Here is a 57,671-nt window from a genome sequence, read left to right as displayed (position 1 = left end):
TCTATGTGTACAAGGTTCCATATAAAAACAAAAATGCCTTGAAGTGCGGGAACACAACAAGGCGACATCAATAAATTTTAAATCACACTTAAAACTTATCAACATGACAAAGTTAACAAATTGTCTTGATACTGCTAGTATCTACGTAGGAACGTACGCAAAGTACAACAACGGCTCACTATTTGGGAAATGGCTGAACCTTTCCGATTATTCTGATTATAACGAACTGCTCAGTGCAATTTATGAACTTCATAAAGACGAACATGATCCCGAATTTATGTTTCAAGATTATGAATGCCCGATTCTGGAAAAGCTGGGATTGTTGAGTGAATGTCATATATCAAAAGATATTTACGATGTACTTGAACAAATCAATGATTCTGGACATGCTGTAGAAGTTTATGAAGCCTGTTTGGATAATCTCGGGAAAATGGATTTTCAAAGTTTGTATGAATATGTAAACAATTTTTATTACGGCGAATACGACAGTGATGAAGATTTTGTACAATGGCTGTATGAAGATGATTCGTTTAATATTCCAAATTGGATTGTCATTGATTGGAGTGCAACCGCACGGAGTATAATGTTTGATTACTTTGAGTCTAACGGGCATTATTTCCGTGCTTAAAGATACAATCAGATTCAAGTAGGTCCAAATAGGTTTACTCAAAGAGTTTTTTAGAAAAACAGTGACCAAAATCGTGACCAAGTGACCAAAAGTGACCAAAATAAAAAAGCAACTTGCTGTAAATTAGCGAGTTGCTTTTGTTTGGTTGTAGACCCACAGGGATTCGAACCCCGACTGACGGTACCAAAAACCGGAGTGCTACCGTTACACTATAGGTCTGTTTTGATGCTGCGAAATTATATAATTTATTTTAAATATGAAAATCAAAATTAAAGATTTATTAACATAATAGAGGCTTGAATGGCCTTACTTTCTGATATCCAAAGAATTATTTTTTGCAGAAAAGATCCAAAGTGGGTACATTTTTAATACTAAATAATAAAATCTTATCTTTGCAAAAAATTGGGCTCCAAAAGTTGGAGTAACCCATTAATAACTTATCCTGAGCATAGCAAAAGGATTATTAAACATTTTTTATGTCAAATATTGTCGCAATCGTTGGGCGTCCCAACGTAGGAAAATCCACGCTTTTTAACCGTTTATTAGAGAGAAGGGAAGCTATTGTAGATTCTACAGCCGGTGTAACCAGAGACCGTCATTACGGTAAATCTGACTGGAATGGGGTAGACTTCACTGTAATTGATACAGGAGGTTATGATGTAGGTACAGATGATATCTTTGAAGAAGAGATTCGTAAGCAGGTACAGTTGGCAGTAGATGAGGCAACTTCAATCATCTTTATGATGAACGTAGAAGAGGGGCTTACAGATACAGACTACGAAATTTACAGATTACTAAGAAGATCCAACAAACCTATTTATATTGTAATTAATAAAGTAGACTCTTCTAAGGAAGAACTTCCGGCAACAGAATTCTATCAGTTAGGAATTGATAAATACTACACTCTTTCATCAGCAACAGGTTCAGGAACTGGAGATTTATTGGATGATATTGTAAAAGACTTCCCAACAACAGAATATAAGGACCCGTTTGAAGGATTGCCTAAAATTACCATTGCAGGTCGTCCAAACGTAGGGAAATCTACGATGACTAACGCTCTATTGGATGTTGAAAGAAATATTGTAACAGATATTGCAGGAACTACAAGAGATAGTATCCAGACTTTATATAACAAATTCGGACATGAGTTTGTATTGGTGGATACTGCGGGAATGAGAAGAAAATCTAAAGTAAATGAAGATTTAGAATTCTATTCCGTAATGAGATCTATCCGTTCTATTGAATATTCTGATGTAGTAATCATCATGGTAGATGCTACACAAGGATGGGAATCTCAGGATATGAACATTTTCGGGTTGGCACAAAAGAATAGAAAGGGAATTGTTATTCTTGTTAACAAATGGGATTTGATTGAAGACAAGCAGACCAACACAATCCGTGACTTTGAAAAATCAATTAAAGATAAAATTGGTCAGTTCCAGGATATTCCAATTCTATTTGTTTCCGCTTTAACGAAGCAAAGAATCCTGAAAGCAGTAGAGCTGGCAATGCAGGTTTATGAAGACCGTAAAAAGAAGATCAAAACTTCAAAATTGAATGAAGTAATGCTTCCTATCTTCGAAAATACACCGCCACCGGCACTTAAAGGTAAATATATTAAGATCAAGTATTGCGTTCAGCTTCCTACACCATCTCCACAGTTTGTATTTTTCTGCAACCTGCCACAGTATGTGAAGGAACCATATAAAAGATTTACTGAAAACCAATTGAGAAAAGAATTCGGGTTTACCGGAGTTCCTATCGAAGTATATTTCAGACAAAAATAAAATGACTTTTTAATAAAAATCTGGTGAGGAATTCCTTGCCAGATTTTTTATAGATATACCTTAATACCCTGGTATCAATCTGCAAATTCGTTTTTTAGTTGTAATTTTGCAGTAATTAATGTTTAATCACTATAATTAAAACCCTAAGATCTTCATGCTTACTATTTTATCACAAAACTTTTCCCTTGTCAATGAATGGATTAACGAACTTAGAAACGTTAATGTTCAGCATGACCGAATGAGATTCCGAAGAAACATGGAAAGAATCGGAGAAATTGCAGCTTTTGAAATAAGCAAAGGATTGGAGATAAGAGAAGTTGAAATACAAACTCCCTTAGATACTATTAAAAGTACAGAAATTGCAGTTCAACCGGTTATTACAACTATTTTAAGAGCCGGAGTTCCTTTATTTGAAGGAATTTTAAACTATTTGGACAGAGCAGACTGTGGTTTCGTGGCAGCTTATAGAAAACATGATGCCAACGATTATTTCTCCATCAAGCAGGATTATTTGACTTGTCCAAGCATTGAGGGAAGACCTTTGATTGTTGCAGATCCAATGTTGGCAACCGGAGCTTCATTAATTGAAGCCATCAAAGACTTGTTGACAAACGGAAATCCAACCCAGCTTCATATTGTGGCAGCCATTGCATCAAGACAAGGAGTTGAAACCGTTCAAAATGCATATCCTGATGCTCACATATGGGTCGGAGCTATTGATGAACAATTAACATCAAAAGGTTATATTACACCAGGATTAGGAGATGCCGGAGATTTAAGCTACGGAGAAAAACTTCAACGATAATATTTTAGGAAAGATTCCAGAAATCTTTTACTAAATTCAATAATAAATTGGGTCGTACTTTTTCCATTGGATGCTTGGTATCAGGGAGTACGGCCAATTTTGCGTTTGGAAGGTTCTTGTAAACGTCTGCGCTTTCCTCAATGGTTACCATATTATCTTTATCTCCCACCATAATTTGAACAGGAATATTGATGTCGGAAAGATGATCCTTTAACGGTAGATTTTTTCCCAGATCAATCATTAAATCAGCGATGGCAGGAAGCAGTTGTTTCCATTTTGTACCATGTTGCTTCTCTAAAAGTTGGGCATATTGTGGAACCTTTTCCAAAATAACATCAGGATTTAACATTTTGCTTTCCTTTAAAGCCTGTTCCTCACTCCAGTCAAATTTTGTTCCCAGGGTTACAATAGAATTTACATTTTCAGGATTTTTCATGGCATAGCAAAGTGCAACATATCCGCCCATGCTGTGACCTAATATAAACACATCTTTCAGATTGTTTTCCTTACAATATTCCGCTAATTCCTGAGTGTATTTTTCTATACTGATTCCATCAGCGGGAAGCTCAGTGTTTCCATGTCCTGAGAATAGTGGCTTGTGAATAGTAAAATATTGGGAAAAGTTCTCCAAATAAGGCTTGAAGATATCACTATGACCTAAGGCTCCGTGTAATAAGATGAGATTGGGCATGATGGTTTAGTTTTCCTGAAAATTAAGGAAAAGAATCGGGAGGTGAAAATGAATTTATGAGTAATGTTGAGTGTAGATATGTCTCAAAGCTTTAAAATATCAAACATCCACCGCTATCACCAATATACTCACCTTATTATCTCCCACATTTATAATTTCCCATGCAATAGAAGAAATGGTATTTCCGGTGGTGAAAACATCATCAATCAAAAGAATGTGCTTTCCTGTGATGGGTTGGGTAATAGAAAATGGATTAACTGTTTCTAAACGATGTTGCTTGTCCTTTAAAGCCTGAGCCTTAGAATAATGATTTCTTTTAATTAATTGATGATCACACGGAATGCTATAAAACTTTGAAAGAGTTTCTGTAAATAGATGGAGCTGGTTGTAACCCCTTTCCCTTAGCTTTCTGGGATGAAGTGGTACACTTACCATAAGATCAGGCCGCTGATTTTTGAAATCAAGACGCTCAGTGGTCCATTCTGCTAATATTTTTCCGGTTATTTCCCTGCTTCTGTATTTTAGTTCATGAATGATTTTCCTGCTTAGGCTTTCTTCCTCAAACCGGATTAAGGCATAGGTGTTTTCAACAGGGAAAAGGAGATTGCATTTTTCTTTAATAGGATTGCTCTCAAAATAATCATAATGGGTAAAATGAATCTGGTTGAAGCAAAGGTTGCAGACCAAAAAATCAGGCTCGATGATTCTGTTGCAATGAATGCATCGGTTAGGGAAAAGTAAATCCAGTATCATAAATGTGTTTTTACTAAGGTATAAAAAAGTTTTAGTCTAATGATCACTACCATAAACCTTAAAGTTCTTTCAGTACTCTACTTTCAACAATAAAGCCCTAAAATTCTTTCCTAATCCTTTCGATGGAATTCTTCATGCTAAGGTTAAAATGTTCCTTTTCCAGCCGTACAGGTGGTGCTTGTCTTATCTCACAATCAGCGATACTGCAGGATTCGCAGGTAACTCCGACATTGATGGTCTTTAACGATGAAGACTTGATAAAGCCAATCTTTTTAATCGTTTGGGTATTTAAAAGAATTCCTAAGCAGTAGCTCCTGTTACTGCCATCAGAAAACGGATTTTTCTGAGACGTGGAAATAACCAGATAACTTATTCCCTGATCCTTATAATGAGAAATCTGAGCATCCGTAAGCGTTTCATTTTCCGTTAGATGATGAAGGTTTTTCACAGCAATCCATCTCTGGCAATAATGCTCATTAGTAGCATTGGCATGAGGTGCCTGCTGATGGTTAAGATGAAGCTCCTTTAAAATCTGGATCTTATCAGAATCTTTCTTTTTAACCAGACACAGGTAGAACAAATCCTTAATTCCCATCTCCGCAGAAAGGATATTAGTCAGGCGATAATAAAACGTCTCAGGTGAATGGGTGAAGCTGTTGATAAGTTCCTCAAAGCTCTTCGGTTCCCAAGTGTTTTGCTGAAAAAATTCAGAAGCCTTTTCAATGGCAGGCTCCTTTGATATTAATAATGCTCCGGCAAAGTAGGAAGCATAAAAATTGTTTAAAATCTCTTCAAAACTTCCAAAGTCAAGCCATGAATAAGTAGTAGGACGAACTTTCAATTCTAAAACATTGAATCCTATTTCTTTAGCCAGGATAAATGTTTTTTGATCTTTCTCAAGCTTTTTATTCAGAAGAAGTAATTTCTTTTCAGGAATAAAAAGAGAGCGTAGGTTGTCTAGGGTACCATATTTTTCAAAATCTTCAGATTGGATGGTATAACTGAATTTTTCCGAAAGAATATTTTCCAGAATGTCAGACTTCAGATTTTTATCAATTTGTAAATGATTCTCCTCAGTAAACTGATTTACCTTGCCCTCAATTTCCGGAAAATAATTATCATACAACTCCTGAAATGACCTTAAAACAGCAAAGTAAAACCTCTCTTTTCCAAGATTATAATTTTGAGATATTTCTATCAATGCATTAATGAATGCGGTTACCTTTTTAGGAGCATCACTAATGATACTGATAAGATTATTTTTATTGATCCCAAACAATTCCAGAGGAACCTCTTTAAAAAAATCTGATTGAAGAATTTCATTAAAAGGAGCAAGACTTTTATCCAGTTTTGTAGAAACAAGATCATCAAAAGTACAGTTTAGGGCATCAGAAAGCTGAATGATCTTGTCATGTTTAGGATATTTCTTCCCATTTTCAATTTCGTTAAGGTAAGATTTTGATAATCCGGTTTTTACAGCAAGGTCCTGTAGAGACCAATTTTTCTTTTGTCTCTGCTGTTTCAGTTTTAGCCCGAAAACTGTCTTGATAAAGTCACTTTCTGAATTCATTACTCAAATATAAATATTTAGATGCGATTATTCGCATAATAATTTTTAAATAAATTTAGCGAACGTTCGCTGTTTGTGAAAATTTTTATTTATGTTTGTAACATCAAATCACAAAATCAATTAGTTATGGAAACCAAGACTCAACTCAAAATAACGGCTCAGAAACAGTTTGAAGAAATTTTCACTCCAGATTTAATCGATTTTCTGATTGCTCTTCATCAGAACTTCAATCATAAAAGATTAGAACTTTTAAAAGAAAGAAAAAAAACTCAACAGGAATTTGATCAAGGAGTGCTTCCAAGGTTTTTAAAGGAAACAGAAGAAATAAGAAATGGAAATTGGGTTTGTGCCCCGTTGCCGGAAGATTTATTAGACAGAAGAGTGGAGATTACCGGACCGGTTGATCGTAAAATGATTATCAATGCCTTGAATTCCGGAGCGCTAACATTTATGGCAGATTTTGAAGACAGCAGTTCGCCGACATGGGAAAACTGCATGGATGGACAAATTAATCTTTCCGATACTGTGAACAGAACGATTGATTTTGTAAACGAAAAAGGAAAGGCTTATCAGCTCAATGAAAAAACAGCCGTGCTATTGGTTCGTCCAAGAGGTTTACATCTTCCGGAAAAGCATATTAAGATCAATGAAGAAGAAACATCAGGATCATTGGTTGATTTTGGAATCTACTTTTTCAGAAATGTAAAAAATCTTTTGGAGAGAGGAAGCGGTCCTTACTTTTATCTTCCAAAACTAGAACATTACAAGGAAGCACGATGGTGGAATGATGTCTTCGTTTTTGCACAAAATTATCTGGGAATTTCACAAGGAACCATTAAGGCAACAGTTTTAATAGAAACCATTACCGCTTCATTTCAGATTGATGAAATCTTATACGAATTAAAAGAACACAGTGCAGGATTAAACTGCGGAAGATGGGATTACATTTTCTCGTACATCAAAAAATTTAGAAACCTTCCTGAGTTTATTGTTCCGGACAGGGATCAGGTGACGATGACTTCACCTTTTATGAGTGCTTATTCAAAAAGAGTAATCGAAGGTTGTCATAAAAGAAACGTTCATGCAATGGGAGGAATGGCGGCACAAATACCTGTAAAAGATAATGATGAAGCCAATAACATCGCTTTTGAAAAAGTAAGAAGTGATAAAGAAAGGGAAGTGAAAAACGGACATGACGGAACCTGGGTAGCACATCCTGCGTTGGTTTCTGTAGCAATGGAGATTTTTAATCAGCATATGCCGTCAAAAAACCAGATTGATAAAAAATTTGAATACCATATAAAAGAAAGTGATCTGCTGGAAATTCCTAAAGGTGAAATCACAGAAAAGGGCATCCGAAAAAACATCAATGTCGGAATTCTTTACATTGAAAGCTGGCTGATGGGAACAGGAGCTGCAGCTATTTATAACTTGATGGAAGATGCAGCTACCGCAGAGATTTCAAGAACACAGATTTGGCAATGGCTGAAAAATGAAGCTTTACTGAGTGATGACAGGACATTAACCCGAAGTATGATTCTGCAATGGGAAACCGAAGAAATGGATAATATTGAAAAATATGTGGGAGAAACACGTTTCAAAAACGGAAAATTTAACCTTGCCAAGGAGCTTTTCAATGAATTGATCTTTTCAGAAAACTTTGAAGAATTTTTAACCTTAAAAGCATATCCCTTTATTTAGTTTGAGAGTGAAAAACTCAAAATCTTAATCCAAACCTTAATTTAACAAAATCCAAATATTATGAAAACAAAACAAGAACAAATCCAGGCTCTAGAGCAAGATTGGCTAACGAACCCACGCTGGAATGGGGTAAAAAGACCTTATACAGCTGAAGAGGTTTTAAAACTTAGAGGTTCCTATAAAATTGACTATACCATTGCTACAGAAATGTCTAAAAAGCTCTGGGATAAATTAAATACTCAGGACTATGTGGCAGGACTTGGTGCATTAACTGGTAACCAAGCCGTGCAGGAAGTAGATGCAGGACTGGAAGCTATTTATCTGTCAGGATGGCAGGTAGCTGCAGATGCTAATCTATCAGGAGAAATGTATCCGGATCAGTCATTATATCCGGCAAACTCAGTGCCTTCCGTAGTGAAAAAAATTAATAATGCCTTATTAAGGGCGGATCAGGTTCAGTCGGTAAGTGGTGCCGGAGATAAAGAATACCTTGTACCAATTGTTGCAGATGCTGAAGCAGGCTTTGGAGGTAACCTGAACGCTTTTGAGCTTATGAAGCAGATGATTGAGGCTGGAGCCGCGGGTGTTCATTTTGAAGATCAGTTGTCTTCTGCAAAAAAATGTGGACACTTAGGTGGAAAAGTACTGGTTCCTACCCAGGAAGCGATCAATAAATTAATAGCAGCACGTCTGGCAGCAGATGTATTAGGAGTTCCAAGTCTTATTGTCGCGAGAACGGATGCTGACGCAGCAGATTTATTGACTTCAGATATTGATGATAGAGACAAGAAATTTGTAACAGGAGAAAGAACCTCTGAAGGTTTTTATGTAGTAAAAAACGGAGTAGAGCAGGGTATAGACAGGGGATTATCCTATGCACCCTATGCAGATCTGATCTGGATGGAAACTTCTAATCCGGATTTGGAACAGGCAAGAAAATTTGCAGAAGGAATTCATGCGAAATTTCCTGGAAAAATGCTTGCTTATAACTGTTCCCCATCTTTCAACTGGGCAGCAAGGCTAAGTGTGGAAGAAATGTCTACTTTCCGTGAAGAGTTGGCAAAAATGGGTTACAAATTCCAGTTTATCACATTGGCAGGATTCCATGCCTTGAATACGGCAATGTTTGAACTGGCCTTGGCTTATAAAGAAAGAGGAATGGCAGGATATTCAGAATTGCAGGAACGTGAGTTTGCTCTTCAGCAAAAAGGATTTCGAGCAGTGAAGCATCAGTCTTTTGTAGGAACAGGATACTTTGATGAGGTTCAGAATGTTGTTACCAATGGTTCTTCTGCTACGGTAGCCATGAAAGATTCCACAGAAACCGCGCAGTTTCATTAAAAATTAGTATTTCGCATTATATTTTTTTCAATCCCTTCTCAGTTTTGAGGAGGGATTTTAATAATTAATTTTGATGAATTTAAGCGTGCTTTTTTGTGTTAATTACCCCTTTATTTTGACTGAAAAAAAGACCGAAAACAAATAGAAAATTATGTTATATTTGGACTCGAAAAAAAAGAATTTTTTGAAATATATATAAAATGAAGCTAATTAAATTATTTTTTATTGCAGCAGGGTTAACACTAACGGCTAATACTGTAAATGCTCAGCAGAAGATTGGAAACGTGAACACTGATGATATTTTTGCTAATTTGTCTGAGGTAAAAACTGTAGGAGCAACTATTGAGGGGCTTACAAAAGCAAAGCAGACCGAAATCGAAAAAATGATCACTGAGTATCAGACTAAACTTAAGGCTGCACAGGATAAAGAAGGTACAATGACTGAAGCCAATAAGGAAGCGGTGACGAAAGAGTTGATGGCCGCTCACACAGAACTACAGGGATTGGCTAAAAAAATAGAAGAATCCAGAGCATTGGCTGCTAAAGAGCTTTCTGCTAAGCAAAATGAATTGTTTGCTCCAATACAACAAAAAGTAAAGGATGCTATTTCTGCTGTAGCGAAAGAAAGAAACCTGAATTATATATTTGATATTTCATCACAGGATGGTAATAATCTTGTTTATACTGACGGAAGTGAAGATATCACTGCTCAAGTAAAAACTAAACTAGGAGCTTCTGCAACAACTAAGGCAGCTCCAAAGTCTAAAAAATAATCTTACTATTAGAATATAAAAAACGGAATCTGATTAATATCTGATTCCGTTTTTTTATAAAGTATGTTTTATTTTTAAATCATAAATTTGAGTAAATATTTTAGCGAGATGAGTTTAATGTATGAAAAACAGATACGGGTAACAGAAGAACATATAGATCAAAACAGCCATGTAAATAATGTGCAGTATGTACATTGGGTAGAGGAAGTGGCGGCTGAGCACTGGGATCTTTTAAAACAGAAAACAGAATATGTAAATGATGCCTGGATGCTTCTGGATCATCATATCCAATACAAAAAGCAAGTGTATCTGAATGATGTGATTACAGTGAAAACTTATCCCCAAACTCCTGAAGGCGCCAAACAGCCCCGAAAAGTAGAATTTTATTGCAATGGCGAACTTGTGGTAGATTCAAGTACACTTTGGGTTTTATTCGATACAGAAACAAAAAAAATAAAACGATTAGAAAGAAATTGGCTGGAAAAACTGGACCTAATATTATAAAATTCCAAAATCTAAATAACCATTATCCGCAAAATGAAAAAAATTGAAATTATACCACTAGATGGTATTCAAATTGAAAACATCGGAAAACTTCCATTGGGAGAATCCAAGGCCAACATTGAGAAATTATTGGGACAGCCATCAGACAGTTCTAACGAGGAGCAACTATTCTATGATGACTATGAACTTAGAATTGACCTTGATGAAAATGAAAACGCAGAATTTATAGAATTTATTTACGGACCTTTTCCTGAAAATACAGAACTGTCAATCTATGGAGTTAATCCGTTTCAGGTTGGAGCCAATCAGCTTATTGAAATTCTTTCAGAAAAAAATAATGGGGACATAGATGATAATGAAGCGGAATATTGTTATGCTTTTTTAAATAATTCAGTTGGAGTGTGGCGACAAATAACGGAACAAGATGTAGAACAGGATATTGCCGACATGAAAGCCAATAACGAGTATGAGGAAAATAAAAACTGGCTTGAAGAAGATCTTGTGAAAGCAAAAAACTTCTGGAGCATCGGAATTGGGGGGAAAGACTACTACAGATAAACTTAATCTGTGAACGATTAGAAACGGAGAATGCAGGTGAAAAATAAACTAAGAAAAATAGTTGTTGATCATGTAGAATATCTGTATTCTGTTACAGATAAATATCATCATGGGACAGAAACCAATACTCTGACAGTGAAAATCTTTTTAAGCGGAAACAAACAATCTCCACTCATTGTTGATTTTCTCACTCTTGATGATTATATAATGGGACAGCCCTTAAAATCAGGAATAAGTCTGGTCAATAAAATAACAAACTCAATAGAAATAATAAATATAAACGAGCCAAAATATATAAGACAGCTCATTTTACAGGGGCTAAAAAATGGTTGGACAGGAAAAAATACTATAGAAAAACAGAATGGTTTGAACTGTTTGATGGAATTGGGATTTGAAATAGAAAAATTACAACCCTAGAAGTAATATTTTAATCTCCAGAATTGTCTTCCATAAAGAAATCAATGTTACAAAAATGAAACAAATTATCTTAACAATAGTCTTATCTAATCTTTCTATTTTTTGTTATGCTCAAAAAACAGAGCCCTCAAAAACAGTCGATAACTATGTGAAAAGCGTTATCCAAATCAATGAAATCCCTGGGATGGCTGTTGGCATTGTGAAGAATAATAAAATAGTTTTCCAAAAATATTACGGAACAGAAACCCTGGAGAATAATAAAAAGGTAGATTCCAATTCAATGTTCAGGATTTATTCCAATACGAAACTAATGTCAAATGTTGGCCTTTTTAAGCTTATTGAAGACGGAAAGCTATCATTGGAAGATAAAGTTTCAAAATATGTAGATAATTTACCAAAGGAATGGCAGAATGTTCAGGTGAAAAATCTTCTTTCACACTCCTCTGGGCTTCCAAACTGGGTTGAGTTTAAAGATATTTCGGTAAATGCAACCAATGCTGAAGTTATTGATCGATTAAGTAAGGAAAAAATGGAATTTGAAACCGGAGATCATTATAGATACAATCAGACCAATTATCTGTTGATTACCATGATCATTCAAAAGATAACCGGGAAAACCTATGAAAACTATATCATTGAAAATCAATTTCCGGATTCCAGAAATCAGATCGTGTTTTCTTCCAATTCTGTTGAAAGAATACCTAACAGAGTAGGAAAGTACAATTATAATAAAACGAAGAAACAATATGAAAAACTAACTGCCATTGAAGGCGTGAGAGCTCATTCTTCAAATGGACTCGCCATTACACTTCCTGCTTTTTTGCAATGGAGCATGCATTTTAGTAAAAATGATTTTCTGAAGCCGGAAACAATAAAAATGATGTGGCAGCCATTTCATTATAAAAATAACGGATTTGAATTCGCGCATGGCTGGGAAATTACAGATTCAAATAATATAAGATCGTATGGTTTTTCCGGTGGAAATGTAAGTGCATACAGTATTTTTCCGGATAACGATATGGCTATTGTGGTAATGTATAATGGAAACAAAGGATTTCCGGTGATGTATCAAATGATTAATCATATTGCAGGAATTATGGATAAACAGCTTATGGATCCATACACATTGGCAGAAGAGATTACCATTGCAGAACCTAATGTTCATCCTAATTTGAAGAAAGATATTTACGGATACAAAATAGAAAAAGACAACGTCATATTTTCTTACCAATATCCAAAAAATCTAAGTACTGAATTTGTTAAAAGTATTTCAGTAGCAGGTTCATTTAATGATTGGAAAGCGGATAATACATCCTATCAATTAATTTCCAAAAACAACAATACTTTTGAATTGGCAATCCCAAAATCAAACTTTGAAAAAGGAAAAACCTATACCTTTAAGTTTGTTATGAATAAAAGCGGATGGCTAACAGTTCCTTACAATGCTGTGAATGTAGATGGAACACAGGATAATAATTTAACCCTGAAAATTGATTAAAAAGCAGATTTGAATATCGCCGTAATAGAAACAGTCTTTTCTGTGTTTAGCGGTTTTATCATATCTTTGCAATATGATACGTATAACAAAAATTTTTACATTCGAAACAGCCCACGTACTGTATAACTACGATGGGAAGTGTAAAAATATGCATGGACATTCTTATAAGCTGTTTGTAACAGTAAAAGGAAAACCGATTAATGATATTGAAAACCCTAAAAACGGGATGGTAGTTGATTTCGGAGATATCAAAAGTATCGTAAAATCTGAAATCGTAGATGTTTGGGATCATGCAGTTCTTTTGAATGCTTTAACTCCACACAAGGAATTGGGAGATGATCTTGAGCAAAAAGGACATAAAGTAATCTATTGCAGCTTCCAGCCAACCTGCGAAAATATGTTGTATGCTATTGCAGCGAAAGTAAAATCAAGACTTCCGGAGGGAATCTCATTGGCATATCTGAAACTTCATGAGACAGAAAATTCTTATGGAGAATGGTTTGCAGAAGACAATCAATAATTATTACCCAATAAAACGCAGACGGTGCTAAAAACAATAATTAATCTAGAACCTGGAAAAAAAGTATATTTTGCTTCAGATCAGCATTTTGGTGCTCCTACCCTTAAGGAAAGCAAAGTGCGTGAGGAGAAATTTATACGTTGGATGGACGAGATCAAGGAAGATGCACAGGTTTTATTTTTAATGGGTGACCTTTTTGATTTCTGGCATGAATGGAAACATGTAGTTCCTAAGGGATATGTACGTGTTTTAGGGAAAATTGCAGAACTGAAAGACAGAGGAATTCATATTTATTTCTTTGTAGGCAACCATGACCTGTGGATGAAAGATTACCTTGAAGAGGAAATTGGATGTACGGTTTTCTATCAAAAACAGTACTTTGAAATGGGAGGAAAGCAGTTTTTGCTGGCTCATGGAGATGGACTTGGGCCTGGTGATAAAGGCTATAAAAGAATGAAGAAACTATTCACCAATCCCGTAGCACAATGGTTCTTTAAATGGCTTCATCCGGATATTGCAATGAAAATTGCATTGTACCTTTCTCAAAAGAATAAAATGATCTCCGGAGAAGAAGATAAAGCTTTCTTAGGCGAAGACAAAGAATTCCTGATTATCTATTCCAAAGAAAAGCTGAAAACTCAGAAGATTGACTATTTTGTGTATGGGCACAGACATCTTCCAATGGTACTGGATTTGGAACAGAATTCAAAATACATCAACCTTGGAGACTGGATTTCCTATTTTACCTACGGAGTTTTTGAAAAGGACTTTGAATTAAAGGTTTACGAGAAATAAATCAAAAAAAAATTACCCCTAAAAGAGGTAATTTGCGAATGAGTGGGAGACCCATTCTGTTTTTAATCCATATTCCGAGTAAATACTTACAAGAAGTTTACCAAAGTATCATTTTAGCATTAAAAAATTATTAAATAAAATATTGTTTTCTAATAATAGCTTTTTTCAAGGCTGTAGAAGAGTTAAAAATTATGGAACTGAAAAGCATATTCAGCATACAAACAGCACAGGATTTCCTAAATGCATCATTGAAAACATTTCGTTATCAGTATGAAAATATTGAAATATACAGGAAATTTGTTGACTATTTAAACATCAATCCGGATGAGGTTAAAAGCCTTGATAAGATCCCTTTTTTACCCATTGAAATGTTTAAAAATCATCAGATTCTGGATAAAAATGTAACTGCTGATCTATTTTTTCAAAGTTCCGGGACTACGCAAATGAATTTATCAAAACATTTCATTGCCAATCCCGAATTATATGAGGAAAGCATTTACAAAAGTTTTGAACAGTTCATCGGAAAGCCCGAGGAGTTTATCTTCCTTGGTCTGCTTCCAAGTTATCTGGAGAAACAGAACTCATCACTCATCTATATGGTGGATTATCTGATGAAAAAATCAGACAAGCCTGAAAACGGCTATTTTCTTTATAATCATTCTGATCTTTTTGATCTCTTAAGCCAATTAAAGGATAAAAAAGTAATTCTTTTCGGTGTTTCCTTTGCACTGCTAGACTTTTTGGATACATTAGAATCTCTTGATCTGTCAATTTCTGAATCTCTTAATCTAACGGTTATTGAAACAGGCGGAATGAAAGGAAGAAAAGAAGAAATGACAAAGGATGAACTTCTGAATATTTTGCAGAGTGGATTTAATACAGATAAAATATATTCGGAATATTCTATGACGGAATTATTGTCTCAGGCTTATTCCTTAGGAAATAATGAATACAGTTGTCCTAACTGGATGAGAATTATGGTTAGAAATGCAGAAGACCCTTTTTCCTACGAACAAGAAGGAAGAACAGGAGCCATTAATATCATTGATCTTGCCAATACCCATTCCTGCTCCTTTATTGCCACTCAGGATTTAGGAAAAATAACAGGAGATAAGTTTCAGGTATTGGGCAGAATAGATCATTCCGATATCCGTGGCTGCAGCTTGCTGGTAAGCTAATTGGGATATATTATTTATAGAAAAATCTGTAAGATATCTCAGTTTATAGACTGATACAAAGCATCTTGAATCTCTTATCTTTAAACCCATCATGATCAAAATAGAAGAACTTGTTCACGCTTACATCCATTCTCACTGTGACTTTGAGAAAGAACTGGTTTTGACAAATTATTTTCAGGCAGATTGGGAAGCAGATATACTCATTGTAGATGCCGGGGGAATGAGCCATGAAATAGAGATCAAGTTTTCAAAAAGTGACTTTAAGAATGATTTCAAAAAGTCATATTTAAATAAAGATACAGGGGAGAAATTTCTGAAACACGACAAGATTTCCTGTGGAGACTATGCTTGTAATGCATTCAGTTTTCTATTGCCAATGGGAATGGTAGATGCCAATCTTATTCCTGAACATTGTGGAATAATTGAATTTTACCATAATGCAGACACTTGGGAAACGGAGTTTTATCTTATCCGCGAGCCTAAAAAACTTCATGAAGATTCTTACTGGAAGCTAAATGACAAAGACCTTTTCATTAGAAAAATGGCTTTGAATTTACTTCAGCGTAAAATGGAAATTAAAGGTAAGCATGAAGAACTTATTTTTAAAAATCCTTTTGATATTAAAAAGATAAAATGAAAAAAACCTGCCAGCTGACAGGTTTTTATTTTTAAATAAATTTATTTTAATTTTTAAGCATATTCTAATCTGCTACTACTTCCGTAGAATCTCTCTGTAGCAAGAACTTGTAGATTAATCCACCTACAATTCCTCCCAAGATTGGAGCTACCCAGAACAACCAAAGTTGCGACATGGCAAGTCCTCCTGTGAAAACAGCCTGAGAAAGAGATCTTGCAGGGTTTACAGAAGTATTGGTAATTGGAATGGAGATAAGGTGAATTAAAGTAAGCGCAAGACCAATTGCGATCCCTGCAAACTTACCATTAGCCCATTTATCCGTTGCTCCCATAATTACGATAAGGAAAAACGCTGTTAATAAGAATTCTGCCAGGAACGCTGCTCCCATGCTGAATGCTTTTCCGTTATAAACAGCTTCTCCATAGAAGTTTGTGGCAAACGCACCGGGTTTAGAGAAATCTACTACTCCGGCTCCGTTTAGGATAGTGTATAGGCAACCTGCTGCAACAATAGCTCCTAAACATTGTGCTACAATGTAAGGAATAAGATCTTTTGCAGAAAATCTTCCACCTGCTAAAAGTCCAAAGGAAACAGCCGGATTAAAATGCCCTCCGGAAATATGGCCAACAGCATAAGCCATCGTAAGAACCGTAAGACCAAAGGCAAGTGCAACTCCTAAAAGTCCAATACCAATATCGGGAACGCCGGCTGCGAAAACAGCACTTCCGCAACCTCCGAAAACAAGCCAAAATGTGCCGAAAAATTCAGCAAAAAGTTTTTTTATCATGTTGTTTATTTTATAAATGTATCTCAAATGTAGAATTTATATCTTAAAATAAAAAGTTAAAACTGAAAAAATATTTCAAAAATATGGGAACAAAAATTATAAATTCAATAATTTGGTTTAAAGTTTGTTTGGGATTTATTTAAATACTATTAGAGTCATAGTTGAAAGACATAACATAAACGTTTTATCTTTCGTTAGTAATTTAAAGTGGTGGTTAATGAGAAAGTTTCTTTGTGTGGTCTTCGTACCTTTTATTTATAGTTTACATTATTCGCAGGCGGCAAAAAAAGCTCTGCCCTGCTATGATCTTACGACTGTTTTGAAGGTAGAACCTACTGCGCTTTACAAACCCCATCTTGATGCTTCGAAGAGCTTTGGTATTCAATTACTCAAAGATTCTAAAACCTTGCAGAAGTACATTAACAAAGGGAAATTTCATAAAATAAAGAAATCGGGGAAAGGATATAACGTTCAAAAGCTTGATTATAGTAAAGGATATATGGTTTCCAAGGCGAAAACTACGCTGGAGAATATGGGGGCTAAATTCAGCAAGGCAACAAAGGGTGGAACATTTACTGTTTCATCCATTACTAGAACTCTGGAGGACCAATGCAGACTAAGAAAAGTGAATTCCAATGCCTCACTAGGGATAAGTTCTCATAATTATGGCAACTCTTTCGATATTTCTTATATAAGGTTCAATAATATTCTCAAGTATAATCCTAAGATGGAAGTGGCACTGGAGAAAGTTTTAAAGCATTATGCGGATGCCGGTAGAATTTATTACATTAAAGAAAAGCAACAAAGCTGTTATCATATTACGGTGAAAAATTATTAGTTAAATTCCTACTTGCATAGCATGTTTAGTTTGTATAATTTTATAGAACTAAAAACCATGCTTATGACAACATTAAACATTGTAGATTTCATGCTTTCTGTAGACAGCTGCAGAACTGCTACGGATGAGTGGAACAAGTGCTGTTCTAATTTTCTTGGAATAAAGGATTTAATTCCTGCAAATTATGTTTTTAATATCTCTGAAGGTCATCTTAATTGGATGAGAAATTACAAGAACTATCCTGAATTTTGTGCATCAATAGGTATTTATGAAAGGAAACTGATTTTGATTCTTTACCCCATGAATGATGATGGGAAAAGAATTGAGGAAAAAGAATATCCATGCAGTTTTCTTACTGAACTGACCCATGATTTGAAACTTCAGGAGGTTCAGGAATATACGATTGTTAAAAATACAATTCTTTCCAAAGGTTTTGAAAAAATAGAGAAAAACTCAGATATGGCGTTCCCTGTATCAAATAAGCCTATTCTTGAGCAAGATAAAGCGGTAGAAGCCATTGAAAACTGGAGAGACTCCGGAATGGACTGGATTTACAAAGAATGTAAAGAGTCTGAGGGAGAGGGAATCTTTCGGAAATTCTATGTCCCTACAGCAGATTTGTGTCTTTCCGATGAAGGTTTGTCAAAAATCACATGTTCTTTTGGTCTTAAGTACAATGATATTTATGGGAAAATGTTAACCACTCTTATCTTTATATCTTTCCATGAAAGCCTTCAAAATTCAGAACGTGTACAAATGACTACCAATACATACGATTGGGCAAAACCATGTCCGCCTATTTGCCGTATACCGGATGTAGGTTGCGAATTTTAAAATAATATAGAAAGGAATGGCAGATCTTTATAAGACGATTTTATTCCTCAACTACGGATTGCTTCTGGCTGTAATACTGTTGGGAGCAGCTAAATACCGCATATTAAACCATAAAGAAAGGCAGTATTTTCATTGCATTGCTTTTCTTTTTTTTATTGAGTTGCTGAATCTTGTATTGCCTTATATCTTTAGCCTCAATGATACTTCATTTCTTTATCCGTTTTATATTGCCGGAGAGTTTTTTTTATTGACGAGTTTATTCATAAGAAAACTGGATTGGCCAAAATATCTTCTCACTCTAGTAGGAGCATTGGCTGCCGGGTTTATGATCTCAAAATATGGTTTTGATTATCCTGTCAACGCAGATATTGCAAAGGTGGTTTCAAATATCATTATTATTTGTCTTTCCGGATTTACCCTGATCAGTGAAATTAAAATAGGATCTGCCCAAAACCGTTTCCTTTTTGTGGATGCCAGTATATTTTTCTACTATTCAGTATCTGTATTTATTTTCATTGTTCAGCATCAGATTGCTAATCTTTCAGAAAGTGATTATTATATGCTTTTTAGTGCCAATAATATCCTTTCCAGTATTTTGTACTGCTCACTTTTATATACTTTCATCAAATTAAAGAAGTAACCTTAAATATAAACCTGTTGATCCTTATAATTGTTACCATAGCAATTATAGTATCCTTTATTATGTTGGCTTACAGAGCCTTTATCAGCAGGATTATTAAAGAAAAAAATACCCAGCATGAAGCTGAAGTTCTTCATCAGAAAAAACTAATACTGGAGAATATCAAAGCTCAGGAAGAAGAAAGAAAAAGAATTGCAGTCATGATTCACGATGATATTGGAAACAGGCTTAATATTCTTTCCTTATGGCTGAATAATCTTGATACCCATGGTGATGAGGTGATTAAAAAAAATATTTACGGTCAGATGTCTTCCCTGATTGATGCTGCCAGAAGTATTTCCCACTCACTATATCCTGTTAATCTTGAATCCGTTGGGCTGGTTTTATATGCAGAAGAACTGATTGCCAATCTTTCGCATAAAATTAATATTTCCCTGCAGGTGATGCCGGGATATAAAAAGAAGGATCTTTTTGTAGAAGTACAGTTGTATAGGATTATTCAGGAATTCACCACCAATGTTATCAAGCATTCTGATGCTACAGACCTGTGGATTTACATAAAAGATTATCCACAAAATATGACTGTCGTGATTTCAGATAATGGGCAGGGATTTGAATATGAAGAGGTAAAAAAAGGAATGGGAATCAAGAATATTGAATCCAGAATCCAGTCTATGAATGCCGTTCACAAATGGAAAAAAACTTTTTTAAATAAAGGAAGTCGTTTAATTGTAAAAATTCCAAAATATCATGAGTTCCCAAATCAAAATAGCACTGATTGATGATGAACAGCTGATCCTTGAAGGGGTGAAAATGCTGCTATCTAATGAAAAAAACATATCCGTTTGTCTTACTGCCGATAATGGTCCCGATTTTATAGAAGATCTGGAAAAACTTTCACCATCAGAATTTCCTGATATTGCACTTGTAGATGTCCAGATGAAACCCATGAACGGATTTGAGCTGGTGGAAATTCTCAAGGATAAATATCCGGATCTTAAAATCATTATCCTTTCTTCACACTACAAAACCTCCATTCTGGGGTATATGGTGAAGCTGGGAGTTTCAGCTTTCCTTCCCAAAAACTCAAATAAGAAAACGTTTATAGATGCCATAACAATGGTGGATAAAAACGGAGTTTTCTTTACTGCTGAAGATCATCAGATGCTGTTTACCTACATGAATAGTACAGCCAAGAAAAATTCACTTTTTGAAACAGAAGATGAACTGTCTGAAAGAGAAAAAGATGTTGTAAAACTAATTTGTCAGGAATTTACCAATAATGAAATAGGCGAAAAACTCTTTATAAGCCCAAGAACTGTGGAAAGCCACAGGCAACGGATCCTTGAAAAGATTGGTGCCAAAAACACAGTGGGAATCGTAATCTACGCCATTGTGAATAACATATACTCACTTGAAAAAATATAACCCCATTCCGTAGAAATACGGAATTTTTTATTTGGTACTTTTCACTCTAGCTTAACCAATCTTTCTTCCGTTATTTTGAAATGTCTCTTTTGGGGATTTTAAGCAAAAAAACATAAATGTACAGACAGGATCTGTATTAAAAATTATTAAAATAATGAATGGCAGTAGAGTGATTTCCGTCGGAATTTTTTTTGACGGTACAGGAAACAACGGAGTAAATGCTCTTTCATCAGATAAACCGCTGAACAATAATGAAAGCTATCATGGCGCATTTACCAATATCTATAAATTATACAGATCATTTAACGGATATGAGAAAATATATATTGAGGGAATAGGAACCGTAACAGGAAAAGAAGATAGCAATTTTGCAATGGCAACATGTGCTAACCCACCTTATGGAAACGGATATTCTTCTGATGATAAGCTTCAGAAAGCCCATGATTTTGTAGAGAAGATAATCAAAGAAGTTGGCTGCGAATACCACTTTTACTTATACGGATTCGGTAGAGGAGGGATGCTGGCAAGAACTTTTTGCAATCAATTCCTATCCCATTATTTCAATGGGAATATTAAGATAAAATTCATGGGAATTTTTGATGCTGTGGAATCTAAGCCGTTCAATACCTACGATCTGAGTCTTTCTCATCGGGTAGAAAATGCACTTCACATCTGCGCTGTTAATGAATGTAGGTTTTTCTTCCCATTGACAGGTTTTTTTGGGGACTCAAGAGCTATGCAAGATCAGAAGATAGAGGGATATTCATCAGTTTGGAAAGAAATTTTTGTTCCCGGAGCACATGCAGACATTGGTGGAGGGTATTTGGAAGGGCCTCAATCGGTATATATTTCTACGGATTTTTTAAATATTGATCATCTGAAGGTGTATGTTGAAGACATCAGAAATACAAAAACAGATGCAGGAGGTAACAAAATATGGAATGCTTTACTTTCAGATTATGGAATTGAGGAGGGAACTATTTTGTCACAGGCTTATGTTTGCAGAGATAAAGTATACAATGAGCTTTCAAAAGTATATGGAAAGCTTATGCTTGAAGAGACCAATAGAATATCATCTGTGTTTAATCTGGACATGTATTTTGAAGTAGATTATAACAGACATCCCTTACTTGAAAGTTTTTATACAGAATTGAAAACCTACATGAAAGATCTTTCAATAGATAAGAAACCCATATACAACTATCATGGATTGGCTGATTATACTCACATTTCAGCAAACTTTGGACTGTATAGCAATAGTCAGTTGGGAAGATCAGAATATGAAATTAACGTTGAGTTGCTCAACAACGGATTGAACGTTTCAAGCAATACCACAGTAGATCCGGACAGCCAGACACGGCTTTCTGTTGAACTTCATCTCCCCGAAGACAACTTTGTAGCAGATTTTCTATACGGAACCAGTGTTCCCAATAATGATATATGGACCCGTTCCATTGTAAAGGCGCCGGCCATAAGAATATTAAACGAAATTAACCACTAGCATTAGTACTTCTCAGTTTTAAATTTAGGTTATTGGGGACATCAGGTTAAGATGTCCCTTTTGTTTTTAGGAAGACTATAAAGACGTATTAAAGCCCTCGATTTTTTATTTCTGGGCTATTCATTTCTTTTTCCGTATTTTTGCGCTCGAAAATTCATTATTCATTATTAACCATTAATTTAAAAAATGCTTTCGGTTCAAGGTTTAGGATTACACCATTCAGGAAATTATTTATTTCAAAATGTAAATTTCACCATTAAAAAGGATGATAAGGTAGGTCTCGTAGGAAAAAATGGTGCGGGAAAATCCACTTTATTGAAAATGCTGTCCAAAGAAATCAATTTCTTCGAAGGAGAAGTTGTAACCGAAGGAAGTGTTACAATTGGTTTTCTGAAGCAAGATCTTGATTTTGTAAAAGGAAGAACCGTTTGGGCTGAAACAATGCAGGCTTTTGAGCAAATTAATGCTTGGAAAAATGAGCTGGAGGAAGTCAATCATCAAATGACTGTAAGAACCGACTATGAAAGTGATTCTTATACGGATTTGATTAATAAAATGACCGAACTGAATGATCTTTTGATGAACCACGATGCCTACAATCTTGAAGGCGATATGGAAAAAGTATTGTTTGGTCTTGGATTTAAGGCTGATGATTTCCAAAAAATTACCGATGAATTTTCAGGAGGATGGAGAATGAGAATCGAATTGGCAAAATTACTTCTTCAAAAGAATGATATTATGCTTCTCGATGAGCCTACCAACCACTTGGATATGGAATCCATCATCTGGCTAGAGAACTTCTTGAAAGACTATCCCGGAGCAATTGTTCTCGTAAGTCACGATAAGCAGTTCATGACAGCGGTTTGTAACAGAACGTTTGATATCAACAATAAAAAAGTTGACGATTACAAGGCCAACTATACAAAATATCTTGTCATGCGAGAAGATCGCCGTGAAAAACTGATTCAGGCTAAAAAGAATCAGGATGCGGAGATTAAACAGATGGAAGATAACATCAATAAATTCCGTGCAAGTGCTACAAAGGCATCTTTCGCTCAATCATTGATTAAAAAACTAGACAAAATTGAACGTATTGAAGTTGATAACGAGGACGTTTCAAAATTCAATATCCGTTTCGTACAATCTATGGTTCCCGGAAAAATTATTTTCGAAGCAGAACATTTAGGAAAAGCTTACGGGAAAAAACAAATTTTTGATGATGTAGATTTCATCGTTCAAAGAGGAGACAGGATTGCTCTTTTAGGGCAAAACGGACAAGGGAAAACGACGCTTGCTAAGATTTTGGCAGGTGATATTCAGGATTATTCAGGTTCTTGGAACCTTGGCCATAATGTAAACATCGGTTACTTTGCTCAAAATCAGGAAGAGGTTTTAACACCTAACAAAACTGTTTTAGAAGAAGCTGAAGATGCTGCTACAGAAGAAACAAGACCTAGAGTAAGAGATTTATTAGGATCTTTCCTATTCCAGGGAGATGCCGTTTCCAAGAAGACAAAAGTACTTTCCGGAGGAGAAAGAAACCGTTTAGCTCTTTGTAAACTATTGCTTCGTCCTTTCAATACGTTGATTATGGATGAGCCTACCAACCACTTGGATATCCAATCTAAGGAGATTATTAAGTTGGCTTTACAGAATTTTGAGGGGACATTGATCGTAATCTCTCACGACAGAGAATTCCTGCAGGGACTTTGTGATAAGATCTATGAATTCCGTGATGGAAAGATGAAAGAATTCCTGGGTGACATTAACGAGTATCTTGAATACAGACAAAAGGAAACAATCAGAGAGATTTCTGCAGAAAAAGCTAAACTTCATCAGGAAGAAGTAAAGGTAGAAACTAAAAAGGTTGAAGAGAAACCAGTTGTTAGTAACAGCCAGGCATCTGCTATTGTAAGTAAGGAACAGAAGAACATTCAAAATAAAATCAAGAAAGTAGAAGAAAAAATTTCTGAACTTGAAACGAAAATCGAAGAAATGGAAGCTTCCTTTACCAAGGAAAATCCTTCTGATGAAACTTTAGAAAAGTATAATACTGCTAAAGATGAGTTGGATGCAGCTTTGCAGGAGTGGGAATACCTGGGAACTCAGCTTGATTAAACTAAAATATAAATGCTTCATAATTTTTATGGAGCATTTTTTTGTAACAATGGATAAGTTGTTTCGACGTATTATCTGTAAATCATAAAAGTAATTTAATAGAAGTTTAGTCTGAAAATTAAATTATTTTCCTAATTTTGAAAAATGATTTTTAAAGAAAGCAGAAACTTAAAGAGTTTTATCTCCAGACTATTGTTTGGAGTGTACTTCCTCGCGCTGCTTTCTCAAAGCTTTCACCACCATGATTCTGTAGACTATTTTAAGGCTTTTAATCTTAAAAAGGTTGAGAATTCAATGACGAAAGCTATTGCTAAAGAGAAAGCTGGCGACTGTCTGGCCTGCCACTTTTTGGTTACCGGACATACATTGGCTCCTGAAGAATTCAGCTTTACCTTTGAGCATTATACGCACGAAGTAAAGCAAATTATTGCCATTCAGGAAAAAATTTGGTCTCAGACCAAATTCACTTTTCAGCTTCGGGGACCGCCCGCAGTTGCATAATCAATCAATTCTTATTGGGTTTATCGCTCTGAACTTTAGAGTTCAAAGTATGATGTTCTAGGCTTAAATTTTAATGTTTTAAGTCGTTGAAAGATAGCTGGTAGTTTATAATTTGAAATTATAATTGTAAAAAAATACCCTATTGCTAGCTTCAGCCGTTAATACATTTTACAATCTACATTGTACAATGAAATAAACCCATCCAATAAATTTTAACGAAAAAATGTACCCTCATTAAAAAGGGTGCGCAATCAATCTATTTACAATGAAATTGATATATTGCCTGCTACTGATCTTTTGTGGATCAGTATTCACGAGTGCACAACAAACTTACACCGTACAAGGAACCGTTCAGGATTTTCATGATAAAACCATGCTGGAAAATGCAGTGGTGAAAATCGGAAACCTTACAGTGAAAACAGATAAAAAAGGGAAATTCTCCTTTGACAAGATTCCTGCAGGGAAGTATACACTCATTGCCAAACATCCTGATTGCAATGATTATACTGAAAATATAGGAGTTGATCAGGATCTTCATATTACCATTACTTTAGAACACCATACAGGTGATATAGAAACCATTACTTTACACGGAAGTCATAAAAACAAAGGTTCCGTAGTAATGAAAACATTGGATAAAGCCGAGCTTGAAAGGAATTCTACAGAGAATCTTGGGAATATCCTTTCCAAAATTTCGGGAGTTGCAGTGTTGAAGACAGGGAATAATATTACAAAACCTGTCATTCATGGTCTTTATGGAAGCCGTATTTCTATTATGAATAATGGAGTGAAGCTGGCGGAGCAGGAATGGGGTGCAGAGCATGCTCCCAACGTAGATGTCAATGACTTTGAACACATAGATGTTATCAAAGGGGCATCCGCATTGAAATATGGGAATGATGGAGTAGCGGGAGTTGTACTTCTGGAGCCTGCAATACCACCAAAGAAAGATACTTTGATGGGGAATGTAAAGCTTTCCGGGATTTCCAACGGAAGAGGAGGTGAGCTTTCAGCGAATGTGCTTAAATCCTGGGAGAATGAATGGTTTGTAAAAGCAGGCGGAAGCTACAAAAAGCTTGGCGATATTTATATTCCACATCATACTCTTCAGAATACCGGAGCCGAGGTGAATTCATTCAATTTTTCTTTTGGAAAGCATGGTTTTATGCAGGGGTTTGATGTTTCCTATAGCGGAATCAATCAGGACTTTGGGATTTATAAAGGAGCACACCTTGGAAACAGTTATGATATCTACAGGGCTATGAACTTCGGACAACCTTATTTTCTGGATGATTTCAGCTATGATATAGGATATCCGAAGCAGAATGTAGAGCATCATATTGCCAAGATTTCTGCCTATAAACGCTTTGCTGATTTTGGGAAAATTACTTTCCAATACAGCTTTCAGTTGAACAGACGTAAGGAATATGATATCAGAAAAGGAGATCTGAAAGACACTCCTTCTATGGATTTGAGGCTGATTACGCATTCAGCAAGCCTTACCCACCTTATTGAACGTTCAAAATGGAGTCTGGAAAGCGGAATTTCAGCTGGTTTTCAGGATAATTACCCTAATCCGACAACGGAGGTTAGACGTCTGATTCCGGATTATTACCGCTATGATGCAGGAGCCTTTTCTATCTTTAAATATACTTTCTCTCCAAAACTGAATGCAGAAGCTGGAGTGAGATATGATTTTAGCAGATATGATTCTTACAAATATTATGATGCCAAGGAGTGGAATGAAAAATATGCAAATGTTTTTCCTCAGTTTTATATAAAGCAAAGTGGAAGCAGAGTGCTTTCTCGTCCTATTTTTGATTATCATAATTTTTCAGCAAATATTGGTTTGAACTATAAACCTTCCAAAGACTTTGATGTTAAATTTAATTTTTCAAGAATGAGCAGAACCCCGAATCCGGCAGAACTATTTGCTGACGGACTTCACCATTCTGCAGCTATTATTGAAAAAGGAGATTTAAGAATCAAAAAGGAAGAAATTTATAATGCGAACCTTTCTCTGACGGGGCGTTTCGATGTTTTGAAGGGTCTACAGGTGGAAGCTAATCCGTATGTTATATTTTCTGATAGCTTCATCAATCAAATGCCGACAGAGATCCAGAATACAAGCAGAGGAACCTTTGCTGTCTGGGCTTATCAGCAGGTGAAAGCCAGAATGTATGGGATAGATGCGGATGCACAGCTTACAATTTCAGATAACCTAAAATGGACAACAAGTTTCAGCGCATTAAGAGGAGATGATTTAACAAAAAATGAACCTCTTATCCTAATGATGCCTATGAACCTTAGAAATTCATTGGAATTCAATCTGAATAAACCATCTCACTTCTACATCAGACTGGAAAATGAAAATGTGTTCAAGCAGAATCGTTTCCCGATCAGAGATCAGCCTGTACAGCTTATTGAGGATGGAGAACTGGTAACCAAAATAATAGATTACAGTACTCCGCCTGCCTCGTTTTCAATATTTCACGCATCAATAGGTGCAGATCTATTCAAAAACATGAATCTGAATTTCAGAATCAATAATATTTTTAACAAAGAGTACAAGGAATATCTCAACAGATTGAGGTATTATATGCCGGAACCGGGAAGAAATTTTGTGGTTACTCTTAAATACAATTTCTAACAATTAATATTAAAAATTAAATTAAAATGAAAAAATTATTCAACATATCACTTTTATTATTCGCAGCTGTATTATTATTCTCATGTCGTAGCGGAAACGATGACATCCCAGAAGATATTCATGAGCATGAAGAAATTGGAAAAGTTGTGGTAACCCTTACCAATAAGGCCAATGGGGAAAAACAGACCGTGAATGTTATAGATGGCCAAACAGTGGATCATCTTCACCTTAACCAGGGAGCAACATATGCTGTAGACGTTGATTTCCAAATTAAACACGATGATCATTATCACAGTGCTGAGGAAATTATAGAGGAAAAAGATATGCACTTTGTTGTTTATAAGTTCTCTGGAGCAGATATAAAAGTAAAAAGAGCTGCTGATGACATTGTAAGAACTGATGGTAAAAAATTAGGACTTAAAACAGAATGGACTGTAGCTACTGCGGCGGCCGGTAAAGTAAATATCACACTGGTACATGGCCCTACTTCTGTAAATGATAATTCTCCATCTGCAGATAACCAATTAGGAAGCACTGTAGGAGGTGAAAGCGATGTGGATCTATTTATTGACTTTCATTAATTAAAAAGAAAACCTTTCGAAGAAAAGGACCTATATCTTTTCATATTAAATTTGGTAAACCACTGATTTTTTCAGTGGTTTTTTTATTTAACAATATTTGGCTGTATTAGTTGATTTTAAATGGGTATTTGTCATAAAAAATTCATATTTTTGCAACCTAAAATTTTAATCAATAATGAAGGTTACCGCACAAAACCATGATGATGTAAGTGCATTGCTTACAGTGACATTGGAAAAATCTGACTACAAAGAAAAAGTAGAGAAGCAGTTGATTAATTATGCTAAAAATGCGCAAGTTCCTGGATTCAGAAAAGGGAAAGTGCCTTTGAGTATGGTTAAAAAACAATATGAAGCAGGTATTGCATTTGAAGAAATCAATAGACAGGTTTCTGATGCTTTGAACAATTATGTTAACGAAAACAAGTTAAGATTAGTTGGTCAGCCAGTTCCTCAGCCAGTAAACGAGTTCGATTACAACGCTGATCAGTTAGAAGTTGCTTTCGAAGTAGGATATGAGCCTGCATTTACTATAGATTTAGCTAAATATGAAGCACCTCACTACAAAGTAGAAGCTTCTGAAAAAGAAATCACAAAGAGCATTGAAAACATGCAGAAGCGTTTCGCTGAGCAAGTTCCTCAAGATAAAATCACTAAAGATTCTTACATTGCTTTAGAAGTTTCTCAAGTAGTTGAAGAAGATGCTGAAGGAGAGCACCACCACCACCCAAAGAACGTTACTATTACAGCTGAGAACAAAGAGGCTTTCAAACTAGTAAAAGCTTTGAAAATGGATGGTTCTGTAAAAGTTACTAAGGAAACTCTTGCAGGTGATGAAGAATTAGCTAAAGAATTAGGATTCAGCAAAGAAGAAGTAGAGCACCTACACCACAATGAGGTAGAAGTAAAAGTAAAAGACTTCTATTCATTAAACTTAGCTGAGCTTAACCAAGACTTATTCGACAAAGTATACGGAGAAGGAAACATTAAGTCTGAAGACGAGCTTAAAGAAAAAGTAAAAACTGAATTAGACGAGTACTTCCAACAAAATGCTGACGTTCACTTCGTGAATAAAGTATTGGAGCAAGTAACTGAACAAGAAGAAGTAGCACTTCCTGAAGCTTTCCTTGTAAAATGGTTAATGTTCTCTAACCAGAACATCCAGTCTGAAGAGCAGGCTAAAGAAATCCTTGAAGCTGAGAAAAACCAATTGAGATACCAGATCATCGAAGGAAAATTGATGACTGATAACGAAATTAACCTTGACTATGCTGATGTATTGGCACAAGCTGAGCAGTTAGTAAAAAATCAATTGGCTATCTACGGAATCCACCACCTAGGTGAAGAGGAAATCCAAAAATATGCTGTTGAAATGTTGAAAGACCAAGAGCAGGTAAGACAAATCTCTTCTGAAGTAGCTATGGCTAAATTGAAGGATGTTATCCTTGAAAAATCTAGCAAAAAAGAAACTAAAATTTCTCACGACGAATTTTTAGAAGAACTTAAGAAATAATTATACACGATATAAATATTTGAAAACCGTCAATTTTTTGACGGTTTTTTATTTTAATTCAGAAAAGGCCCATCTCTCAATTTACTTCTCTTCATATTCCTTACCCATTCAGCCTTTTATTCATTGCTTATCATTCGTTTCTCATTATTTTAGGTATGTCATTCAATATTCCTATATTTACCCTTTAAACTTATTACATATATGAAAAAGATCATCATTCCATTTTTCTGTGCCGTACTTTTTTCTGTGCCGGCAGCAGCTCAGAAGAAAGATGCCGCTTCTGCTAAAACAGAGGCTGTAAACTCAAAACTAACGGCTAAAGATGTATTGGATAATTATTTCAAGGCGTTGGGTGGAAAAGATAAATTAGAAGCCGTAAAATCCATGATTACTGATAACACAATGACTGCTCAGGGAATGGAAATTACAATGACAACAAGAAAATTAGGAAATAAATTCAAGTCTGTACAGTCGCTTATGGGACAGCAGATGGTTCAGCTTTTTGACGGTGAAAAAGGATACTTTGACCAGATGGGAAAGAAAACAGATATTCCTGCAGAGAAGATTGCTGAATTGAAAAAAGGAAAACCGGTAGATGCATTGGCTTTTGAGGGGGCTAGCTTTCAAAATGTAACTGTAGAAAAACTGGACGGTAAAGATTATAATTTACTTTCTTCAGATAAAGGAAAATTTTATTTTGATGCAGCTACAGGTCTTTTGTATAAAACATTGGCAGGAGAGGGAAATATAACTGTAAAAAGCTATATGACGGTAGACGGATTAAAGTTTCCTGCTGAAGTAGATGCTGAGGGAGGTGGACAAAAAGTAAACATCAAGACTACCAAAATTGTTATCAATTCTGGTGTTACAGATGCGGATTTTAAATAGAAAATCTAATACATTATAAATACAAAAGCCGGAAATATTCCGGCTTTTGTATTTATCAAAGGTTTATAACTCTTTACGAACCATATTCTTTCTTCCATTCCTCAGCTGCTCCGCTTAGAACAGTGTAGAATTCCTCACCATACTTTCTTATCAATGGGGTCTTTAGGAACTTGTAAACGGGCACCTGAAGTTCTTTTCCAAGAGTACAGGCATCGCTGCATACATTCCATTCATGATAATTTAAAGCTGTAAATGCAGAGTATTCTGTAACCCTGATAGGGTATAGGTGACATGAAATAGGTTTCTGCCAGTCTACAGCACCATCTTCATAGGCTTTTTCAATACCGCATTTAGTAATTCCTTTTTCATCAAAAGTTACATAGGCACATTCGCGATTCTCCACCATAGGAGTAACATACATTCCGTCGTGTGGATCAGTAGTCCATGTTCCCTGTTCTTCAAGGGCTTTTACCCCTTCCTGGGTAAGATAGGGCTTTATTTTATCAAAAATACCGTCCAGTATTTCAAGCTCATTTTTATCCAAGGGAGCTCCTACATCTCCCTCCACACAACATGCACCCTTACACTTGGTAAGGTTGCAAACAAATTCTTCGGAAAAGATTTCCTCAGAAATCAATTTATCGTCTATCTGAATCATAATTTTTTAAAATAAATCAAAAACTGTACCTGCTTTAAAGGCAAATAAGCTTATAATAATAAGCCAAAGGCAAGTCTCCTGCATCCAGTATTTCGGTAAAAATCTCATCATTCTGCTTAGGATGATACTGGATGGAAATGCTAAAAGAAGTAAATATTCGTAGCTTTTATTCATATACAGAATAATGGTGATAAGCTGGGCTGCAGAAAAAACCAGCAGAAAAGTATATTTATATCTGCTTATCGGGCTTTTCTTGTTATAGTTTTTAAAATGGTCATATACTGCATAAATCAGCATTATAACTACAGGGATCAGGGGTATAAGTTCAGTATAATCAGTTACGGGCTTCATTTTTCCAAATGGAAAATAATCTATATCCCATGAAGTAAACTGAACGAAATACATGACAGAAAAATAACTGAATATAATCAGAATAATTCCCAAAAGAAACCTGAAAAGGTTTAATCCTATTTTGGCAGAAGTTGCAATCACGTGGATAATTACAAAAAGGGCCAAGGGCCAGGTTGTGGGAAGAAAAATAAAATTCAGGGCAATAATGGCTCCTACCAATACATAAGATTTTTTCCTTACATCTTCATCCGCACTTGTAAGAAGAAGGATTAGAAAGGAATTGGTAAGCAATGAAACAGCTATTCCTATATCCAGATTCCCCGGATATAACCCGAAAATAAAAATGGTATATAGAAATAAGGGTAGATGTGTCTGATAATTAAGAGCAATACTATGAAAACAAAAATATCCTAAAGCAATTCCCAGAAAAGTAATTCCGGCAACAATTGCTTCATAGGTATTGAAATTCAGTATGTTAAATATTATTACTACTAAAAGAAGAAAACCAATATAAACAGGAATTGAAAAAATATTGCTTTCTTTTGAAAGTAATTTAAACATTTTTTATAAATTTGTACAAAGTTAATTTAAAAAAGGAAAATAATGACGTCTTTCTTTCTATTCTTAAGCAAAGTTTTCAAATGGACTTTCGGTTTCTTTGATGCTTTTGGAAATGTTTTAAACTGGATTCTATTTATAGTTTGCTGTGTACTGTTTACTTATTGGTGCTATGTGCTGGTAGTTACACTAGGAGGCGATAAAGACAAAGACTATTATTCTCCAACGGAAGGTAAGAATCCTTACTACGATCCAAAAATCTACAAAAAAGAAGGTTAATTAATTGGTTATATAGTAAAAAACCGATCAAATAATTTATTTGATCGGTTTTTTTATTACTAACGATTAAAAATTTCTTTTACTTAGTCGTGGATGGGAAGTACCAGAACAGGGATGTTTGAACTTTTAGTAAGCCCTTTCGTTAAGCTTCCTACAAATACATCGTAAATTCCACTTCTTCCATGAGATCCCATTACGATATAATCAGCACTTTTTGCCTTGGCATATTCCAGAATAATGTCTTTAGCCAGTCCTTGTTTTAAAAGATGCTCGCAATCAATATCATGCGCGATGATTCTTTGTTCAATTTTGTTAAGCTGTACCAGCTCTTCCCTGATTTCATTCGCTTCCACTTCCGGGAAATACTGAAACCCCATATCACCAATGGCAAAGCCAATATCTGAAGGTGCTACGTGGATAAGATAAATTTTACCATTAAGTTGTTTTGCAAATTTTATGGCACCATCTACCAATTGGTCAGTTTTGTCCCCAAAATCTACGGGTAATACAATGTTTATCATAACCTTTCATTTTGTTACCTAAAGATATGAAAAATTTACCAAACTATATGTTAATTAACTTATAATATTCGGATATCAAGGATTTTTTCGTCTTCAAGATAAGCCTCAAGAATATCATTTTCCTCTACTTTTCCAACTCCTTTTGGGGTTCCTGTATAAATAAGGTCACCCACTCTTAATGTAAAGTACTGAGAAGCAAAAGCAATGATATCATCAAAATGAAAAAGCATATCCTTTGTGTTTCCATCCTGAACCTTCTCTTTATTTTTTAAAAGGGAAAAGGGTAGGCTTTCCAGATTATAGTTTTCTTTCTTAAAGAAGCTTCCTACCACAGCAGAACCATCAAAGCCCTTAGCAAGCTCCCAGGGAAGTCCCTTAGACTTCAGGTTACTTTGAAGATCTCTGGCCGTAAAATCAATTCCCAGGCTGATTTCCTCGTAATGTTTATGAGCGGTTTCCTTTTGAATATATTTTCCTCCTTTTGAAACTTTCAAAACTACTTCCAGTTCATAGTGGATGTCATTTGAAAATTCAGGAATATAAAAATCACTTCCCTTTAAAACCGCAGTATCCGGTTTCATAAAAATAACAGGGTTCTCCGGAATTTCGTTTCCTAATTCTTTAGCGTGTTCGCTGTAGTTTCTTCCTATGCAGATGATCTTCATAATTCTTTATTTATTTTCAGATTGCATCATAGCGAGGAGCGAAGCAATCTTCTTATTAATGTAAATATTTATTTTATACTTATTCGTGAGTAAATTCGTTCCCGCAGTAATAACATACAAACTTATGGCTTGTCAGAAATGAAATCCCAAAGAAACTGGTTGCCTTGTCGTCTCTGTAAATATGATTGGAGCCACATTTTGGACATACAAAGTCAAAATCAGGGTTTTCAATAGTGTGTTCTACCTCCAACGAATATTGTTCATTGTCTTTATAGTCCTGAAGAACCTGAGTTGCTTTTTCCCTATCTTCTTCAAACACCTGAAGCTGGATTCCGCCCACAGCCTGTGATAGCAGCCAGTCTGATTGGATAAGCTGTTCATTGGCTATAAAACTGTTAATGCCGTTTTCAGCCAATATTTGTTTATCCCTATTGGCTTCAAGGGCGGTTTCATAAAACTTAAAACGAATCAGATCAGACATGATTAAAATTTACTTGACAGTTGAATTTTTGTAAATACTTTCTTGGTGTATAAAGGGAAGTCAGCGTTCTGAAGCCATCCGTAATATCCAAGATCCTTTTGGAAAACAGCTTTTACCCCTTGTCCTTTATACTTTCCGAAGTTGAAAACTTCCTCCATTTTTTCATTGTAACCAATAAATCCGGCAAGGTCTGCATTCTTGTTATGGAATGTAAATTCGCTTAACGGAGCAATTTCATTCGGAATATCATCGTATTTTCCTACCTGAGCATCTAAAACCTCAAATGTAGCCATTACATCTGCTTCTGCAGAGTGTGCATTTTCAAGGGTTTTTCCACAATAAAACTGATAAGCTGCTCCAAGGTTTCTAGGTTCCTTTTTATGGAAGATCGTTTGTGCATCTACCAGTTTGAATTTACTAAGATCAAAATCCATTCCTACTCTTAATAACTCTTCAGCCAAAAGCGGAACATCAAATCTGTTGGAGTTGAAACCTCCAAGGTCAGTGCCGGCAATCATTTCCATCACTTTAGAAGCAATATCTCTAAATGTAGGAGCATCTTTTACATCCTCATCATAAATTCCGTGGATTTCACTGCTTTCTTTTGGAATAAGCATTTCCGGATTAACACGCCATGTTTTGCTTTCTCTGGATGCATCAGGGTTTACCTTTAGGATACAGATTTCAACGATTCTGTCTTTTCCGATGTTGGTTCCTGTAGTTTCCAGGTCAAAAATACAAAGTGGCTTATGGAGTTTTAAGTTCATGTTGATAATTAATAATTTGAAAATGTGTTAATTTTAAAAGGAGGTATACATTTGTTTTGTATCCTCATATATGTTTTAACTTTTATTTTAGCTGCCCTTGAAAAACAAGGGATACCAATATATAATAGATGACAAGCATTGGAATTCCTACAACTTGGAAGAAGGCCAGAATTGCAACTCCTCCCACCAGTAATATTATTTTTGGATAATTATCTTTTAGTTGCTTGGATTTGAATTTCATCGCCATCATCTTTATTGGACTGATCAGAAGCCATGAAGTAAGAAGTGTTAGTAAAATCAACAGCAATTCATTATCAAACAAAAAGCTGAAATTTCCTGTTTCTTTAAAGGCGTAATATAATCCGAACAATAATACGGTATTGGTAGGGGTATTCAATCCTTTGAAATAATATCTCTGTTCCTCGTCAAGGTTGAAAATGGCAAGTCTTAGACAAGAGAAAGTAGTTACCAATAATCCTATATATTTGATCTCAAATGGAAAATGGAACCCAAGAAGCTCAGTTCCAAATGGTTCAAGTGCTTTATACATGGTAAGTCCCGGGATCAATCCAAAGCTTACCATATCCGCAAGGGAATCAAGCTGAAGCCCTAGATTGGAGTTTGACTTTACGGCTCTGGCTACAAATCCGTCAAAGAAATCAAAGATAGAGGAGAGGATAAGGCATATTGCCGTTGTTTGATAGTCTCCTAAAATAAGATGTATTGCACCCACACAGCCTGCAAATAAATTAGCCAGGGTCAAGGCATTGGCCAGATTATTTTTTATAAAATCCATAACCACAAAATTACAGTTTTTAAAAATTCTAACTCAAAATAATCTGCACTAAAAAATGCAATAAAGTGATTTTGGTGTAAATTTGCCCCATGAAATTTTTAAAAGGATTTAGAAAACAGGAAGTTCTGGCATTGCTTTACAGAATTTTTTTAGCCTATGCTTTTTATCAGATTGCAAGACTTTTATTTTGGTTTTTTAATAAAGACCTGATCAGGGTAGATTCTGTTTCAGACTATCTGAAGCTTGCCTATCATGGTACAGCATTCGATACCACGGCAATTTTGTACGTTAATGCATTATTTATATTGCTCAGTCTTCTTCCGCTGGTTATCAATACAAAAAAAGTGTTTCAGAAAGTTCTTTTCTGGCTTTATTTTATTACAAACGGACTGGCATATGCCATGAATTTTGGAGATTTTATTTATTATAAATTCTCTCAGGCAAGATTGACGTCTGCTGTATTTCAGGTAGCAGAACATGAGTCCAATGTTTCCCAGACACTTATGATCTCGATCGGGCAACATCCGTTTGTCCTGATTTGGTTTGTTATTTTAATGGGATTGTGGATTTTTCTTTATAAAAGAGTAAAAGTGGAAGACACAAAGCCTGCCAGACTATTGCCATACTTTCTTTATTCCATCGTTACTTTATGTATTACTGCTGTGCTGGTGGTAGGAGGAATCAGGGGAGATTTCAAGCATAGTACAAGGCCTATCAATATGGTAGATGCTACGCGTTTTGTAACAAACCCGCTACAGGGAAATTTAGTTCTCAATAGTACTTTCTCATTTTTTAGAACTTTAAATACCAACAATTTTAAGGAAGTTCACTTTGTGGACGAAAGGTATATTGAAGACAATGTACAGCCTTATAAAGTATATGACAGAAAGGTAGAAAACCGCCCAAATATTGTTATTTTTATTGTAGAATCATTTGGTAGAGAGTATTCCGGAGCCTTTAATAAGGATAAAAATATTAAGGATTATGTTTCTTACACACCGTTTATGGATAGCCTGGCTACCCAGAGTCTTATTTTCCCCAATACATTTGCAAACGGAAGACAGTCCATTCATGGGATGAGCAGTGTATTGGCGGGAATTCCGAGCCTTACGGATGCTTTTACAGGATCACCATATTCCAATCAGAAAATACAATCCATTGTTTCTGTATGTAATGATCTGGGTTATGATACTTCTTTTTATCATGGGGCCCCCAATGGATCTATGGGTTTCCTTGGCTTTGGAAATATTTTAGGATTTAAACATTATTTTGGAAAAGCAGAATACAATCATGATGAAGATTTTGACGGTATGTGGGCTATCTGGGATGAACCGTTCCTACAGTATTTTGCTAAAAATGTAGGAAAGAAGCAACCTTTCATGACAACGGTATTCACAGCATCTTCTCACCACCCTTTTAAAATTCCTGAAAAATATAAAGGGAAATTCAAAAAAGGACCACTGGAAATGCATGAGCCAATACAGTACACCGATTATGCCATTAAAAAATATTTTGAAACCGCTAAAAAACAACCTTGGTTTAATAACACCATCTTTGTATTTACCGGAGATCATACCAACCAGATTTATTATCCTGAATATGAAAAGGCAATGAACCGGTTCGCTGTTCCGTTGGTTTTCTATTCTCCAAATCCTGAATATCAGCTTAAAGGAGAAAATCAGGAAATTGCTCAGCAAATAGATATTTATCCAACATTGGCAGATCTTATTGGTTACAATAAACCTATCAGAAGCTGGGGAAGAAGTTTGGTTAGTGATAAAAAATATACTCCTATTATGATGAATTCGGATGGAAATACAGAACAGTTTATCATTGGTAACTATATGTACCGCTTTGATGGAAAAGAAATCATAGCAGTATATGATAAAACTGATCTAGGTTTTGAAAAGAATCTGATAGACCAGATTAAAACTCCTGAGGTGGAAAAAGGAAAGCAGATTGCTAAGGCCTGGTATCAGGATTATATGAACAGAGTAATCAATAGGAAGCTGTATTAGGCTAAAACAATAAAGAGAAAAGGTGTGAAGGGCCAATAAATCTGATCTGAAAATTTTACAGTTTTACCATTTTACCTTTTCGCTATTTTACCTCTTTATGCTTTGTATAATAAAAGTTTTTGTTTGTTGAAAATTAATTTATATTTTTATCAATACATAGATAAGAATATTATATTAAAATTAAAACTATAAGAAATATGAAAAAATTAATGTTAACATTTGCACTTTCTTTATTTGGTGTACTTACATTCGCACAGATAGAAGGCAAGTGGAAGACGATAGATGATGAAACAAAGCAAGCGAAATCTATTGTAGAGATTTTTAAAAAATCTGATGGAAAATACTATGGAAAAGTTTCCCAATTGTTGATAAAACCTACTGAACCTAACTGTTCAGCTTGTAAAGATGACAGGAAAGGTAAGCCAATTGTAGGTTTAGAGATCATCAGAGGATTGAAAAAAGACGGCGATGAATTTACCGGAGGAACTATTACAGATCCAAAAACGGGTAAAACTTATAAATGTACTATTACAAAAAGCGGAGATAAGCTAAATGTAAGAGGTTATCTGGGATTATCATTATTAGGTAGAACCCAAGTTTGGGAGAAAGCTAATTAATATAAGTTTAAATAGAATTTTAAGACGGCATTTCAGAAATGAAATGTCGTTTTATTTTTTTTGTAAAAGACGGTAACGGAAATCTCAGTTCTAATAAATGATATCTTCACTTTGGACATAATAAATTAAAGATTAGAAATTGCGACCAACAGAATCTATTAAAAATTTGTGTGATCTTGGAAAAAACGACAAAGAACTGGGCTGTCAGGAGGAAAAACCTTTTTAAATAAAATTAATATTGAGGCTTTCCATTCAAATGAGATGCCTTTTTTGTTATGTTAGTAATAAAAAAACACTATTTTTGTAGTCTAAATTTTTCAAATAAATATGGCAGAATATACTTTTCGTGAGGTAATTGCACAAGCAATGAGCGAGGAAATGCGTAAAGACGAATCCATCTTTTTAATGGGGGAGGAAGTTGCAGAATACAATGGTGCGTATAAAGCTTCAAAAGGAATGTTGGATGAATTTGGTTCTAAAAGAGTAATCGATACACCCATTGCTGAACTTGGTTTTACAGGAATTGCTGTAGGGGCTGCGATGAATGGTAACAGACCAATTGTAGAGTATATGACGTTCAATTTCTCATTGGTAGGTATTGATCAGATTATCAATAACGCAGCGAAAATCCGTCAAATGAGTGGAGGTCAGTGGAACTGTCCTATCGTTTTCAGAGGACCTACTGCTTCTGCAGGACAATTGGGAGCTACACACTCTCAGGCTTTCGAAAACTGGTTTGCAAATGTTCCTGGTCTTAAAGTAATCGTTCCTTCGAACCCTTACGATGCAAAAGGATTGTTGAAAACAGCTATTCAGGATAATGACCCCGTTATTTTCATGGAATCTGAGCAGATGTATGGAGATAAAATGGAAATTCCTGAGGAAGAATACTATTTACCAATAGGAAAAGCAGAAATTAAGAAAGAAGGTACAGATGTTACTTTGGTTTCTTTCGGTAAAATCATGAAGCTGGCTATTCAGGCTGCTGAAGATATGGCTAAAGAAGGAATTTCTGTAGAAGTTATTGATCTTAGAACAATTCGTCCACTTGATTTTGATACAATTTTAGAATCTGTGAAGAAAACAAATAGATTAGTTATCTTAGAAGAAGCTTGGCCGTTTGGTTCAATATCTTCTGAAATTACATATATGGTACAGCAAAAAGCATTCGATTATTTAGATGCTCCAATCAAGAGAATTACTACTCCTGATGCACCTGCACCTTATTCTTCTGCATTATTTGCAGAGTGGTTCCCTAAGCTTGAAAAAGTAAAAGAGGAAATTAAAAAAGCGATGTACGTTAAATAGTAATAGAGAGAAACTTCCGAAAGGAAGTTTTTTCATTTATTATATTCATGAAGAAAAGTTCTTGGGGTCATAAATTTAATATAAATTTGCGCGTTTAAAATAAATAAGCTGATATGGCAGACGTTACAGAAGATGGTTATCATTTTGACATGAAAAAACTTTCCTTTATAGGAGTTTTAGTATCTCTCGGAATTGTTTTCGGAGATATAGGTACATCACCGCTTTACGTAATGAAAGCAATTGTGAATGCGAGATCCGAGGGGAGTAATATGCCTTTTAATGAATATATAGAAGGCGCTCTTTCTTGTATTATCTGGACCCTTACCCTTCAGACCACTATAAAATATGTGATCATTGCTTTAAGAGCTGATAATAAAGGAGAGGGAGGTATTTTAGCATTGTTTTCCTTGGTTAGAAACCTCAAAAAGGGATGGTTGTATCTTATTGCGATTGTAGGAGCAGCAGCACTTATTGCGGATGGTGTGATAACTCCATCACTTACCGTAATGTCTGCCATTGAAGGTCTTGAGATCTATAACCCTCATACACCCGTAGTTCCTATTACTATTGGAATTCTGATTGCAATTTTTGTGGTACAGCAGTTTGGAACCAGTTTTATTGGGAAATTCTTTGGCCCCGTAATGGTTGTCTGGTTTTTAGTGCTGGGTGGTTTAGGAGTACTTCACTTGAGTGAAAATTTTGAAATTCTAAGATCTTTTAATCCTTACTATGCCTACAAACTTATTGCAAATTCTCCTAGTGCAATTGTTATTCTTGGAGCTGTTTTCCTTTGTACAACAGGGGCAGAAGCGCTTTACTCAGATTTAGGGCACTGTGGGGCTAAAAATATAAGAGTAAGCTGGGCATTTGTTAAGGTTATGCTTATTTTAAACTATCTTGGGCAAGGGGCTTGGCTTTTAACCAATCATAGTAAACCCGGCTTTTCTGTAGTAAACCCATTCTTTGGAATCATGGAAGAATGGATGATTATACCAGGGGTAATTTTAGCAACAGCAGCAGCAATTATTGCAAGTCAGGCATTAATTACAGGTTCTTTTACTATTTTCTCAGAAGCAATGTCTCTAAACCTGTGGCCTAATCAAAAAATTGATTATCCTTCAGGTGTTAAAGGACAAATGTATATTCCTAGAATCAATTGGGGACTTTTAATTTTATGTATTATTGTTGTTCTTCATTTTAGAGAATCAGGAAAAATGGAAGCCGCATACGGACTTTCTATTACGGTCACGATGTTAATGACAACAGTACTGTTGGTTTTCTGGCTATTGAAACACAGAGTAAGCAAAATACTGATCCTGTTTTTTGCCTTAGTATATATGGCTATTGAATTAGGTTTCTTCAGCGCAAATATTATTAAATTCATGGAAGGTGGATGGATTACGGTTGTATTAGCCGGGTCTATTGGGATCTCTATGTATGCATGGTACAACGGTAGATTAATAAAAACAAGGTTTATCCAGTTTGTAAAAATAGATAAGTACATTTCTATTCTTAAAGATATGAAGCTGGATGAGACCATTCCAAAATATGCTACAAACCTGGCTTATTTGAGCAGAGCAAAAAGAAATGATGAAGTAGAATCAAAAATTATCTATTCCATTATCAAAAAGCAGCCTAAGAGAGCAGATCACTATTTTATTCTAAGTATTGTTAATCAGGAAGATCCATACACATTCAGATATACTGTGGATGAGATTCTGCCAGGAACGGTTTATAAAATAAACTTCCTTTTAGGATTTAAAGTGGACAGAAGAATCAATGACTATTTCAATATGGTTTTGAAAGACCTGATGGCTGACGGAACCATCCCGTCAAGAAGTAGCCACCCATCTTTAAGAGCTCACAATATACCGCCCGATCTGAAGTATGTAATCATAGATAATACATATATCAACGATATCCTTTTAACTGTTAAACAGAAGATTACCCTGAATATTTATAACTTTGTGAAGTACATTGGAAGTGATGACTTTAAGGCTTGGGGAGTCTCTTCTCACAACGTAGAAGTAGAATCTGCACCTATCACAGAACTTACAGTATATGATAACAAGATTGAACAATCTGGTTACTTCCGCCATAACTCTTAAGGTCAGGAACATTTAACCATACTATCTATTTAAATAAAAATCGATAAATTTGTAGATAATTTTTTTAATGGATACAATACAAAAAGAAAAAAATATAGCTTTAATCAAGGATGTTTTAAGAAACTACTTATTAGAAAAAGGGTTTAGAAACACTCCTGAGAGATATACAATATTAGAAGAAATTTATAATATGGATCATCACTTCAATGTAGATGATCTGTATCTTCTGATGATGCAGAAGAAATATCATGTTTCCAAAGCTACTATTTACAATACTATTGAAATTTTCCTTGATGCAGGCCTTATCCGTAAGCATCAGTTTGGAGAAAAGACTTTGACTTCTTCATCCTATGAAAAGTCTTATTTTGATAAACAACATGACCACTTAGTGATCTACAAAAAAGACTCTGATAAGGAAATTGAAGAAATTATTGAATTCTGTGACCCAAGAATCCAAGGAATCAAAGAAGCCATTGAAGAAGCATTTGGCGTAAAAATTGATTCTCATTCGCTATATTTTTATGGCACTAAGAATGACTAATTAATGAGAATAATCCTTTTTCTGTTACTCTTTATTTCTACGCTCAGCTTTGCGCAGGAGAAAACTCCGGTGAAGAGAGATCCTTATTTGCAGACTCCGTCACCGGCTACACCCAAGCAGATGAAACCTGAAAATAAAGTAAAGATCATCCATGCAGATGAGATGAGCAAAAACCCTGAAAAATATGAGGGGAATCAATATCTTACAGGGAATGTTCAAATTGAACATCAAGGCTCTGTCCTTACAGCAGATGAAGTTATCATTTACAATGAAGAGAACTTTGTAAAAGCCATAGGCAATACAAGGCTCCAGAATGCTGATGGCTCTGTAATCACTGCCGGGGAGATGGAATATGACGGTAATACCCAAAAAGGTGTTGCCCGAAAAAACGTTGTCCTTACAGACCCTAAACAAACAATCAAAACAGATATTCTGTATTATGATAAGCTTAATAATCAAGCCTATTTTAATACAGGTGGTACCATTTCTGACAGTCAGGGAAATGTAATGTATACAAAATCCGCAACATATTTCCTGACCACCAAAATGATCGATTTTGTAGGAAATGTAAAAATAGATAACGCTCAATACATCATTGAGGGAGCTAATATCAAGCAGAATCAAAATACGAAGGTTGCCGAGTTTTTTGGGCCTACAACCATTACCAACCGTGCCAATCCGAAAAACAGAGTATACACCGAAAGAGGAACTTATAGAATGGAAACTAAGGAAGCTTTCCTTAATAAAAATTCCAAGATATTTTATAACGATAAAATCCTTACCGGTGATGATATGTACTACAATCAGCTTTCAGGTTTCGGAAAAGCTACAGGAAATGTAACATTGGATGATCCTAAGGAAAGGAGATACATAAAAGGAGGATATGGAGAGATTTTTGAAAAGAAAGACTCTTCAATGATGACAAAAAATCCATATGCTGTGAAGATCATGGAAAAAGATTCTATTTACTTTGCATCAGAAAAAATCATCTCCTACCAAAAACCAGACTCATCAGATATAAAAATCAAAAAAAGCTACTTAAGAGCTTATAAAAAGGCAAGGATCTACAAATCTAATGCTCAGGGAAGAGCAGATTCTATCACTTTCAATGAAACGGATGGTATCATGCACATGTATACAAGTCCAATTCTTTGGAGTGGTGAAAAGCAGGTAACCGGAGATAAGGTAGAAGCTTATTTTAATACAAAAACCGAAAATATAGACTCATTGAAGGTCATTGGAAATGCCTTTGCCATCAGTAAGGTAGACTCCCTAACACTGAAAGACGAATTTAATCAGGTGAAAGGAAAGTTTATGACGGTTTATTATGAGAATAATGATATAAAAGAAGCAAGGGTAGTAGGAAATGCACAAGCAATTGCCTACGTAGATGATGTAGATAAAGAAACCAAAAAACCCGAAAGAATAGGAATAACGCTTTCTGCCTGCGGAATTATTGGAGCCTTATTTGAAGAAAGAGGATTGCAGATCATTTCTTGTAGCATTGGAGCTACTTCCGATACCTATCCTATGAGTAAAATAGAGCCTGCAAGAAGAAAATTTCCGGATTTTAACTGGAATACAAAAGATAGAATCAGGAAATGGCAGGATATATTGGTAGATAGTCCAAACTATGAAGAAATTAAGTATTCCTCAGATAATGAACTCTTCGATAAAGCCCAGAAAGCTATAGATGACGAAAAAGCTAAGGAAGAAGCTAAGAAACCAAAGAGAGTAAGAAAATAATATAGAACCGCTTTATTTATTAAGGCGGTTTTTTATTCCCCATCAATAATTTCGGCATTTGCTGAATCTTTTATAGCTTTGCTGAAATTTTTTGAGACGATGGAAATGCATAAAGATTTTTTTACATATCAGGCACAAACCACCCAATTTGCGGCAGGTTTTGAAGTTGAAAAAGCAGAGGGAAGCTATATTTATGGTACAGATGGAAAGAAATATCTTGACTTTGTGGCCGGGGTTTCTGCTAATACTCTGGGACATTCACATCCTAAAATTGTAAATGCCATTAAAGAGCAGGCAGATAAGTATCTCCACGTAATGGTATATGGAGAATATGCACAGGATAAGCCTATAGCATTATGTAAATTGCTCGCAGAAGCCACTCCGGAACCTTTGGAAGTAACCTATCTTGTGAACAGTGGGGCAGAAGCTATTGACGGAAGCTTAAAACTGGCAAAACGATATACAGGAAGAGAAGAAATTGTATCCTTTAAAAACTCATACCACGGAAATACACACGGAGCTTTGAGTGTTTCAGGAAATGAAACCCATAAAAGGGAATTTCGTCCGCTGTTGCCAATGGTTTCTTTCATTGAATTCAATAACGAAAAGGATTTTGATAAAATCACAGAGAAAACAGCCTGTGTTATCCTTGAAACCATTCAGGGGGCAGCAGGATTTCTCGTTCCGGATAATGACTATCTGATCAAACTAAAAAGAAGATGTGAAGAAGTAGGAGCGCTTCTCATTCTGGATGAAATTCAGCCGGGGTTTGGAAGAACAGGAAAATTGTTCTCATTTGAACACTTTGGAATAGTTCCTGATATTTTGGTAATGGGAAAAGGAATGGGCGGCGGAGTTCCTGTAGGAGCTTTCATGAGTTCCAGAAAAATTATGGAAACCTTATCTCATTCCCCTAAACTTGGGCATATTACTACTTTTGGTGGAAATCCATTGATTGCAGCAGCCAGTTATGCTACTTTAAAAGAAGTATTGGACAGCGGCTTAATGAATGAAGTGGATGAAAAAGAAAAACTATTCAGAGAACTTTTAGTACACCCAAAAATTAAAAATATTAATGGGAAAGGCTTAATGCTTGCCGTTAACCTTGGATCTCCAGAATATACCTTGGGTGTAGCTAAAAAATGTATGGAAAGAGGGCTTATTGTTTTTTGGCAGCTATACAGAAATGAATACCTGAGAATATCTCCTCCTCTTACATTGTCCATGGAAGAAATCAAAGAAGGATGTCAGATTATCCTTGATATACTGAATGAAAACTAAAGATAAAATCTCTCTACTTCGGAGAGATTTTTTTATGCTTTACATTATACCATTATCTCTTAAAACTTAACATAATACAGATTTCATTCCGGTGATAAATATCATACAGATTCTATAAAAAAGTAATTGTTTTTTTGCGTAATAAAAAAATTAATTTATATATTGCGGGACGATAAAAACAAAGATTATATGGCGAAACATAAAGTCCATTACGAATTCCCAATGCACTGTTTATCAGAGATTTTATATGAATATCTGGCAACTGGAGAGGGGTTATCTGAATGGTTTGCGGATGAGGTAATAGAAAAAGGCGATGACTTCTTTTTTAGCTGGGGTGGAGGACCTGCAGAAAAGGCCACATTAATCAGATATAAGCCTGAAGGTTTCGTGCGTTACAGATGGGAAGAAGATGAGGGAACTAAGAACTTCTTTGAAATGACAATCACAATAGATGATATTACAGAAGATTTAGCATTAAATATTACTGACTTCTGTGAGGAAGGTGATGAAGAAGAAAATGCAATGTATTGGGAAAATCTTATTGAGAACCTTAGAATAAAATTAGGTGCTGCATAAGGCAGGATCGTATTAAATGATAAAACTGATGAACGATTTATCGTTCATTATTTTTTTGTAAATAAATCACATCAAAAATTGGAAAATCAATATTTTACATCAGATTCATTACATGTAAAGAATAGAGCCTTTCTTTGGGGCGATGCAGTAAAGGTTTCTTTCTTTATTAAAAACGGAGGATTAATCATGGATGAAGAATGCTATTTCTTCCTGATGGCCTCCATGAGAAAGATGAGAATGAACATTCCTCTCACTTATACGCTGGAATTTTTTCAGTCACTTTTTCAAAAGGATATTATCGATGGTAAGGGAATAAAGAACGGAATTATCAATTTCCAGGTCTTTAGAAATCATGATGAGCTAACCCTCGCAAAATCTTCGGTTTCCTATTTCTATGAAATTGTGGAAATGGAAGATGTATTGTCTGTCCATCCAAGAGCATTGGAACTTGACCTTATTAAGGAAATTAATGTGAATAACAATCTTCTGAGCAATATCAGAGTACATTGTCCTGAAAATATATATGGTGGCATTTATGCGCAGGAAAACGATCTTGATGATGTAATCCTTTTGAATCCCAATAAAAGAATTGCACGTACTACCTCCGGAAATCTTCTTTTTCTGGAAGGGAATGTTATTAAGGTTCCAAAGCAGACAGAAGGAGCTTACATTTCTCCACTGATGGAGAATTTTGTTACTTTTTTACATAAAAATAACCTTGCAGATATTCAGGAACACGAGATTATTGCATTTGAATCTCAGAAGGCGGAAGAAATTTTGATGATTTCTGATGAGAAAGGCATATTTTCTGTAGGTAAAATAAGAAATAAAACCTTTGAAACTTCCCGATTCTCAGAATTGGTAGAAAGTTGGGAAAAGAGTTTTAATCAATAAATTGACAAACCCGGTAAACAACGAAGTTCTTAAAGTCCTTTACCGGGTTTTATTCTGATTAAATCAGAATTTGTTATGTATTTTAGTATTCGTTGAAAATTTCAATGAATTTCTGTGCAATTTCCTTTTGCCCCTTTTCACTGGTTATATAATTTCTGTCCGCAGAATTATTAATAAATCCCAGCTCAACCAATACAGCCGGAGCCTTGGTTTCTCTTAAAATATGAAGATTATGTTCTTCAATTTTACGGGCATTAAATTTTTGAGATATTTTTTCAGCCAACATTTTTGAAGCTTCAGTGTTTTGAACAAAAACTTCGGTTCCTTGCTCAGACGTTTCCTTTTGAGGAGACCTATTGACGTGAAGTGAAATGACCATTTCAGGATTTAGTTTGTTGATTTGGGCAGTTCTTTCAGAAAGACTAGGATAGGTATCCGAGCTTCTTGTTAAAACCACTTCATATTTCTCCTGATCCTTATTCAGCTTTTGAATTTCAGTAGCAATACCTAATGAAATATCTTTTTCGGAAAAGTTACCATACACCGCTCCTAAGTCATTTCCTCCGTGGCCGGCATCTACAACAATATATTTCTTATTAATAGGTGCAAATGATAAAAATGTAGTCGAAAAGATTGATAAAGCAAGTAATGTACTACCTTTCATTTCTATGATTTTGGTTTTTCAAAGAACGGAAAAAGTTTCTTTAAAATTGGTTAACAGAATCTTAAAATTTGTTAATTGTGTCCTGAAACTGAAAAAGTTACTATTAATTCAGAGAAATGTCTTCAGGCGAATTGGCCCAAAGCAGGAATTCACCACCAAGGTTTTGCATAATGGATTTCCATAATGTCTGATCGTTTGGAAGAGTGTAATCCAGATTATAAACATCTACTACAGTCCACATCTTTCTTTGAACCTCACTATCCAGCTGGTTGGGAGACCATCCGGAATATCCTGAGAATATTTTTATATTCTGAATATCCAGTACATTACCCAATACAGCATTTATAATACGTTCAATATCTTCTGTAAGATAATATTCATCATTAATTTCAGTGTAAATTTCAGTGATCCTTTCACCTTTTACAATGAAGAATACTTTTTCGTTTTCTACGGGACCACCATCATATACTTCAATTTTGAAATCGAAGAATTCCTTGAACTTACTACTCATTTGGCTGTTCTTCTTATTCAATATCAAACCAAATGCACCGCTTTCATTATGTTCAATAACCAATACCACTGATCTTGAAAAAAGATCGCCGGAAATGTCAGGTGTCGAGATTAATATTTTACCTTTGTATGAGTGATTCATACTCAAATTTAATAAAAAATATTTATGGAAAACCTGCACGACAAAAGAAAAGTGTACGAGAAATCCCAACTTATTGAAAGTGAGATAAAACAAAATCCAATTGAGCAGTTTAGAGACTGGTTTTTGGAAGCCAGTGAAAGCTCTGTGATCTCTGAAGCCAATGCCATGGCGGTTTCCACAGTAGAAGAAGATGGCTGTCCGAGAACAAGAATGGTTCTGTTGAAGGCCTATACTCATGAGGGGTTTATTTTCTATACCAACTATAACAGCAGAAAGGGAAAAGCGATCGAGAATAGCCATAAGGCATGTCTTCATTTCTTTTGGCCCAATCTGGAAAGACAGATTATTATCAAAGCTAATTTGGAAAAAGTTGCAGAAAACCTGAGTGATGGCTATTTCCATTCAAGGCCGAAAGGAAGTCAGCTGGGAGCAGTGGTTTCTCCACAAAGCGAAGTTATTCCGAACAGAGAGTTTTTGGAAGAAAAGCTAAAGGATCTGGAAAAAGAATACGAAAATATTGAGGTTCCAAGACCATCTAACTGGGGAGGATATCTGGCAAGACCCTATGAGATTGAGTTCTGGCAGGGAAGACCTAATCGTCTTCATGATAGGATTATCTATGAATTAGACGATCTGGATTGGAAGATTTCAAGATTGGCTCCCTAATGGAGTGGCTAAAAGCCAGCAATAAGAGGTGGAAAAAGATGGCTATAGGCCAATGTTTCATTTGAAGACTTACGGGCTTTAATCAACCTTAATAAAGGCATACTATCAATAAAAGCGGACTAAATAAAGTCCGCTTTTTTTCTATTAAAGAGAAAAGGCTGTTTCTAAGAAACAACCTTTGAATTTTTGTAATCTGAATGATTATTTTTTCTTAACACCAGAAACTGCATTTGATAAATCAGCTCCAGCCTTAAATTTAGCAACTTTTTTAGCAGCGATTTTGATTGGCTTTTTAGTTGCAGGGTTAATACCTTGTCTAGCTGCTCTCTCAGCTACTGAGAAAGTACCGAAACCTACTAAAGAAACTTTTCCGTCTTTTTTCTTTAATGTAGAAGTTACGTTAGAAATGAAAGATTCTAAAGCAGCCTTTGCTGCAACTTTAGTGATACCTGCATCTTTTGCGATTGCGTCGATTAATTCAGACTTGTTCATAATTTTTAATATTAAAGTTAGTTCGTAATTATAGCAAATATAATACTATTTTCTAATTGTGCAATTTTTTTATTAAAACTTATACAATTTTTTTACTTTTCAGTGAAAACAGTTAAAATATGATAATTCGGTTTTTCACGAAAAATCTACGTTACGGGTTACTAAAATCGTGCCAAATGCTTATGTTTATTGACTTTAGCAAAAAGTTAATATTATTTCCTGTATTTATTAAATCCTAAATTGAGTATAAAGTATTAATGTTTTTAAGAATATAATTATTAATTCTATAAGTAAAAGTCACATTTCTTGTGTTTTACAAAATCAATTGCCTGTGTTTATGGGAGTTTTTTAATGATAGTGAAGGTCTGTTTTATTAATTTTTATTAATAAATTTGCAACATGTTAATAGAAGTTTTCAAATCCAAGATTCATAGGGTAAGAGTTACAGCCTCTGACCTTAATTATATAGGAAGTATAACGATCGATGAAGATCTTATAGAAGCTGCCGGTTTGGTAGTGGGAGAAAGGGTTTATATCGTGAATGTGAATAACGGGGAACGTTTTGATACCTATGTTATCAAAGGGAAAAGGAAGTCGGGAGAAGTATGCCTGAATGGGCCTGCTGCAAGAAAGGTACAAAGAGATGATATCATTATCATTATTGCCTATGCGCAGATGACTCCTGAAGAAGCAAAAGACTTCCAGCCGAAGATCGTTTTCCCTGACGAAAAAACAAATCTTCTAACCTAGTTCATGGAGAAAACAACAAAAAGTCCATTAAAATCAGTACTCACAATAGTAATATCGCTTGCTTTTGCAGGCTTTTTTTTATGGCTTGCCTTAAAAGGGCTTGATTTTAAAGTGATTCAGCAGTCGTTGGCTAAAGCAAATTACCTTTGGGTATTGTTTGCATCAGTATTTGGTCTTCTGGCTTATTGGTTTAGGGCCATTCGTTGGAATCTGATGCTGGAGCCGATGGGGCACCAAATCTCAAATTCCAATTCACTTTGGTCCATATCATTTGGATATTTAATGAACCTTACCATTCCCAGAAGTGGCGAACTGGCAAGAGCTACTGCTTTGTATGGGGTAGAAAAGGTACCTGTAGACAAGTCATTCGGAACCATTATCCTGGAAAGGGTAGTGGATCTTATCTGTATGCTTGGATTCTTAGGGCTTACCTTGTTATTTAAATATGACGCAATTTTATCATTCTATCAAAATTCAGGAGTAAATATTAATCCAAACAAGATTTTACTTGTCCTATTGATATTGATTGGCGGTACAGTTTTATTTTTTGTCTTTAAAAAGAAACTGGCAGGTGTTCCTTTTTTAGGGAAGATTGTAAATTTTATAGATGGAATATTCCAGGGATTGACTACCATTTTCAAATTGAAGCAAAAAGGAAAGTTCATATTATATACATTAGGAATCTGGATTTCCTATTATTTTGCAGCCTATCTGGTATGTTTTGCACTTCCTGAAACATCAGGGTTTACAATGGCCGACGGATTCTTTATTATTGTTGTGGGAACATTAGGAATGATTATTCCTGCGAGTGGAGGAATTGGTGCCTATAATTTGGCAATGAAGTATGGTTTTATGGCTCTTTTTATCTCGATGGGGAAAAGCGCAGATCTTGGAGGTGAAATGGGGCTTACTTACTCCTTTATCTCTTTACCACTTCAGATTGTAATTATGCTGGTGATGGGGCTTATTTCTATTCCTATGCTGGCTAAAGCAAGAAATACAGTTGTTGCAGACAAGGATTTTAAGAAGTAATTCAATAACAATATTTTTATAAAAGGTTCAATTTTTTAATTGGGCCTTTTTTTATGTAGTTATTTAAGCAGAAGATTGATTATAATTGCGGTGTGCCTGTTATTTTTCATAAATAAATTTGGTCAATTCATAAATCACTTCTATCTTAATGCAAAAAATAATTCATAACATAAAACACTATGGCAATTAATCTACAGAAAGGACAAAAAATCGAGATCGGATTGACAAAAATGACAATAGGACTTGGTTGGGATCCTAATGAAGGGACAGGCTACGACTTTGATCTTGATGCTTCGGCAATTATGATTGATTCTGACAGAAAATTAGTAAGCGAAGAATATTTTGTTTTTTATAATAACCTGACATCTCCGGATGGTGCTCTTACCCATACAGGCGATGATCCAAATGGTAAAAACAGTGATGGGGATGATGACGAAGCTATTGTTATTGATCTTGATAAAGTGGACTCAAGGGTAGAAGAGATTCTTTTTGTGGTAACCATAGAGGATTTTGAAAGAAGAAGACAAAACTTTGGACAGGTAAGAAACTCATATATAAGAGTGGTAGACAATGGTTCGAACCAGGAGATTGCAAAATATGAACTGGATGAAGACTTCTCTATTGAAACAGGAGTAGAATTCGGGAGACTGTATAAAAGAAATGGGAGTTGGAAATTTGAAGCTTCAGGAATAGGATACAGAGCAGATCTTGGGTTCTTCCTTGAAAAATATTATAAGGGACAAATCATCAAATAATCATCAAAATACACAAAACTATAGCTATGGCAATTAATTTACAGAAAGGTCAAACAATTGATTTAAGGAAAAACGACCGTGGAGAAAGTGTTTATGACCTTTCAAAAGTAACGATAGGCTTAGGATGGGATGTCAGAAAACAGGGAGGTTTCCTGGGCAAACTATTCAGTAAGGAGGCAGAATACGATCTTGATGCAGTGGCATTTCTTTTAGATGGTAACGGAAAGGTTGCAAATCTGGGAAGAACGGTTCAGACCAATGATGGAAGACAAATGGGACTTTATCAGGGTGATGTGGTTTTCTTTAATTCTATGCAGCATCCAAGTGGAAATGTATGGTTGACTGGTGATAACAGAACCGGTGCAGGAGATGGTGATGATGAGCAAATCATTGTAAAGCTTGATCAATTGGATCAAAGCTATCAGAAAATTGTATTTCTTGTAACCATTTATCAAGGAAGAACCAATAACCAACACTTTGGAATGATTGATAATGCATTTATCCGTGCAGTGGATGCTACAGGAAAGGAGATTACAAAATATAGTCTTTCCGGAGACTCCAGTATGAACGGAATGTGTGCCATGGTTTTTGCTGAGGCTTACCGCCATAATGGTGACTGGAAATTCCGTGCTGTGGGAGAACCTCATCAAACGGATAACTTTATCGATATCCTGAGACAGCAGTACTCATATTCAAACTAGACTTTAACTTTTTATTCAACATATAAGCCGGCTGGGAAGTATTCAACTTCCTCCGCCGGCTTCAGAATTAATAATTGTCTTATGAACAGAAGATTATTAGCCTATTTTTTACTGGATACTTCCGGTTCCATGAATGGAGAACCTATTCAGGCTCTGAATAATGGATTCAACGGATTGATCAGTATGCTTCGCGCAGATCCACAGGCTATGGACAGCCTTCATTTAAGTGTTATTACTTTCGATAGGGAAGTTAAAAATATCATACCGTTAATATCCCTTGCCAATTTCTACCCCATGGAGATTACCTGTCCGGATAGTGGGCCTACCCATACTGGCGCAGCGTTGGAGATGGTGTCAGAATTGGTAAAGAAAGATCTTGTAAAAGGTTCGGGGGATGAGAAAGGAGACTGGCAGCCACTTCTTTTTATATTTACTGATGGAAAGCCGTCGGATATTCAGAAGTACAGACAGATGATTCCGGCAATCCGAGGTCTTGAATTTGGTGCAATCGTAGGTTGTGCAGCCGGCCCTAAAGCGGATGAACAGTACCTTAAGGAATTGACGGATCATGTGGTAAAACTGGATACTACGGATGCCATTACATTGTCTTCATTTTTCAGGTGGGTGAGTTCTTCCATTACACAAGGAGGTCATTCGCAGCATACAGGGGAACATATAACACTTCCTCCGCCACCAACGGAGCTTAATATTATTATTTAAAAAATTGTCTTTACAGGTATGAGAAGACTTCCAATTTATTTCTTAATCGATGTCTCCGAATCTATGGTAGGAGATCCTATTGAACAGGTACAGGAGGGAATTTCCAATATTATCAGGGAACTGAAAAAAGACCCTTACTCATTGGAAACGGTTTATATTTCCGTGGTAGGTTTTGCCGGAGAGGCTGAGGTTATTACGCCGCTTCAGGATATTATCAGTTTTTATCCACCGAAAATCCCAATAGGAAGCGGTACATCACTATCTCAAGGTTTAATTAAAATCATGGACTGCATAGATAGGGATATCATAAAAACAACCTATGAAAGAAAAGGTGACTGGAAACCCATTGTTTTCCTGTTTACGGATGGAGTTCCAACCGATGATGCTACCAAGGCCATTGAAAGATGGAACAATAAGTATAACGGAAAGGCCAATACCATTGCTGTATCCATAGGAGAAAATACAAACTATAAGCTTTTGGGATCTCTGGCTGATAATGTTCTGTTATTTAATAATACTGATGAAAATTCTTACAGAGAGTTTTTTAAATGGGTAACAGATTCCATTAAAACCACCAGTCAAAGTGTAACCGAAGCCAATAAAGAAGGCATTAACCTTTCCAAGATAGATTCTGTAATCCTTGAAAAGGTTGATCCACAGATGGAACAGAGGTTTCCCGATAATAATTTTGTTGTTTTGAATGGTAAATGTTCAGAAACAGAAAAGCTGTATCTGATGAAGTTTAAAAAGACATTTGCAGAATCCAGCATACCGGGGATGTCTACCAGATATTACAGACTGGATGGAGCTTATAAAATTGATGAAAAAGCATACTACAGACTTTCCTCTAATCAAAGAAGTAACCTGAAAATTTCAATAGAAGAGCTTCAGGGAGGAACCTCGTGTCCTCATTGTGCAAATCCAATTGCGCTAGCCACCTGTTCTTGCGGTGGAATTCATTGTCTGCAGGGTGAAGGGTATAATAAATGTCCTTGGTGTGGCACTTCAGATTATTACGGATTCTCCGGAGAAGGATTTGATATCAATAGAACTCTGGGATAATCATATCGATGATGAAAATACCTTCATTTTACCTTAGAACCCGAAAAAAGGTTATGGAAAAAGCTAGCATCTATCAAGAAAAAGAAGAATTTAAAGAAGCTCATTGGGTATTGAAAAATGCCAATGCAGGGAAGCCTTATGAATTCAGTTTTGAGATGGCAGATTTTCCGAATATAAGAATTAAAAATATCGGAAACCTTGCAGAAACCGGACTTACGTTTGAAAATAACAGAATCTCTGGGACTGCCATGACCAATAACTTGTACCACTTGGATCTGGAATTTTTTCACACAGAGGATCAGGGTACTATTGATTATAAAAGAGTACAATTACTTGTGAATGTTGATCCGAAGGATCTATGGAAGAATATTCCGAGTGATAAAACTGCTGATTTTTATAAAGAAGATGAGGTTTCTTTAAAAGGAAAATTCTTAGACAAAAAAATAGTTGTTGTATCTAAAAGAGGCCGTTCCCATGCGCATGAAGGAAAATTCAGGGAAGATGATTTTGCAGTGAACGAACTTCCTGCAGACTGGAGTATAATCTCCGTTTCAGATGGTGCCGGTTCCGCGAAAGCAGCAAGAGAAGGATCAAGGATTGCAACCACTTCGATAAACGATTTTTTTAGTTCTCCGGAAATTTTAGATGAAATTGAAAGGAATATTAATATTATTTATTCATCTGAACATTCAGAAACAGTACGAAATGAGTGCAGGCAAAATGTCATAAGATTTCTGTATGAAGGGGTCTTATCTGTTCATAATACTCTGGAAAAAAAGGCAATAGAAAATAATTTCTCCATTAATGATCTGCATGCGACTCTAATTTTTGCCTTGGTTAAAAAATTTAGCTTCGGATATGTTATCCTTACTTTTGGAGTAGGAGATTGCCCGATCAATCTGATCAATCCGGACTTTTCCAAAGTACAGCTTTTGAATCCGATGGATGTGGGAGAATTCAGTGGTGGGACTCGTTTTATTACCATGAAAGAAATTTTCAACGATCATATTGCTTCCCGTTTTAGGATAACATGTGTAAACAATTTTTCACATCTTGTTCTTATGACAGACGGTATTTATGATCCTAAATTTCTTACCGAAAATAAGTTAGAGAATACCGAAAGCTGGACAACATTTTTCAACGATCTGAATGGAGATAATGAAGATCATGCAAAGGTTGATTTTATCAACGATGCAGAGATTGATCACCAACTATTGAACTGGACCGATTTCTGGAGCAGAGGAAATCACGATGACCGTACACTGGCAATAATCTATTAATAAACATGAAAAATACTATCAGGGTTACCTCTGTTCTGGATGCAGCCAAATCTTATGAATATGTTGATGAAAAGCCAATTCAGGGTGGGGTGAAAGATGTTTACTTCTCTCCAGACAGAGATTATGTAGTAGCTTTTTACAGAAATCCACTGGACGAGGGACAGAAAGAAAGAATCATGAGGATTGTTTCTACCTATCTTCAAAGTATTCAGAATGGAAATGCTTCAGAGTATTTCTTGAATGAAATATTCAGATGGCCCTATGATATTGTTGAGAAAAATAAACTTACAGGAATTGTAGTTCCCATTTACAGTCAAAAGTTTTTCTTTGCTAAAGGCTATGTAGGTTCAGATAACATTCAGGGAGAGGATAAAGTAGGGAAGTGGTATACAGCGCCTATGTTTCGTAATCAACAATACCCGCTAAGACTTGATCAGTCAGAATTGGGTGATTGGCTGAGTTATTTTCAGATTGCCATTAATATCAGTAGAGGAGTCAAAAAACTACATCAGATGGGGCTTGCTCATTCTGATCTGTCTTATAATAATATCTTGGTGGATCCGGTGACAAAATCAGCCTGCATTATTGATATAGACGGGCTTGTTGTTCCAAAACTATTTCCTCCTGAGGTAATTGGTACGGCAGATTTCATCGCTCCCGAAGTTTTAAAGACCAAACATCTGAAACTTCAGGATCCCGAAAGACATTTACCCAACCAAAAAACAGATCTACACGCTCTTGCAGTACTGATCTATATGTATCTGCTCAGAAGACATCCCTTGCGTGGCGGGAAAATCTGGGATTTAGATTCTGAAAAAGATGAAATTTTATCAATGGGTGAAAAAGCAATGTTCATAGAGCATCCGAATGATTCAACCAATTATGTGAAAGCCGACCATCTTAGAAAATGGGATGCATTCTGGGGTGATCCTCAAAAGATCCCTTATACTGTCGCGGGTCCATACATTTCAGATTTATTCAGAAAAACATTTGTGGACGGATTGCATGACCCCATCAGACGCCCTACTGCCAATGAATGGGAAACGGCTCTGTTGAAGACCGTAGATCTGATCCAGCCATGTCACAATTCCACATGTACAGAAAAATGGTACGTATTTGATAACACCAGCAATCCGAAGTGTCCTTTCTGCGGAACGCCACATCAGGGAACCTTACCTATTCTGGATCTTTATTTTAGGTTTGATGATGAGGTATGGAAACCGGAAAACCACAGATTAATGGTCTATCATAATCAATATTTATTCAAGTGGCATGTTTCCAGAAAGGTGATACGAAACGAAAATCTAACCATGCAGGATAAGATGCCGGTAGGATATTTTACCTTCTATCAGGGAAAATGGGTGTTGGTGAATCAAAGCCTATCCGGAATGAAAGACATCACGGAACAAAAGGAAATTCCTACAGGTTCTATGGTGGAACTTACTGATGGTAAAAAAATCCTGTTGTCTGCTGAAGAGGGAGGCAGGTTAATCTATGTGACCATGGCTAATCAATAACTTTGTTGTAGAAGTTGGATGGGATAAGAATTTATATTTTAAATTGGAGAGAATTCCATGAAGTAAGAATGCTCATCTTCGCTTACAATTTTAAATCCCAAACTTGAATAGAGATGTTGTGCCTTATTGGTTTTTAACACACTTAATGAAACAATATTTTTCCCCAATGAAGCCTCTTCCAGAATATCTGTAAGAATTAGTTTTCCCAATCCTTTTCCTTGCTGGCTGGGATCAATCTGAAGCTGCAGAACTTCCGTTTCAGAGTTGGTCTTTTTTATTTTTAATAGCCCCACTGGTTCATTATCCAGAAGAATGATATTTGCTTTTTCAAATTCGTAAAGAACCCTTTTAAGCGTTGTGTCATGATCTGTAGGAAGATTGGCTTCAGCATAATGCGGAACCATAGTCTTCATTCTGAGATCAAGAAGATAATCAAGATCATTTTCTGTAGCTTTTCTATAGGTAAGTGAGGTGTTCATATTGTTTCTAATTCCAATTTTAGACCATATTTCAATGTAATGAAGAGAGATTTGTTTGCTGGCTGCAATTTTATTTAATCAAATGTAATATTTCTTTGTTGAAGATAGGCCTCATCAATATTTTCTTTTTCAAAACGGTCAGCATACATAGTAACCTTAATGAACTCTTCATCGTGGTAAAGTCCGCCTAAAAACAATTCATTGCCTATTACTTTTATCTGAATGGTAAGGGCATTGAGAATGATCTCTTCAGTTTGTAAAGTCTTGATATTAAAAATGAATAATCTCTGATAATGCTTATCCT

61 protein-coding genes and 1 tRNA gene (1 of these 62 running past the window's edge) are annotated in these 57,671 nt (G+C 35.5%); 45 read left to right on the top strand and 17 right to left on the bottom strand.

The genetic code is table 11. The annotated features are described in order from the left end of the window. Positions 1 to 103: 103 nt before the first annotated feature. Positions 104 to 628 carry an antirestriction protein ArdA gene (locus EG359_RS10035; RefSeq protein WP_076352715.1) on the top strand — a complete coding sequence of 175 codons (525 nt, stop codon included), beginning with the start codon at positions 104 to 106 and terminating at the stop codon, positions 626 to 628. A gap of 148 nt (positions 629 to 776) precedes the next feature. Here EG359_RS10035 and EG359_RS10030 read toward each other — a convergent pair. Then, positions 777 to 847, bottom strand: a tRNA-Gln gene (locus EG359_RS10030). A 257-nt stretch (positions 848 to 1,104) separates the two neighbouring features. Here EG359_RS10030 and der point away from each other — a divergent pair. After that, positions 1,105 to 2,415, top strand: coding sequence for a ribosome biogenesis GTPase Der (der, locus tag EG359_RS10025; RefSeq protein WP_076352714.1), 1,311 nt, complete (start codon positions 1,105 to 1,107; stop codon positions 2,413 to 2,415). A 154-nt stretch (positions 2,416 to 2,569) separates the two neighbouring features. Further along, positions 2,570 to 3,220, top strand: a complete 651-nt coding sequence (upp, locus tag EG359_RS10020) for a uracil phosphoribosyltransferase (protein ID WP_076352713.1) — start codon at positions 2,570 to 2,572, stop codon at positions 3,218 to 3,220. 4 nt (positions 3,221 to 3,224) lie between these two features. On the opposite strand, the gene EG359_RS10015 is transcribed toward upp, so the two are convergent. The 3 genes from EG359_RS10015 to EG359_RS10005 all read right to left on the bottom strand — a co-directional run bounded on the left by EG359_RS10015 (position 3,225) and on the right by EG359_RS10005 (position 6,234). Beyond that, a complete protein-coding gene (locus EG359_RS10015) occupies positions 3,225 to 3,911 on the bottom strand; it encodes an alpha/beta fold hydrolase (protein WP_076352712.1) in 687 nt (228 codons plus the stop codon). 99 nt (positions 3,912 to 4,010) lie between these two features. After that, on the bottom strand, positions 4,011 to 4,664 hold the full coding sequence (locus EG359_RS10010) for a ComF family protein (RefSeq protein ID WP_076352711.1): 654 nt from the start codon (positions 4,662 to 4,664) through the stop codon (positions 4,011 to 4,013). 97 nt (positions 4,665 to 4,761) lie between these two features. Then, entirely contained in the window at positions 4,762 to 6,234 is a 1,473-nt protein-coding gene (locus EG359_RS10005) for a helix-turn-helix domain-containing protein (RefSeq protein ID WP_076352710.1), read from the bottom strand. Between the two features lie 126 nt (positions 6,235 to 6,360). Here EG359_RS10005 and aceB point away from each other — a divergent pair, with 126 nt between their 5' ends. The 11 genes from aceB (at position 6,361) to EG359_RS09950 (ending at position 16,156) form a co-directional block, all read left to right on the top strand. Beyond that, positions 6,361 to 7,935 (top strand): malate synthase A, encoded by a 1,575-nt coding sequence (gene aceB, locus EG359_RS10000; RefSeq protein WP_076352709.1) that lies wholly within the window; start codon positions 6,361 to 6,363, stop codon positions 7,933 to 7,935. A gap of 60 nt (positions 7,936 to 7,995) precedes the next feature. Continuing rightward, a complete protein-coding gene (gene aceA / locus EG359_RS09995) occupies positions 7,996 to 9,276 on the top strand; it encodes an isocitrate lyase (protein WP_076352708.1) in 1,281 nt (426 codons plus the stop codon). Positions 9,277 to 9,476: 200 nt separating this feature from the next. Next, a complete protein-coding gene (locus EG359_RS09990; RefSeq protein WP_076352707.1) occupies positions 9,477 to 10,049 on the top strand; it encodes an OmpH family outer membrane protein in 573 nt (190 codons plus the stop codon). Between the two features lie 108 nt (positions 10,050 to 10,157). Beyond that, positions 10,158 to 10,553 (top strand): acyl-CoA thioesterase, encoded by a 396-nt coding sequence (locus tag EG359_RS09985; RefSeq protein WP_076352706.1) that lies wholly within the window; start codon positions 10,158 to 10,160, stop codon positions 10,551 to 10,553. A gap of 33 nt (positions 10,554 to 10,586) precedes the next feature. Beyond that, positions 10,587 to 11,111 (top strand): hypothetical protein, encoded by a 525-nt coding sequence (locus tag EG359_RS09980; RefSeq protein ID WP_076352705.1) that lies wholly within the window; start codon positions 10,587 to 10,589, stop codon positions 11,109 to 11,111. A 36-nt stretch (positions 11,112 to 11,147) separates the two neighbouring features. Then, positions 11,148 to 11,528 (top strand): hypothetical protein, encoded by a 381-nt coding sequence (locus EG359_RS09975; RefSeq protein WP_076352772.1) that lies wholly within the window; start codon positions 11,148 to 11,150, stop codon positions 11,526 to 11,528. 55 nt (positions 11,529 to 11,583) lie between these two features. Further along, complete coding sequence (locus tag EG359_RS09970; RefSeq protein ID WP_076352704.1) at positions 11,584 to 13,026, top strand: serine hydrolase; 1,443 nt, start codon at positions 11,584 to 11,586, stop codon at positions 13,024 to 13,026. Between the two features lie 73 nt (positions 13,027 to 13,099). Beyond that, a complete protein-coding gene (locus EG359_RS09965) occupies positions 13,100 to 13,546 on the top strand; it encodes a 6-pyruvoyl trahydropterin synthase family protein (RefSeq protein WP_076352703.1) in 447 nt (148 codons plus the stop codon). Positions 13,547 to 13,570: 24 nt separating this feature from the next. Further along, on the top strand, positions 13,571 to 14,341 hold the full coding sequence (locus EG359_RS09960) for a UDP-2,3-diacylglucosamine diphosphatase (RefSeq protein ID WP_084180336.1): 771 nt from the start codon (positions 13,571 to 13,573) through the stop codon (positions 14,339 to 14,341). A 191-nt stretch (positions 14,342 to 14,532) separates the two neighbouring features. Further along, the gene (locus tag EG359_RS09955) at positions 14,533 to 15,519 is read left to right on the top strand and encodes a LuxE/PaaK family acyltransferase (RefSeq protein ID WP_084180335.1); all 987 of its coding nucleotides are present in this window, start codon (positions 14,533 to 14,535) and stop codon (positions 15,517 to 15,519) included. 91 nt (positions 15,520 to 15,610) lie between these two features. After that, on the top strand, positions 15,611 to 16,156 hold the full coding sequence (locus EG359_RS09950; protein WP_076352702.1) for a hypothetical protein: 546 nt from the start codon (positions 15,611 to 15,613) through the stop codon (positions 16,154 to 16,156). Positions 16,157 to 16,220: 64 nt separating this feature from the next. Here the strand turns inward: EG359_RS09950 and aqpZ are convergent, their stop codons facing one another. Beyond that, the gene (aqpZ, locus tag EG359_RS09945) at positions 16,221 to 16,940 is read right to left on the bottom strand and encodes an aquaporin Z (protein WP_076352769.1); all 720 of its coding nucleotides are present in this window, start codon (positions 16,938 to 16,940) and stop codon (positions 16,221 to 16,223) included. Positions 16,941 to 17,160: 220 nt separating this feature from the next. Between aqpZ and EG359_RS09940 the strand changes: the two genes are divergently transcribed. The 12 genes from EG359_RS09940 (at position 17,161) to EG359_RS09885 (ending at position 30,432) form a co-directional block, all read left to right on the top strand. Beyond that, the gene (locus tag EG359_RS09940; protein ID WP_076352701.1) at positions 17,161 to 17,781 is read left to right on the top strand and encodes a DUF5715 family protein; all 621 of its coding nucleotides are present in this window, start codon (positions 17,161 to 17,163) and stop codon (positions 17,779 to 17,781) included. Between the two features lie 63 nt (positions 17,782 to 17,844). Beyond that, positions 17,845 to 18,615, top strand: coding sequence for a hypothetical protein (locus EG359_RS09935; protein ID WP_228434954.1), 771 nt, complete (start codon positions 17,845 to 17,847; stop codon positions 18,613 to 18,615). A gap of 16 nt (positions 18,616 to 18,631) precedes the next feature. Then, positions 18,632 to 19,255 carry a hypothetical protein gene (locus EG359_RS09930; RefSeq protein ID WP_076352699.1) on the top strand — a complete coding sequence of 208 codons (624 nt, stop codon included), beginning with the start codon at positions 18,632 to 18,634 and terminating at the stop codon, positions 19,253 to 19,255. A 17-nt stretch (positions 19,256 to 19,272) separates the two neighbouring features. Continuing rightward, positions 19,273 to 20,037 carry a sensor histidine kinase gene (locus EG359_RS09925; protein ID WP_228434952.1) on the top strand — a complete coding sequence of 255 codons (765 nt, stop codon included), beginning with the start codon at positions 19,273 to 19,275 and terminating at the stop codon, positions 20,035 to 20,037. After that, positions 20,006 to 20,683, top strand: coding sequence for a response regulator transcription factor (locus tag EG359_RS09920; protein ID WP_076352697.1), 678 nt, complete (start codon positions 20,006 to 20,008; stop codon positions 20,681 to 20,683). The genes EG359_RS09925 and EG359_RS09920 overlap by 32 nt, the downstream gene beginning before the upstream one ends. A gap of 154 nt (positions 20,684 to 20,837) precedes the next feature. After that, positions 20,838 to 22,184 carry a phospholipase effector Tle1 domain-containing protein gene (locus EG359_RS09915; RefSeq protein ID WP_076352696.1) on the top strand — a complete coding sequence of 449 codons (1,347 nt, stop codon included), beginning with the start codon at positions 20,838 to 20,840 and terminating at the stop codon, positions 22,182 to 22,184. A 186-nt stretch (positions 22,185 to 22,370) separates the two neighbouring features. Further along, the gene (locus tag EG359_RS09910) at positions 22,371 to 24,302 is read left to right on the top strand and encodes an ABC-F family ATP-binding cassette domain-containing protein (RefSeq protein ID WP_076352695.1); all 1,932 of its coding nucleotides are present in this window, start codon (positions 22,371 to 22,373) and stop codon (positions 24,300 to 24,302) included. A 144-nt stretch (positions 24,303 to 24,446) separates the two neighbouring features. Continuing rightward, positions 24,447 to 24,803 (top strand): hypothetical protein, encoded by a 357-nt coding sequence (locus EG359_RS09905; RefSeq protein WP_076352694.1) that lies wholly within the window; start codon positions 24,447 to 24,449, stop codon positions 24,801 to 24,803. 265 nt (positions 24,804 to 25,068) lie between these two features. Next, on the top strand, positions 25,069 to 27,453 hold the full coding sequence (locus tag EG359_RS09900; protein ID WP_076352693.1) for a TonB-dependent receptor: 2,385 nt from the start codon (positions 25,069 to 25,071) through the stop codon (positions 27,451 to 27,453). Between the two features lie 26 nt (positions 27,454 to 27,479). Continuing rightward, on the top strand, positions 27,480 to 28,034 hold the full coding sequence (locus EG359_RS09895; protein WP_076352692.1) for a hypothetical protein: 555 nt from the start codon (positions 27,480 to 27,482) through the stop codon (positions 28,032 to 28,034). A 175-nt stretch (positions 28,035 to 28,209) separates the two neighbouring features. Continuing rightward, complete coding sequence (locus tag EG359_RS09890) at positions 28,210 to 29,544, top strand: trigger factor (RefSeq protein WP_076352691.1); 1,335 nt, start codon at positions 28,210 to 28,212, stop codon at positions 29,542 to 29,544. Between the two features lie 201 nt (positions 29,545 to 29,745). Next, on the top strand, positions 29,746 to 30,432 hold the full coding sequence (locus tag EG359_RS09885) for a hypothetical protein (protein WP_076352690.1): 687 nt from the start codon (positions 29,746 to 29,748) through the stop codon (positions 30,430 to 30,432). Positions 30,433 to 30,505: 73 nt separating this feature from the next. On the opposite strand, the gene EG359_RS09880 is transcribed toward EG359_RS09885, so the two are convergent. Both EG359_RS09880 and EG359_RS09875 read right to left on the bottom strand, forming a co-directional pair. Beyond that, on the bottom strand, positions 30,506 to 31,090 hold the full coding sequence (locus EG359_RS09880; protein WP_076352689.1) for a DUF3109 family protein: 585 nt from the start codon (positions 31,088 to 31,090) through the stop codon (positions 30,506 to 30,508). Between the two features lie 6 nt (positions 31,091 to 31,096). Further along, positions 31,097 to 32,002: a DUF6427 family protein gene (locus tag EG359_RS09875; RefSeq protein ID WP_076352688.1), complete on the bottom strand. Its 906-nt coding sequence runs from the start codon at positions 32,000 to 32,002 to the stop codon at positions 31,097 to 31,099. Positions 32,003 to 32,044: 42 nt separating this feature from the next. On the opposite strand from EG359_RS09875, the gene EG359_RS09870 reads away from it, so the two are divergent. Then, positions 32,045 to 32,278, top strand: coding sequence for a DUF6341 family protein (locus EG359_RS09870; RefSeq protein ID WP_076352687.1), 234 nt, complete (start codon positions 32,045 to 32,047; stop codon positions 32,276 to 32,278). An 83-nt stretch (positions 32,279 to 32,361) separates the two neighbouring features. Here EG359_RS09870 and EG359_RS09865 read toward each other — a convergent pair whose 3' ends face one another. From EG359_RS09865 to EG359_RS09845, 5 genes are all read right to left on the bottom strand, one after another. Next, positions 32,362 to 32,799, bottom strand: coding sequence for a universal stress protein (locus EG359_RS09865; protein WP_076352686.1), 438 nt, complete (start codon positions 32,797 to 32,799; stop codon positions 32,362 to 32,364). Positions 32,800 to 32,858: 59 nt separating this feature from the next. Further along, a complete protein-coding gene (locus EG359_RS09860) occupies positions 32,859 to 33,464 on the bottom strand; it encodes a fumarylacetoacetate hydrolase family protein (RefSeq protein WP_076352685.1) in 606 nt (201 codons plus the stop codon). A 79-nt stretch (positions 33,465 to 33,543) separates the two neighbouring features. After that, positions 33,544 to 33,945 (bottom strand): putative signal transducing protein, encoded by a 402-nt coding sequence (locus tag EG359_RS09855; protein WP_076352684.1) that lies wholly within the window; start codon positions 33,943 to 33,945, stop codon positions 33,544 to 33,546. A gap of 2 nt (positions 33,946 to 33,947) precedes the next feature. Further along, complete coding sequence (locus EG359_RS09850) at positions 33,948 to 34,712, bottom strand: 3'-5' exonuclease (protein WP_076352683.1); 765 nt, start codon at positions 34,710 to 34,712, stop codon at positions 33,948 to 33,950. An 82-nt stretch (positions 34,713 to 34,794) separates the two neighbouring features. Next, positions 34,795 to 35,508 (bottom strand): CDP-alcohol phosphatidyltransferase family protein, encoded by a 714-nt coding sequence (locus EG359_RS09845; RefSeq protein ID WP_076352682.1) that lies wholly within the window; start codon positions 35,506 to 35,508, stop codon positions 34,795 to 34,797. A gap of 89 nt (positions 35,509 to 35,597) precedes the next feature. On the opposite strand from EG359_RS09845, the gene EG359_RS09840 reads away from it, so the two are divergent. From EG359_RS09840 to EG359_RS09800, 9 genes are all read left to right on the top strand, one after another. Further along, positions 35,598 to 37,526: an LTA synthase family protein gene (locus EG359_RS09840; RefSeq protein ID WP_076352681.1), complete on the top strand. Its 1,929-nt coding sequence runs from the start codon at positions 35,598 to 35,600 to the stop codon at positions 37,524 to 37,526. A gap of 197 nt (positions 37,527 to 37,723) precedes the next feature. Further along, a complete protein-coding gene (locus EG359_RS09835) occupies positions 37,724 to 38,143 on the top strand; it encodes a DUF2147 domain-containing protein (protein ID WP_076352680.1) in 420 nt (139 codons plus the stop codon). Positions 38,144 to 38,470: 327 nt separating this feature from the next. After that, entirely contained in the window at positions 38,471 to 39,451 is a 981-nt protein-coding gene (locus EG359_RS09830; RefSeq protein ID WP_076352679.1) for a pyruvate dehydrogenase complex E1 component subunit beta, read from the top strand. A gap of 113 nt (positions 39,452 to 39,564) precedes the next feature. Next, positions 39,565 to 41,559 carry a KUP/HAK/KT family potassium transporter gene (locus tag EG359_RS09825; protein WP_076352678.1) on the top strand — a complete coding sequence of 665 codons (1,995 nt, stop codon included), beginning with the start codon at positions 39,565 to 39,567 and terminating at the stop codon, positions 41,557 to 41,559. A gap of 67 nt (positions 41,560 to 41,626) precedes the next feature. After that, entirely contained in the window at positions 41,627 to 42,100 is a 474-nt protein-coding gene (locus tag EG359_RS09820; RefSeq protein WP_002976876.1) for a Fur family transcriptional regulator, read from the top strand. Positions 42,101 to 42,103: 3 nt separating this feature from the next. Next, the gene (locus EG359_RS09815) at positions 42,104 to 43,846 is read left to right on the top strand and encodes an OstA-like protein (RefSeq protein WP_076352677.1); all 1,743 of its coding nucleotides are present in this window, start codon (positions 42,104 to 42,106) and stop codon (positions 43,844 to 43,846) included. Between the two features lie 105 nt (positions 43,847 to 43,951). Then, positions 43,952 to 45,127 (top strand): aspartate aminotransferase family protein, encoded by a 1,176-nt coding sequence (locus tag EG359_RS09810; protein WP_076352768.1) that lies wholly within the window; start codon positions 43,952 to 43,954, stop codon positions 45,125 to 45,127. A gap of 189 nt (positions 45,128 to 45,316) precedes the next feature. After that, entirely contained in the window at positions 45,317 to 45,703 is a 387-nt protein-coding gene (locus EG359_RS09805; RefSeq protein ID WP_076352676.1) for an START-like domain-containing protein, read from the top strand. Between the two features lie 78 nt (positions 45,704 to 45,781). Next, positions 45,782 to 46,597 carry an aminotransferase class IV gene (locus EG359_RS09800; RefSeq protein ID WP_076352675.1) on the top strand — a complete coding sequence of 272 codons (816 nt, stop codon included), beginning with the start codon at positions 45,782 to 45,784 and terminating at the stop codon, positions 46,595 to 46,597. Between the two features lie 82 nt (positions 46,598 to 46,679). Here EG359_RS09800 and EG359_RS09795 read toward each other — a convergent pair whose 3' ends face one another. Next, positions 46,680 to 47,261: an N-acetylmuramoyl-L-alanine amidase family protein gene (locus tag EG359_RS09795; RefSeq protein ID WP_076352674.1), complete on the bottom strand. Its 582-nt coding sequence runs from the start codon at positions 47,259 to 47,261 to the stop codon at positions 46,680 to 46,682. Positions 47,262 to 47,364: 103 nt separating this feature from the next. Next, positions 47,365 to 47,913 carry a YqgE/AlgH family protein gene (locus EG359_RS09790; RefSeq protein ID WP_076352673.1) on the bottom strand — a complete coding sequence of 183 codons (549 nt, stop codon included), beginning with the start codon at positions 47,911 to 47,913 and terminating at the stop codon, positions 47,365 to 47,367. 24 nt (positions 47,914 to 47,937) lie between these two features. On the opposite strand from EG359_RS09790, the gene pdxH reads away from it, so the two are divergent. After that, positions 47,938 to 48,579, top strand: a complete 642-nt coding sequence (pdxH, locus tag EG359_RS09785; protein WP_076352672.1) for a pyridoxamine 5'-phosphate oxidase — start codon at positions 47,938 to 47,940, stop codon at positions 48,577 to 48,579. 201 nt (positions 48,580 to 48,780) lie between these two features. On the opposite strand, the gene EG359_RS09780 is transcribed toward pdxH, so the two are convergent. Then, the gene (locus tag EG359_RS09780; RefSeq protein ID WP_076352671.1) at positions 48,781 to 49,071 is read right to left on the bottom strand and encodes an HU family DNA-binding protein; all 291 of its coding nucleotides are present in this window, start codon (positions 49,069 to 49,071) and stop codon (positions 48,781 to 48,783) included. A gap of 399 nt (positions 49,072 to 49,470) precedes the next feature. Here EG359_RS09780 and panD point away from each other — a divergent pair, with 399 nt between their 5' ends. The 8 genes from panD (at position 49,471) to EG359_RS09740 (ending at position 56,888) form a co-directional block, all read left to right on the top strand. Then, positions 49,471 to 49,821: an aspartate 1-decarboxylase gene (gene panD / locus EG359_RS09775; RefSeq protein ID WP_029294648.1), complete on the top strand. Its 351-nt coding sequence runs from the start codon at positions 49,471 to 49,473 to the stop codon at positions 49,819 to 49,821. Between the two features lie 3 nt (positions 49,822 to 49,824). Next, entirely contained in the window at positions 49,825 to 50,853 is a 1,029-nt protein-coding gene (locus EG359_RS09770) for a lysylphosphatidylglycerol synthase transmembrane domain-containing protein (RefSeq protein WP_076352670.1), read from the top strand. Positions 50,854 to 51,032: 179 nt separating this feature from the next. After that, positions 51,033 to 51,608 (top strand): TerD family protein, encoded by a 576-nt coding sequence (locus EG359_RS09765; protein WP_076352669.1) that lies wholly within the window; start codon positions 51,033 to 51,035, stop codon positions 51,606 to 51,608. Positions 51,609 to 51,634: 26 nt separating this feature from the next. Next, on the top strand, positions 51,635 to 52,309 hold the full coding sequence (locus tag EG359_RS09760; protein WP_076352668.1) for a TerD family protein: 675 nt from the start codon (positions 51,635 to 51,637) through the stop codon (positions 52,307 to 52,309). 81 nt (positions 52,310 to 52,390) lie between these two features. After that, positions 52,391 to 53,029: a vWA domain-containing protein gene (locus tag EG359_RS09755; protein ID WP_076352667.1), complete on the top strand. Its 639-nt coding sequence runs from the start codon at positions 52,391 to 52,393 to the stop codon at positions 53,027 to 53,029. Between the two features lie 18 nt (positions 53,030 to 53,047). Beyond that, positions 53,048 to 54,091 (top strand): TerY-C metal binding domain-containing protein, encoded by a 1,044-nt coding sequence (locus tag EG359_RS09750; protein ID WP_076352666.1) that lies wholly within the window; start codon positions 53,048 to 53,050, stop codon positions 54,089 to 54,091. Positions 54,092 to 54,144: 53 nt separating this feature from the next. Further along, positions 54,145 to 55,371, top strand: coding sequence for a PP2C family serine/threonine-protein phosphatase (locus EG359_RS09745; RefSeq protein WP_164463057.1), 1,227 nt, complete (start codon positions 54,145 to 54,147; stop codon positions 55,369 to 55,371). Between the two features lie 5 nt (positions 55,372 to 55,376). Beyond that, entirely contained in the window at positions 55,377 to 56,888 is a 1,512-nt protein-coding gene (locus EG359_RS09740; RefSeq protein WP_076352664.1) for a helix-hairpin-helix domain-containing protein, read from the top strand. 38 nt (positions 56,889 to 56,926) lie between these two features. Here EG359_RS09740 and EG359_RS09735 read toward each other — a convergent pair whose 3' ends face one another. Together EG359_RS09735 and EG359_RS09730 are read right to left on the bottom strand one after the other, a co-directional pair. Beyond that, positions 56,927 to 57,367, bottom strand: coding sequence for a GNAT family N-acetyltransferase (locus tag EG359_RS09735; RefSeq protein ID WP_076352663.1), 441 nt, complete (start codon positions 57,365 to 57,367; stop codon positions 56,927 to 56,929). 74 nt (positions 57,368 to 57,441) lie between these two features. After that, positions 57,442 to 57,671, bottom strand: partial view of a hypothetical protein gene (locus EG359_RS09730; RefSeq protein WP_076352662.1) — the 3' portion only. Its footprint extends 319 nt past the window's final position; the window shows 230 of its 549 coding nt (coding positions 320-549); its start codon lies beyond the right edge, outside the window — the gene reads right to left on this strand; it ends in the stop codon at positions 57,442 to 57,444.

It is taken from the genome of Chryseobacterium joostei, from assembly GCF_003815775.1.
Classification (GTDB): domain Bacteria; phylum Bacteroidota; class Bacteroidia; order Flavobacteriales; family Weeksellaceae; genus Chryseobacterium; species Chryseobacterium joostei.
Note: the sequence above shows the minus strand (reverse complement) of the source record. Positions and strands in the feature narration are given on the sequence as shown.

Coding starts and splice junctions, on each gene's coding strand:
- EG359_RS10035 (WP_076352715.1), top strand. CDS start 104: ATGACAAAGTTAACAAATTGTCTTGATACTGCTAGTATCTACGTAGGA.
- der (WP_076352714.1), top strand. CDS start 1,105: ATGTCAAATATTGTCGCAATCGTTGGGCGTCCCAACGTAGGAAAATCC.
- upp (WP_076352713.1), top strand. CDS start 2,570: ATGCTTACTATTTTATCACAAAACTTTTCCCTTGTCAATGAATGGATT.
- EG359_RS10015 (WP_076352712.1), bottom strand. CDS start 3,911: ATGCCCAATCTCATCTTATTACACGGAGCCTTAGGTCATAGTGATATC.
- EG359_RS10010 (WP_076352711.1), bottom strand. CDS start 4,664: ATGATACTGGATTTACTTTTCCCTAACCGATGCATTCATTGCAACAGA.
- EG359_RS10005 (WP_076352710.1), bottom strand. CDS start 6,234: ATGAATTCAGAAAGTGACTTTATCAAGACAGTTTTCGGGCTAAAACTG.
- aceB (WP_076352709.1), top strand. CDS start 6,361: ATGGAAACCAAGACTCAACTCAAAATAACGGCTCAGAAACAGTTTGAA.
- aceA (WP_076352708.1), top strand. CDS start 7,996: ATGAAAACAAAACAAGAACAAATCCAGGCTCTAGAGCAAGATTGGCTA.
- EG359_RS09990 (WP_076352707.1), top strand. CDS start 9,477: ATGAAGCTAATTAAATTATTTTTTATTGCAGCAGGGTTAACACTAACG.
- EG359_RS09985 (WP_076352706.1), top strand. CDS start 10,158: ATGAGTTTAATGTATGAAAAACAGATACGGGTAACAGAAGAACATATA.
- EG359_RS09980 (WP_076352705.1), top strand. CDS start 10,587: ATGAAAAAAATTGAAATTATACCACTAGATGGTATTCAAATTGAAAAC.
- EG359_RS09970 (WP_076352704.1), top strand. CDS start 11,584: ATGAAACAAATTATCTTAACAATAGTCTTATCTAATCTTTCTATTTTT.
- EG359_RS09965 (WP_076352703.1), top strand. CDS start 13,100: ATGATACGTATAACAAAAATTTTTACATTCGAAACAGCCCACGTACTG.
- EG359_RS09955 (WP_084180335.1), top strand. CDS start 14,533: ATGGAACTGAAAAGCATATTCAGCATACAAACAGCACAGGATTTCCTA.
- EG359_RS09950 (WP_076352702.1), top strand. CDS start 15,611: ATGATCAAAATAGAAGAACTTGTTCACGCTTACATCCATTCTCACTGT.
- EG359_RS09940 (WP_076352701.1), top strand. CDS start 17,161: ATGAGAAAGTTTCTTTGTGTGGTCTTCGTACCTTTTATTTATAGTTTA.
- EG359_RS09935 (WP_228434954.1), top strand. CDS start 17,845: ATGACAACATTAAACATTGTAGATTTCATGCTTTCTGTAGACAGCTGC.
- EG359_RS09930 (WP_076352699.1), top strand. CDS start 18,632: ATGGCAGATCTTTATAAGACGATTTTATTCCTCAACTACGGATTGCTT.
- EG359_RS09920 (WP_076352697.1), top strand. CDS start 20,006: ATGAGTTCCCAAATCAAAATAGCACTGATTGATGATGAACAGCTGATC.
- EG359_RS09915 (WP_076352696.1), top strand. CDS start 20,838: ATGAATGGCAGTAGAGTGATTTCCGTCGGAATTTTTTTTGACGGTACA.
- EG359_RS09910 (WP_076352695.1), top strand. CDS start 22,371: ATGCTTTCGGTTCAAGGTTTAGGATTACACCATTCAGGAAATTATTTA.
- EG359_RS09905 (WP_076352694.1), top strand. CDS start 24,447: ATGATTTTTAAAGAAAGCAGAAACTTAAAGAGTTTTATCTCCAGACTA.
- EG359_RS09900 (WP_076352693.1), top strand. CDS start 25,069: ATGAAATTGATATATTGCCTGCTACTGATCTTTTGTGGATCAGTATTC.
- EG359_RS09895 (WP_076352692.1), top strand. CDS start 27,480: ATGAAAAAATTATTCAACATATCACTTTTATTATTCGCAGCTGTATTA.
- EG359_RS09890 (WP_076352691.1), top strand. CDS start 28,210: ATGAAGGTTACCGCACAAAACCATGATGATGTAAGTGCATTGCTTACA.
- EG359_RS09885 (WP_076352690.1), top strand. CDS start 29,746: ATGAAAAAGATCATCATTCCATTTTTCTGTGCCGTACTTTTTTCTGTG.
- EG359_RS09880 (WP_076352689.1), bottom strand. CDS start 31,090: ATGATTCAGATAGACGATAAATTGATTTCTGAGGAAATCTTTTCCGAA.
- EG359_RS09875 (WP_076352688.1), bottom strand. CDS start 32,002: ATGTTTAAATTACTTTCAAAAGAAAGCAATATTTTTTCAATTCCTGTT.
- EG359_RS09870 (WP_076352687.1), top strand. CDS start 32,045: ATGACGTCTTTCTTTCTATTCTTAAGCAAAGTTTTCAAATGGACTTTC.
- EG359_RS09865 (WP_076352686.1), bottom strand. CDS start 32,799: ATGATAAACATTGTATTACCCGTAGATTTTGGGGACAAAACTGACCAA.
- EG359_RS09860 (WP_076352685.1), bottom strand. CDS start 33,464: ATGAAGATCATCTGCATAGGAAGAAACTACAGCGAACACGCTAAAGAA.
- EG359_RS09855 (WP_076352684.1), bottom strand. CDS start 33,945: ATGTCTGATCTGATTCGTTTTAAGTTTTATGAAACCGCCCTTGAAGCC.
- EG359_RS09850 (WP_076352683.1), bottom strand. CDS start 34,712: ATGAACTTAAAACTCCATAAGCCACTTTGTATTTTTGACCTGGAAACT.
- EG359_RS09845 (WP_076352682.1), bottom strand. CDS start 35,508: ATGGATTTTATAAAAAATAATCTGGCCAATGCCTTGACCCTGGCTAAT.
- EG359_RS09840 (WP_076352681.1), top strand. CDS start 35,598: ATGAAATTTTTAAAAGGATTTAGAAAACAGGAAGTTCTGGCATTGCTT.
- EG359_RS09835 (WP_076352680.1), top strand. CDS start 37,724: ATGAAAAAATTAATGTTAACATTTGCACTTTCTTTATTTGGTGTACTT.
- EG359_RS09830 (WP_076352679.1), top strand. CDS start 38,471: ATGGCAGAATATACTTTTCGTGAGGTAATTGCACAAGCAATGAGCGAG.
- EG359_RS09825 (WP_076352678.1), top strand. CDS start 39,565: ATGGCAGACGTTACAGAAGATGGTTATCATTTTGACATGAAAAAACTT.
- EG359_RS09820 (WP_002976876.1), top strand. CDS start 41,627: ATGGATACAATACAAAAAGAAAAAAATATAGCTTTAATCAAGGATGTT.
- EG359_RS09815 (WP_076352677.1), top strand. CDS start 42,104: ATGAGAATAATCCTTTTTCTGTTACTCTTTATTTCTACGCTCAGCTTT.
- EG359_RS09810 (WP_076352768.1), top strand. CDS start 43,952: ATGCATAAAGATTTTTTTACATATCAGGCACAAACCACCCAATTTGCG.
- EG359_RS09805 (WP_076352676.1), top strand. CDS start 45,317: ATGGCGAAACATAAAGTCCATTACGAATTCCCAATGCACTGTTTATCA.
- EG359_RS09795 (WP_076352674.1), bottom strand. CDS start 47,261: ATGAAAGGTAGTACATTACTTGCTTTATCAATCTTTTCGACTACATTT.
- EG359_RS09790 (WP_076352673.1), bottom strand. CDS start 47,913: ATGAATCACTCATACAAAGGTAAAATATTAATCTCGACACCTGACATT.
- pdxH (WP_076352672.1), top strand. CDS start 47,938: ATGGAAAACCTGCACGACAAAAGAAAAGTGTACGAGAAATCCCAACTT.
- EG359_RS09780 (WP_076352671.1), bottom strand. CDS start 49,071: ATGAACAAGTCTGAATTAATCGACGCAATCGCAAAAGATGCAGGTATC.
- panD (WP_029294648.1), top strand. CDS start 49,471: ATGTTAATAGAAGTTTTCAAATCCAAGATTCATAGGGTAAGAGTTACA.
- EG359_RS09770 (WP_076352670.1), top strand. CDS start 49,825: ATGGAGAAAACAACAAAAAGTCCATTAAAATCAGTACTCACAATAGTA.
- EG359_RS09765 (WP_076352669.1), top strand. CDS start 51,033: ATGGCAATTAATCTACAGAAAGGACAAAAAATCGAGATCGGATTGACA.
- EG359_RS09760 (WP_076352668.1), top strand. CDS start 51,635: ATGGCAATTAATTTACAGAAAGGTCAAACAATTGATTTAAGGAAAAAC.
- EG359_RS09755 (WP_076352667.1), top strand. CDS start 52,391: ATGAACAGAAGATTATTAGCCTATTTTTTACTGGATACTTCCGGTTCC.
- EG359_RS09750 (WP_076352666.1), top strand. CDS start 53,048: ATGAGAAGACTTCCAATTTATTTCTTAATCGATGTCTCCGAATCTATG.
- EG359_RS09745 (WP_164463057.1), top strand. CDS start 54,145: ATGGAAAAAGCTAGCATCTATCAAGAAAAAGAAGAATTTAAAGAAGCT.
- EG359_RS09740 (WP_076352664.1), top strand. CDS start 55,377: ATGAAAAATACTATCAGGGTTACCTCTGTTCTGGATGCAGCCAAATCT.
- EG359_RS09735 (WP_076352663.1), bottom strand. CDS start 57,367: ATGAACACCTCACTTACCTATAGAAAAGCTACAGAAAATGATCTTGAT.